50 protein-coding genes and 3 pseudogenes are annotated in these 54,781 nt (G+C 72.8%); 25 read left to right on the top strand and 28 right to left on the bottom strand.

Annotated features, from left to right (window positions below; all coding sequences use genetic code 11):
• Window positions 1–228: 228 nt before the first annotated feature.
• On the bottom strand, window positions 229–1,083 hold the full coding sequence (locus ACFWA9_RS14765; protein WP_380387088.1) for a PRC and DUF2382 domain-containing protein: 855 nt from the start codon (window positions 1,081–1,083) through the stop codon (window positions 229–231).
• Window positions 1,084–1,808: 725 nt separating this feature from the next.
• Here ACFWA9_RS14765 and ACFWA9_RS14760 point away from each other — a divergent pair.
• The gene (locus tag ACFWA9_RS14760; RefSeq protein WP_380387086.1) at window positions 1,809–2,588 is read left to right on the top strand and encodes an SDR family NAD(P)-dependent oxidoreductase; all 780 of its coding nucleotides are present in this window, start codon (window positions 1,809–1,811) and stop codon (window positions 2,586–2,588) included.
• Between the two features lie 187 nt (window positions 2,589–2,775).
• Here ACFWA9_RS14760 and gap read toward each other — a convergent pair whose 3' ends face one another.
• Window positions 2,776–3,774: a type I glyceraldehyde-3-phosphate dehydrogenase gene (gene gap / locus ACFWA9_RS14755; protein WP_380387083.1), complete on the bottom strand. Its 999-nt coding sequence runs from the start codon at window positions 3,772–3,774 to the stop codon at window positions 2,776–2,778.
• Window positions 3,775–3,936: 162 nt separating this feature from the next.
• On the opposite strand from gap, the gene ACFWA9_RS14750 reads away from it, so the two are divergent.
• Window positions 3,937–4,188: a hypothetical protein gene (locus ACFWA9_RS14750; protein WP_380387080.1), complete on the top strand. Its 252-nt coding sequence runs from the start codon at window positions 3,937–3,939 to the stop codon at window positions 4,186–4,188.
• A gap of 37 nt (window positions 4,189–4,225) precedes the next feature.
• On the opposite strand, the gene ACFWA9_RS14745 is transcribed toward ACFWA9_RS14750, so the two are convergent.
• Entirely contained in the window at window positions 4,226–5,185 is a 960-nt protein-coding gene (locus ACFWA9_RS14745; RefSeq protein ID WP_329491663.1) for a helix-turn-helix domain-containing protein, read from the bottom strand.
• Between the two features lie 56 nt (window positions 5,186–5,241).
• Window positions 5,242–5,391: pseudogene (locus ACFWA9_RS14740) on the bottom strand (DUF4232 domain-containing protein); the annotation flags it as partial.
• 62 nt (window positions 5,392–5,453) lie between these two features.
• On the opposite strand from ACFWA9_RS14740, the gene thpR reads away from it, so the two are divergent.
• Both thpR and ACFWA9_RS14730 read left to right on the top strand, forming a co-directional pair.
• On the top strand, window positions 5,454–6,068 hold the full coding sequence (thpR, locus tag ACFWA9_RS14735; protein ID WP_380387077.1) for an RNA 2',3'-cyclic phosphodiesterase: 615 nt from the start codon (window positions 5,454–5,456) through the stop codon (window positions 6,066–6,068).
• 249 nt (window positions 6,069–6,317) lie between these two features.
• On the top strand, window positions 6,318–7,268 hold the full coding sequence (locus tag ACFWA9_RS14730; protein WP_380387074.1) for an SDR family NAD(P)-dependent oxidoreductase: 951 nt from the start codon (window positions 6,318–6,320) through the stop codon (window positions 7,266–7,268).
• A 317-nt stretch (window positions 7,269–7,585) separates the two neighbouring features.
• Here the strand turns inward: ACFWA9_RS14730 and ACFWA9_RS14725 are convergent, their stop codons facing one another.
• The 3 genes from ACFWA9_RS14725 to ACFWA9_RS14715 form a co-directional block, all read right to left on the bottom strand.
• On the bottom strand, window positions 7,586–8,026 hold the full coding sequence (locus tag ACFWA9_RS14725) for a hypothetical protein (RefSeq protein WP_380387071.1): 441 nt from the start codon (window positions 8,024–8,026) through the stop codon (window positions 7,586–7,588).
• 211 nt (window positions 8,027–8,237) lie between these two features.
• Window positions 8,238–8,975, bottom strand: a complete 738-nt coding sequence (locus ACFWA9_RS14720; protein WP_380387068.1) for a VOC family protein — start codon at window positions 8,973–8,975, stop codon at window positions 8,238–8,240.
• Window positions 8,976–9,045: 70 nt separating this feature from the next.
• On the bottom strand, window positions 9,046–10,143 hold the full coding sequence (locus ACFWA9_RS14715; RefSeq protein WP_380387065.1) for an alpha/beta fold hydrolase: 1,098 nt from the start codon (window positions 10,141–10,143) through the stop codon (window positions 9,046–9,048).
• 140 nt (window positions 10,144–10,283) lie between these two features.
• On the opposite strand from ACFWA9_RS14715, the gene ACFWA9_RS14710 reads away from it, so the two are divergent.
• From ACFWA9_RS14710 to ACFWA9_RS14700, 3 genes and pseudogenes are all read left to right on the top strand, one after another.
• Complete coding sequence (locus ACFWA9_RS14710; protein ID WP_380387063.1) at window positions 10,284–11,009, top strand: TetR/AcrR family transcriptional regulator; 726 nt, start codon at window positions 10,284–10,286, stop codon at window positions 11,007–11,009.
• Window positions 11,010–11,253: 244 nt separating this feature from the next.
• Complete coding sequence (locus tag ACFWA9_RS14705; protein ID WP_380387060.1) at window positions 11,254–11,859, top strand: DUF6461 domain-containing protein; 606 nt, start codon at window positions 11,254–11,256, stop codon at window positions 11,857–11,859.
• 108 nt (window positions 11,860–11,967) lie between these two features.
• A pseudogene (locus tag ACFWA9_RS14700) lies at window positions 11,968–12,330 on the top strand (sigma factor); the annotation flags it as partial.
• 100 nt (window positions 12,331–12,430) lie between these two features.
• Here the strand turns inward: ACFWA9_RS14700 and ACFWA9_RS14695 are convergent.
• Window positions 12,431–13,270: an SDR family oxidoreductase gene (locus ACFWA9_RS14695; protein ID WP_380387057.1), complete on the bottom strand. Its 840-nt coding sequence runs from the start codon at window positions 13,268–13,270 to the stop codon at window positions 12,431–12,433.
• A 92-nt stretch (window positions 13,271–13,362) separates the two neighbouring features.
• Here ACFWA9_RS14695 and ACFWA9_RS14690 point away from each other — a divergent pair, with 92 nt between their 5' ends.
• The 3 genes from ACFWA9_RS14690 (at window position 13,363) to ACFWA9_RS14680 (ending at window position 14,714) form a co-directional block, all read left to right on the top strand.
• Window positions 13,363–13,734: a helix-turn-helix domain-containing protein gene (locus ACFWA9_RS14690; protein ID WP_352291513.1), complete on the top strand. Its 372-nt coding sequence runs from the start codon at window positions 13,363–13,365 to the stop codon at window positions 13,732–13,734.
• 140 nt (window positions 13,735–13,874) lie between these two features.
• A complete protein-coding gene (locus ACFWA9_RS14685; protein ID WP_380387054.1) occupies window positions 13,875–14,147 on the top strand; it encodes a hypothetical protein in 273 nt (90 codons plus the stop codon).
• Window positions 14,148–14,261: 114 nt separating this feature from the next.
• Window positions 14,262–14,714, top strand: a complete 453-nt coding sequence (locus ACFWA9_RS14680) for a GyrI-like domain-containing protein (protein WP_380387051.1) — start codon at window positions 14,262–14,264, stop codon at window positions 14,712–14,714.
• Window positions 14,715–14,818: 104 nt separating this feature from the next.
• On the opposite strand, the gene ACFWA9_RS14675 is transcribed toward ACFWA9_RS14680, so the two are convergent.
• Both ACFWA9_RS14675 and ACFWA9_RS14670 read right to left on the bottom strand, forming a co-directional pair.
• Window positions 14,819–15,784: an anti-sigma factor RsbA family regulatory protein gene (locus ACFWA9_RS14675; protein ID WP_380387048.1), complete on the bottom strand. Its 966-nt coding sequence runs from the start codon at window positions 15,782–15,784 to the stop codon at window positions 14,819–14,821.
• Complete coding sequence (locus ACFWA9_RS14670) at window positions 15,781–16,563, bottom strand: MEDS domain-containing protein (protein ID WP_380387045.1); 783 nt, start codon at window positions 16,561–16,563, stop codon at window positions 15,781–15,783. Before ACFWA9_RS14670 ends, ACFWA9_RS14675 begins: the two co-directional genes overlap by 4 nt.
• 1,004 nt (window positions 16,564–17,567) lie before the next feature.
• Here ACFWA9_RS14670 and ACFWA9_RS14665 point away from each other — a divergent pair.
• From ACFWA9_RS14665 to ACFWA9_RS14650, 4 genes are all read left to right on the top strand, one after another.
• Entirely contained in the window at window positions 17,568–17,876 is a 309-nt protein-coding gene (locus ACFWA9_RS14665; RefSeq protein WP_380387042.1) for a hypothetical protein, read from the top strand.
• Complete coding sequence (locus ACFWA9_RS14660) at window positions 17,873–19,516, top strand: alpha/beta hydrolase (protein ID WP_380387039.1); 1,644 nt, start codon at window positions 17,873–17,875, stop codon at window positions 19,514–19,516. The genes ACFWA9_RS14665 and ACFWA9_RS14660 overlap by 4 nt, the downstream gene beginning before the upstream one ends.
• 23 nt (window positions 19,517–19,539) lie before the next feature.
• Window positions 19,540–20,091, top strand: coding sequence for a hypothetical protein (locus ACFWA9_RS14655; protein WP_380387036.1), 552 nt, complete (start codon window positions 19,540–19,542; stop codon window positions 20,089–20,091).
• Window positions 20,092–20,516: 425 nt separating this feature from the next.
• Window positions 20,517–21,254, top strand: coding sequence for an alpha/beta hydrolase (locus ACFWA9_RS14650; RefSeq protein WP_380387033.1), 738 nt, complete (start codon window positions 20,517–20,519; stop codon window positions 21,252–21,254).
• Between the two features lie 154 nt (window positions 21,255–21,408).
• Here ACFWA9_RS14650 and ACFWA9_RS14645 read toward each other — a convergent pair whose 3' ends face one another.
• The 7 genes from ACFWA9_RS14645 to ACFWA9_RS14615 all read right to left on the bottom strand — a co-directional run bounded on the left by ACFWA9_RS14645 (window position 21,409) and on the right by ACFWA9_RS14615 (window position 27,651).
• Entirely contained in the window at window positions 21,409–22,122 is a 714-nt protein-coding gene (locus tag ACFWA9_RS14645) for an alpha/beta fold hydrolase (protein WP_380387030.1), read from the bottom strand.
• Window positions 22,123–22,572: 450 nt separating this feature from the next.
• Entirely contained in the window at window positions 22,573–22,764 is a 192-nt protein-coding gene (locus ACFWA9_RS14640) for a hypothetical protein (RefSeq protein ID WP_380387027.1), read from the bottom strand.
• A gap of 817 nt (window positions 22,765–23,581) precedes the next feature.
• Window positions 23,582–24,190, bottom strand: coding sequence for a hypothetical protein (locus tag ACFWA9_RS14635; protein WP_352291524.1), 609 nt, complete (start codon window positions 24,188–24,190; stop codon window positions 23,582–23,584).
• 251 nt (window positions 24,191–24,441) lie between these two features.
• Window positions 24,442–25,683 carry an MFS transporter gene (locus ACFWA9_RS14630; RefSeq protein ID WP_380387024.1) on the bottom strand — a complete coding sequence of 414 codons (1,242 nt, stop codon included), beginning with the start codon at window positions 25,681–25,683 and terminating at the stop codon, window positions 24,442–24,444.
• Between the two features lie 160 nt (window positions 25,684–25,843).
• Window positions 25,844–26,026 carry a hypothetical protein gene (locus tag ACFWA9_RS14625; RefSeq protein ID WP_380387021.1) on the bottom strand — a complete coding sequence of 61 codons (183 nt, stop codon included), beginning with the start codon at window positions 26,024–26,026 and terminating at the stop codon, window positions 25,844–25,846.
• A gap of 387 nt (window positions 26,027–26,413) precedes the next feature.
• Window positions 26,414–26,641, bottom strand: coding sequence for a hypothetical protein (locus ACFWA9_RS14620; RefSeq protein WP_380387018.1), 228 nt, complete (start codon window positions 26,639–26,641; stop codon window positions 26,414–26,416).
• Window positions 26,642–26,862: 221 nt separating this feature from the next.
• Window positions 26,863–27,651, bottom strand: a complete 789-nt coding sequence (locus tag ACFWA9_RS14615) for an SDR family NAD(P)-dependent oxidoreductase (RefSeq protein WP_380387015.1) — start codon at window positions 27,649–27,651, stop codon at window positions 26,863–26,865.
• Window positions 27,652–27,772: 121 nt separating this feature from the next.
• Between ACFWA9_RS14615 and ACFWA9_RS14610 the strand changes: the two genes are divergently transcribed.
• A complete protein-coding gene (locus tag ACFWA9_RS14610) occupies window positions 27,773–28,357 on the top strand; it encodes a TetR/AcrR family transcriptional regulator (protein WP_380387012.1) in 585 nt (194 codons plus the stop codon).
• 340 nt (window positions 28,358–28,697) lie between these two features.
• On the opposite strand, the gene ACFWA9_RS14605 is transcribed toward ACFWA9_RS14610, so the two are convergent.
• The 3 genes from ACFWA9_RS14605 to ACFWA9_RS14595 all read right to left on the bottom strand — a co-directional run bounded on the left by ACFWA9_RS14605 (window position 28,698) and on the right by ACFWA9_RS14595 (window position 32,649).
• Entirely contained in the window at window positions 28,698–30,437 is a 1,740-nt protein-coding gene (locus ACFWA9_RS14605; RefSeq protein WP_380387009.1) for an RICIN domain-containing protein, read from the bottom strand.
• Window positions 30,438–30,804: 367 nt separating this feature from the next.
• On the bottom strand, window positions 30,805–31,620 hold the full coding sequence (locus ACFWA9_RS14600) for a class I SAM-dependent methyltransferase (RefSeq protein ID WP_380387091.1): 816 nt from the start codon (window positions 31,618–31,620) through the stop codon (window positions 30,805–30,807).
• 123 nt (window positions 31,621–31,743) lie between these two features.
• On the bottom strand, window positions 31,744–32,649 hold the full coding sequence (locus ACFWA9_RS14595) for a LysR family transcriptional regulator (RefSeq protein WP_380387006.1): 906 nt from the start codon (window positions 32,647–32,649) through the stop codon (window positions 31,744–31,746).
• A gap of 139 nt (window positions 32,650–32,788) precedes the next feature.
• Here ACFWA9_RS14595 and ACFWA9_RS14590 point away from each other — a divergent pair, with 139 nt between their 5' ends.
• The 5 genes from ACFWA9_RS14590 to ACFWA9_RS14570 all read left to right on the top strand — a co-directional run bounded on the left by ACFWA9_RS14590 (window position 32,789) and on the right by ACFWA9_RS14570 (window position 37,430).
• Window positions 32,789–33,613 (top strand): 3'(2'),5'-bisphosphate nucleotidase CysQ, encoded by an 825-nt coding sequence (locus tag ACFWA9_RS14590; RefSeq protein WP_380387003.1) that lies wholly within the window; start codon window positions 32,789–32,791, stop codon window positions 33,611–33,613.
• A gap of 117 nt (window positions 33,614–33,730) precedes the next feature.
• Window positions 33,731–34,327 (top strand): NAD(P)-binding domain-containing protein, encoded by a 597-nt coding sequence (locus ACFWA9_RS14585; protein ID WP_352291533.1) that lies wholly within the window; start codon window positions 33,731–33,733, stop codon window positions 34,325–34,327.
• Window positions 34,328–34,494: 167 nt separating this feature from the next.
• Window positions 34,495–35,037, top strand: a complete 543-nt coding sequence (locus tag ACFWA9_RS14580; protein ID WP_352291535.1) for a hypothetical protein — start codon at window positions 34,495–34,497, stop codon at window positions 35,035–35,037.
• A gap of 570 nt (window positions 35,038–35,607) precedes the next feature.
• Entirely contained in the window at window positions 35,608–36,147 is a 540-nt protein-coding gene (locus ACFWA9_RS14575; RefSeq protein WP_380386999.1) for an ArsR/SmtB family transcription factor, read from the top strand.
• The gene (locus ACFWA9_RS14570) at window positions 36,144–37,430 is read left to right on the top strand and encodes an MFS transporter (RefSeq protein ID WP_380386996.1); all 1,287 of its coding nucleotides are present in this window, start codon (window positions 36,144–36,146) and stop codon (window positions 37,428–37,430) included. Before ACFWA9_RS14575 ends, ACFWA9_RS14570 begins: the two co-directional genes overlap by 4 nt.
• A gap of 239 nt (window positions 37,431–37,669) precedes the next feature.
• Here ACFWA9_RS14570 and ACFWA9_RS14565 read toward each other — a convergent pair whose 3' ends face one another.
• From ACFWA9_RS14565 to ACFWA9_RS14555, 3 genes are all read right to left on the bottom strand, one after another.
• Entirely contained in the window at window positions 37,670–38,092 is a 423-nt protein-coding gene (locus ACFWA9_RS14565; protein ID WP_380386993.1) for a DUF5959 family protein, read from the bottom strand.
• A gap of 437 nt (window positions 38,093–38,529) precedes the next feature.
• Window positions 38,530–39,087, bottom strand: coding sequence for a hypothetical protein (locus tag ACFWA9_RS14560; protein ID WP_380386990.1), 558 nt, complete (start codon window positions 39,085–39,087; stop codon window positions 38,530–38,532).
• 189 nt (window positions 39,088–39,276) lie between these two features.
• On the bottom strand, window positions 39,277–39,999 hold the full coding sequence (locus ACFWA9_RS14555; RefSeq protein WP_380386987.1) for a TetR/AcrR family transcriptional regulator: 723 nt from the start codon (window positions 39,997–39,999) through the stop codon (window positions 39,277–39,279).
• 78 nt (window positions 40,000–40,077) lie between these two features.
• Here ACFWA9_RS14555 and ACFWA9_RS14550 point away from each other — a divergent pair, with 78 nt between their 5' ends.
• The 3 genes from ACFWA9_RS14550 to ACFWA9_RS14540 all read left to right on the top strand — a co-directional run bounded on the left by ACFWA9_RS14550 (window position 40,078) and on the right by ACFWA9_RS14540 (window position 42,871).
• A complete protein-coding gene (locus tag ACFWA9_RS14550) occupies window positions 40,078–40,995 on the top strand; it encodes an alpha/beta fold hydrolase (RefSeq protein WP_380386986.1) in 918 nt (305 codons plus the stop codon).
• Window positions 40,996–41,159: 164 nt separating this feature from the next.
• Entirely contained in the window at window positions 41,160–41,690 is a 531-nt protein-coding gene (locus tag ACFWA9_RS14545) for an HAD domain-containing protein (RefSeq protein WP_380386984.1), read from the top strand.
• A gap of 239 nt (window positions 41,691–41,929) precedes the next feature.
• Complete coding sequence (locus ACFWA9_RS14540) at window positions 41,930–42,871, top strand: ADP-ribosylglycohydrolase family protein (RefSeq protein ID WP_380386982.1); 942 nt, start codon at window positions 41,930–41,932, stop codon at window positions 42,869–42,871.
• A gap of 283 nt (window positions 42,872–43,154) precedes the next feature.
• Here the strand turns inward: ACFWA9_RS14540 and ACFWA9_RS14535 are convergent.
• The 3 genes and pseudogenes from ACFWA9_RS14535 to ACFWA9_RS14525 form a co-directional block, all read right to left on the bottom strand.
• Window positions 43,155–43,316: pseudogene (locus ACFWA9_RS14535) on the bottom strand (RICIN domain-containing protein); the annotation flags it as partial.
• Between the two features lie 70 nt (window positions 43,317–43,386).
• Window positions 43,387–43,521 (bottom strand): hypothetical protein, encoded by a 135-nt coding sequence (locus ACFWA9_RS14530; RefSeq protein ID WP_380387094.1) that lies wholly within the window; start codon window positions 43,519–43,521, stop codon window positions 43,387–43,389.
• Window positions 43,522–43,624: 103 nt separating this feature from the next.
• Window positions 43,625–44,761 carry an ROK family protein gene (locus ACFWA9_RS14525; protein ID WP_380386980.1) on the bottom strand — a complete coding sequence of 379 codons (1,137 nt, stop codon included), beginning with the start codon at window positions 44,759–44,761 and terminating at the stop codon, window positions 43,625–43,627.
• 70 nt (window positions 44,762–44,831) lie between these two features.
• Between ACFWA9_RS14525 and ACFWA9_RS14520 the strand changes: the two genes are divergently transcribed.
• Together ACFWA9_RS14520 and ACFWA9_RS14515 are read left to right on the top strand one after the other, a co-directional pair.
• Complete coding sequence (locus ACFWA9_RS14520) at window positions 44,832–45,926, top strand: Gfo/Idh/MocA family oxidoreductase (RefSeq protein ID WP_380386977.1); 1,095 nt, start codon at window positions 44,832–44,834, stop codon at window positions 45,924–45,926.
• The gene (locus ACFWA9_RS14515; protein ID WP_352291555.1) at window positions 45,923–46,414 is read left to right on the top strand and encodes a heme-degrading domain-containing protein; all 492 of its coding nucleotides are present in this window, start codon (window positions 45,923–45,925) and stop codon (window positions 46,412–46,414) included. Before ACFWA9_RS14520 ends, ACFWA9_RS14515 begins: the two co-directional genes overlap by 4 nt.
• Before the next feature lie 239 nt (window positions 46,415–46,653).
• On the opposite strand, the gene ACFWA9_RS14510 is transcribed toward ACFWA9_RS14515, so the two are convergent.
• Both ACFWA9_RS14510 and ACFWA9_RS14505 read right to left on the bottom strand, forming a co-directional pair.
• Window positions 46,654–47,115 (bottom strand): hypothetical protein, encoded by a 462-nt coding sequence (locus ACFWA9_RS14510; RefSeq protein ID WP_352291557.1) that lies wholly within the window; start codon window positions 47,113–47,115, stop codon window positions 46,654–46,656.
• A 111-nt stretch (window positions 47,116–47,226) separates the two neighbouring features.
• The coding region (locus tag ACFWA9_RS14505) for a DNRLRE domain-containing protein (protein ID WP_380386972.1) at window positions 47,227–54,781 on the bottom strand (7,555 nt) is incomplete at its 5' end.

Genomic DNA, 54,781 nt, shown 5'->3' with positions numbered 1-54,781 from the left:
TTTTTTTATACGACACCGCAAAAAAGTGCCACCCCCGCCCCTAGCGCGCGGGAACCCCCACCCGGGGTTGTTTGGGGCCCCCGCCCCCCGCGCGGCCCCGCCGCGGCCCGGGGGGGGGGTGGGCGGGCGCCCACGGCCGGGGTCACCAGGACCCCGGCCGTGCCCGCCCGCGCGTTCTGCTCATGTGCCCGTCGGGACGGCGGTACCGCGCTCATCGGCGCGGGTGGCTCAGCGGCGCCGGTCCTTGCCCGTCGCGGGCGGGTCCTCGGGCAGCTCCGCCTCGATCCGCTCCTTGCGGACCGTGCCGGTGACGGTCTCCTGCTCGACGAGTTCCTCGGTGGTCAGCCGCACCCGTTCCACCGGCACGGCCTCGGTCCGGACCACCGGCCGTTCCTCGTGCAGCACGACTTCGTGCTCGGCTTCGCCGATGGGCTCACCGGCGAGTGCGGCGTCCCGGTTGGCCTCGGTGATCGGCTCGCGTTCGACGCGGACCTCCTCGTGGCGCACCGGTACGGTCCGCTGCTGCTCCTCCTCCACGACGTACTTGCGCAGGCGGGCGCGGCCGGCCTCGTGGCGTTCGGTCCCGACGGTCATCCGTTCCTCGGAGCGGGTCATCGCGTCGTCCTGGTCGGCCGCGGTGCCCGCCCGGGCGCCCGTACCCGCGGTGGCGGCGGCAGCGCCTGCCGCGCCGGTGGCCGCGGTCCCGTCCCCGGAGTGGGCCCACCCGCCGTCGCCGGGCTGGTTGGCCTCGTGCCAGGCGTTGTCCCAGGCGATGCCGTAGTGGTCGTACAGACGGTGCTCCTCCTGGGCGGAGAGGTGGTTGCCGCCGTCGACGTCGACGTTGGGCGCGTCCTTGACGGTGGCCTTCGGGTAGGGCACTTCGAGGTGGTCGTCGACGATCCGGGCATCGCGGATCGGGACGAACGACTCGCTCGTCCCGAACCATCCGGTCTTGACGCTCACCCACTCCGGCTTGCCCGTCATGTCGTCGAGGAACAGGTGGTCGGCCTTGCCGATGCGGTGGCCGTCGGCATCGTGGACCGGGTGGTCGAGGACGGTACGGATCTGCTGTTCGGTGATCATCAGTTACGCCTCCTCCATTGGTCTGAGGAGCGCCTTGCCATCGGGGCCGGGCCGAAACGGCCTCCCACATGACGTTCGCTCAGCGTCACCGGCCTCATGAACCCGCTTGCGCCACCGCCTGGATGGGGCTGCGGCCGTGGTGGCGACGGAGCGTTGCCGATGTCGGCGAGCGGGCCCCGGGAACGGGGGGTACCCGTGCTGGTGGCGATACGGTGGGTGGCGGGTGGTCGGCGGCGGGGAAGCCTGCGGTTCACCCGTTCGGCCCACCGCCGGGTCGGTGCCGGTCACCCTTCGGAGCCGGTGGGGAGGACCTGGTCGGGTGGGTCCGGGACCGGCCGCCCGAGGGTCTCAGGCCGTGACTATGGCCTGCGGGTTCGGCCCGTGACTCCGGCCCGGGACCTCGGCCCGTGACTTCCGCCCGTGACTTCCGCCCGTGACTCCGGCCCGGGACCTCGGCCCGGGACTCCGGCCGACCCGTGGGGCACCATCGCCGGTGCGTCCGGAGCCACCGCTGCGGACAGCCCGCCCCCGCCGTCGGGTGGCCCGGCCTCCGCGTTCCCCGGACTTCGTCCTCGAACCTCCCGTACAGTGCGGTCCAGAGGGTGGGCCCATCGGTCGGCACGAGCCGATCCCGGACATCTTCGCCCCTTCGACGGGGGCGGAACTCCGGACCTTGCTTCGAGACCGGCCCCGGTTCCGGCCGGGACGCCGACGGGGGAGACGACGTGGGGGAACTGGACGGCAAGGCCGCCCTGGTGACGGGCGGCTCGCGCGGGATCGGGCGCGCCGTCGCCCGACGGCTCGCCGCCGAGGGGGCGTTGGTCGCGGTTCACTACGGTGCGAACCGAGCGGCCGCCGACGAGACGGTGGCGCTCATCGCCGAGGCCGGCGGTGTGGCGTTCGCGGTGCGGGCCGGGTTCGGCGAAAGCGGCGCGGTGGACCGGCTGTTCGAGGGACTGACCGCCGGGCTGGCCGAGCACGGCGCCGACGGTCTGGACATCCTGGTCAACAACGCGGGTGTCCACTCGGCCAGTTCGATCGGGCAGCTCACCGAGGAGGAGCTGGACCGGCTGCTCGCGGTCAACGTGCGCACGCCGATCTTCGTGATCCAGCGGGCGCTGCCCCTGCTGCGGGACGGCGGCCGGATCGTCAACGTGGGTTCGGCGGCCACCCGGATCGCGAGCCCCCTCCAGATCGGCTACACCGTGACCAAGGCGGCGCTGGCCGCTCTCGGCCCGTCGCTCGCCAACGAGTTCGGCCGGCGCGGGATCACCGTGAACACGGTCGAACCCGGGGTGGTGCTGACCGACATGACCGCCGGGTGGACGGGCGCTCCCGAGGCGGTGGCCGGACTGGAGTCGATCACCGCGCTCGGACGGATCGGCGAACCGGAGGACGTCGCCGATGTGGTGGGCTTCCTGGCGGGGCCGCGGGGCCGCTGGATGACCGGCCAGACCCTCGACGTCTCCGGCGGCACCTACCTCGGCCCGATCCCTGCGGGGTGATCCGCAACCCCCGACGACCACCGACGGGTTGACACCGGACCGGGCGGGCGGAACATCCACCGGGCACTCGACCCACTTCACCTACTGAGCGGGGCCGGCCCGTTCGTCCGCTGCTTGTCGGGTGCGCGCGTGCGGAACGCTCGACCGGGAGATCCCGGTCGAGCGTTCCACGGTGGCTGACCCGCCGTCAGTTGGCGGCGAGGAGCTGGAGCGTGTCGATCACGCGGTTGGAGAAGCCCCACTCGTTGTCGTACCAGGCGACCACCTTGACGTGCCGGCCGTCGACGCGGGTCAGGGCCGAGTCGAAGATGGACGAGGCCGGATTGCCCGTGATGTCGGACGACACGAGCGGGTCGTCCGAGTACTCGAGGATGCCGGCGAGCGGCCCCTGCGCCGCGGCGCGGTACGCGGCGAGGACCTCGTCGCGCGTCACGTCGCGGGTGACGGTGGTGTTGAGCTCGACGATCGAGCCCACCGGCACCGGCACGCGGATCGAGTCGCCCGACAGCTTGCCGTCGAGGTTCGGCAGCACGAGGCCGATCGCCTTGGCGGCGCCGGTCGTGGTCGGCACGATGTTGACGGCGGCGGCACGGGCCCGGCGGGCGTCGCGGTGCGGGCCGTCCTGCAGGTTCTGCTCCTGCGTGTAGGCGTGCACCGTCGTCATGAAGCCGTGCTCGATGCCGGCGAGGTCGTCGAGCACCGCGGCCAGTGGCGCGAGGGCGTTGGTCGTGCAGGAGGCGTTCGAGACGATCGTGTGCGCGGCCGGGTCGTAGGCGTCGGTGTTGACCCCGTACGCCAGCGTCACATCGGCACCGTCCGACGGTGCGCTGACCAGGACCTTCTTCGCGCCGGCGGCGAGGTGGGCGCGGGCGGCCCCGGCCGAGGTGAAGCGACCGGTCGCCTCCAGCACGATGTCCACGCCGAGCTCGGCCCACGGCAGCTGCGCGGGTTCACGCTCGGCGAGCACCGTGATGCGACGGCCGTCGACGACGAGGGCGTTCCCGTCGACGGTCACCGGGCGGCCGAGCCGGCCGGCCGTCGTGTCGTAGGCGAGCAGCCGCGCCAGGATGGCGGGCTCCGTGAGGTCGTTGACCGCGATGATGTCCAGGTCGCTGTCACGTTCCAGCAGCGCACGCAGCACATTGCGTCCGATGCGGCCGAATCCGTTGATGGCGATGCGCGTCATGAGTGGTGTCCCTTCGGTTCACCACCAAATCTCGCGCACGGCGCCCGCTCACGACAGCGGCGTGATTGCCACGGTTCAAAAGGATCACGCCAGCCCACCCGTCCTCGAAGGTGACCCGAGCCGGCCCCCGGCCGTCGTCCAGGAAGGCGACGAGGCGAGGTCGTGCTCGGCCTCCCCGCCCCCACCGTCGCCGGCTTCATCCGGGACGGGATCGTCGAAGCGCTCGGCCCCGACCGCTGCCGACTCGTCCTCGGATCCTGGTCCTGGACCGGCCCGGCCGCCGCCCTGGGCAGCTTCGACGCCGACATCGAGGTCGTCGGCCCGCCCGGACACGGGAGCGCGCTCGCGCACCTCGCCACGCGTTGCGCCCAGGCCGTCGGAGCCTCCGGCCCGCCCCCGGCCGGGGCGCCGTAGACCCGGAACACCCCGCGTGGAACGGCCCGGGCTGCTCCTAGGACTGCTGGGCCGTGAAGGTGCGCCGGTACTCGCTCGGCGTCGTGCCGAGGATGCGACGGAAGTGCAGCCGCAGATTGGCACCGGTGCCCAGACCGACGTCGGCGGCGATCTGCTCGATGTGCCGCTCGGAGCGTTCCAGCAGCTCGCGGGCCCGGTCGAGGCGGGCCCGCATGACCCACTCCATCGGCGTGTACCCCGTGTCGTCGACGAAGCGCCGCGAGAAGGTGCGCGGCGACACCGCGGCGTGCCGGGCGAGCAGTTCGAGGGTGAGGGGCTCGCCGAGCCGGTGCAGTGCCCACTCGCGGGTGGCGGCGAACCGCTCGCCGAGCGGCTCGGGCACGCTGCGCGGCACGTACTGCGCCTGGCCGCCGCTGCGGTAGGGGGCGGCGACCAGGCGCCGGGCCGCGTGGTTCGACGCGGCCACCCCGAGGTCGCCGCGCAGGATGTGCAGGCACAGGTCGATGCCCGAGGCCGCGCCGGCGGACGTCAGGACGCTGCCCTCGTCGACGAACAGGACGTTCTCGTCGACCTGGACGAGCGGGTGCTTCGCCGCGAGAGCCCGCGCGTAGTGCCAGTGCGTCGTGGCGCGCTTGCCGTCGAGCAGGCCCGTGGCGGCGAGCGCGAAGGCGCCCGTCGAGATGGCGGCGAGCCGCGCGCCCCGGTGATGGGCGGCGATCAGCGCGTCCACGACGGCCCGCGGCGGGTCGTCGCGGCCCGGGAACCGGTACCCGGGGACGAAGACGATGTCGGCCCACGCCAGCGCGTCGAGGCCGTGGGCGACGAGGTACGACAGCCCGTCGCCGCCGGTCACCGGACCGGGCGCGGCCCCGCACACCCGCACCTCGTACGGCATGCTCGCGCGGGTCGTGAAGACCTGGGCGGGAATGCCGACATCGAGCGGTTTCGCGCCCTCCAGGACGAGGACGGCGACGCGAAGCAGGCGGGAGTCGGGCACAGGAAGAGGTTACGTGGAGCCGTGACCCCGGTCGGCCCCGGACGCGGGCCGGCCGGCGCACCGATCGGGCCGACCTCCACCGGGGAGCCGCCGCCGTCCGTGACGGGCAGGGCGCCGGTGCCCGGCCGGGTGAGGCTGACCGGCTTCGTCTCGTCCGGCGGGGTCACGACCGGCCCGGTGACGCGAACGCCCGAGCCGCGCCCGTCCCGCCACGCACCCTCGCCCCCGGCGCGCGCGGGCCGACCGGCCTCGGCTAGCCTGCCACCTCGTGGACGATCGACCCGAGCCCTCGACCCTGCGCGTCTTCGTGGCGCTGGCCCCGCCCGACGATGCCAAGGACGAACTGGCCCGGGCCCTGCGACCCGCCTACGCCGGGTACCCGCGGCTGCGGTGGAACCGGATCGAGGACTGGCACATCACCCTGGCCTTCCTCGGCGAACTGCCCGCCACGGCGGTGCCGCTGCTGCGGTCGGCACTGGCCGGCCAGGCCGCGTCCCGCCCGGCTCTGCGCCTGGGCCTGCGGGGCGGCGGCCACTTCGACCAGCGCCTGCTGTGGAGCGGGATCGACGGCGACCTGGACGGACTGCACCTGCTCGCCGCCGACGTCCGGAGCGTGATCAGGTCCTGCGGGATCGCGTTCACGGAACGCCCCCTGCGTCCCCATCTGACGCTGGCACGGTCCCGCCGCGACGACCCCACCAGCGTGCCGCAGGCCGCGGCCGGACTCGCCGGGTTCGTGGGCCGGTCCTGGCGGACCGAACGCCTCCACCTCGTCGGCAGCAACATCGGCCGCGGCCCCGGACCGATCCGCTACCGCGACATCGAGGCATGGCGATTCGCCGCCGCCCGCACCGGCGGCGAGGACGCTCCCAGCGAGTCGTGACCGACGGCCTCGCGGCCTCGCGGCCTCGCGGCCTTGCGGCCGCGGTGGGGGCGGCCGGGGGATCAGCCGCCTCCGAGCGGTGATCGACCGCCGGCCGAGGCACCGTGCCCGGCGGTGCGTTCGGGGAGGTGACGGGGGGTTGTCGGTGATGACGGCGATCTATCAGTGATCGGTGAGTCGGCCGCTGTGTGATGGGTCAGGTCGGCGCCGCCGTCCGCACACCTCCCCCAGTCGAAGGAGCCGCTCGTCATGACCCCCGCACCCCTGAGCCCGCCGTGGGACGTCCACCGGTTGCCGTCCGCCGCCGGCAAGTCCTTCCTGGTCACCGGAGGCAACGCCGGGATCGGCTACTTCGTCGCGGAGCAGCTCGCCGCGACCGGGGCCGTCGTGGTGCTCGGCTGCCGGGACCGGGGGAGGGCGGGTGCCGCCATGGCGGCGATCCGGTCGCGCGTTCCCGGTGCCCGGCTGCGCCACCTTCCGCTGGACCTCGCCGACCTGGCGTCCGTGCGCGGTGTCGCGGACGGCCTCGGGCTCGACCGCCTCGACGCGGTGGTCCACAACGCCGGTGTCGCGCTCGACGACCCGCCGCGGCGGACGACGGAGGACGGTCACGAGCTGATGTTCGGGGTCAACCACCTCGGCCACGTCGCGCTGACCCGGGCGCTGGCGCCCCTGCTGGCCGCGGCGCCGGCCGCCCGGATCGTCACGGTGGGGAGCTTCGCGGCGCGCTCCGAGCGGCTGGACCCGGACGACCTCCAGTCGCTCCGGGACTACCGCCCCGGGCGCACCTACGGCCGGTCGAAGCTGGCGCAGATGTCCTTCGCCTTCGAGCTGGACCGGCGCCTGCGCGCCCGCGGCAGCACCCTGCTCAGCGTGGTGGCCCACCCCGGCGGCGCCCTGGACTCCCTGACCCCGAGCCGCCCGGGGGTGCACGCGGCGTCCCGGGGCACCCGGCTGCGCGCGGTGCCCGCCGGGCTGCTGCTCCAGGGCAAGGACGCCGGGGCGTGGCCGATCGTTCGGGCGGTCCTGGACCCGCGGGTGCGGGGCGGGCAGCTGTGGGGCCCCAGGGCCTTCGGCCTGCGCGGCGCGCCGCGGCTGGAGCCCGCGCGGGCCCACATGACCGATCCGGCCGTCGCCGGGCGCCTGTGGGACGCCAGCTGCGACGGGGCCGGCGTCGAGCCCCACCTGGGCCTCCTCTAGACGCGGCTCCCGGTGTGGAAGCGGCTCCCGGTGCTCCGTGCCACCGTCGTGGTCGGCGCCGCCCCGGGAGCCGGGACGGCGGCTGATGGTGCTCACCCCGGCGGACGGGGCGACCGAGCGGGCGCTGCGCCTGTTGATCGCCGGCTACTCGCAGGGCGGCGTGGGCACGTCGGCCCAGGTGCTCAAGGCGGCCCGGACGGCCTGAGCCGCCGGACCGTCCGGACGGGCCCCACCCGGGCGCCGGTTCGGCCTGTGACGCTCGTGCCGGTGATCCCCGGTCAGCGGCGGCCTGTGACGCTCGTGCCGGTGATCCCCGGTCAGCGGCGGCCGGTGGCCAGGGTGACGAGGAACTGGCCGCCGCCCGGCTCGATGTGGGCGGTCACCGGCAGGTCCGGTACCAGCCGGGAGAACCGGTCCACCAGCCAGTCCGCGGCTTCCTGGGCGTCCTGCCTGGTCGGGCAGCGGCCCACCATCTCGCGGCCGCCCTTGCGCTCCAGCCTCGCGGCCACGGCGGTCAGCGGCGCGGGCTCGACCACGTACAGGCGGTCCGGCCAGGCGATGACCACCTTGACCGCGCCCTTGCGGGAGTTGCACCCGCGGTGCGCGAGCCGCTCGGCGACCTTGGCCTTCCGGTCGGCGGTCCGGCTGTCAACGCTGGGCCCGCGCGGGTCGTTCACCGACTTGTCGGGGTCGACCGGTTCGTCGCACACCCAGCATCGCCAGTTGTCGTGCTCGGCCACATCATCGAGGAGACTCACCCGAGTAAACTAGCCTGCTCCGCCGCCGCCCCGCGCAGCAGGGCCTCGGCGATCGGGTGGAGCGGCGCCCGCCCCTCGCGCGGGCGAGGCCGCGTCGGCCCGGCGCCGGCCGGTCCCCGGTCCTGCCGGCGTCCGCCACCCGGGTGCGGCGGACGCCCACGCTCTCCGGGCCGGTCGGAGCCGGTCGGAGCCGGTCGGGCCTCGGCCGGAGTCAGCCGGGGCTGAGGAGACAGAACTCGTTGCCTTCCGGGTCGACCAGGATCGTCCAGTGGATCTCGGACTGGTCGATACCGGGGTCGGTGGCGCCCAGGGCGCGCAGCCGGTCCGCCTCCGCCGCGTGGTCGTCACCGCGGTAGGGGCGGAGGTCGAGGTGGACGCGGTTCCACCCGCTCTTCGTGTCGGGGGTGCGGATGAACTCCAGGTAGGGGCCGACGCCTGCGGCGGAGCGCATGGTCGCGTAGTCGTCGGTGACCTCGTGCAGCGTCCAGTCCATCGCCTCGCCCCAGAACCGGGCCATCGCCCGCGGGTCGGCGCAGTCGACCACCACCGCGGCGATCGGCCCGGTGTCCTGGTAGACCGGGCGGGGCTCCAGGACGCAGAACTCGTTGCCCTCCGGGTCGGCCATGACGGTCCAGGGGACGTCGCCCTGGCCGACGTCGGCGAGCGTCGCGCCGAGGTCCCGCAGCCGTGCGACCAGCTCCGTCTGATGGGCCGTCGAGGTGGTGGCCAGGTCGAGGTGCACCCGATTCTTGACCGTCTTGGGTTCCGGCCGGGCAATGAGGTCGATGCAGACTGCCGTGGGGTCGGGGTAGCTGAAGCCGACGGGTTCGAGGTTGGTCACGCCGGGCCCCTCGCTGTCGAGGCCCCAGCCGAGCGCCTCCGCCCAGAACCGGCCGAGCGCGGAGTCGTCCCGGGCCTTCATGTTGATCTGCACAAGTCGGGTTGCCATGCCGAAGATCATAGAAGCTGTCGCGGGCCCGCACCCGAGTGCGCGCGGAAGACCCGTCTCCCCGGCTGCCTCACCGGCCCGCGGCGTGGAGCCCGGCGGTGGCGACGACCGGCCGGACCTTGGTGAGCATCAGGTGCAGGAACTGGTCGGGGTGGCGGAAGGACGCGAAGTGGCCGGCGTCCCTGATCAGGGCGAACTCCTTGACCGGCGCCTGCACGTCGTTGAGGAAGCACCGGGCGCGGTCGGTCGGGTTGAGCACGTCCTGGTCGCCCTGGAAGACGAAGAACGGCAGCTCGAAGCAGGTGCCGTCGGCCCGGTCGTCGAAGCCGGCGGTGTCGGGGAGGATCTGCTCGGAGAGCTTCATCCCCTTGCCGAGGGTGCCGAGTTCGCTCAGCGAGTGCAGCGGGGAGAACCAGAGCGACTTCATGACCACGGACTTCATGGTGCTGAAGGTCAGCGGGTCGGTGGTGGCGGCGATCTTCGCGTAGGTGCCGTACTGCTCGGCGGTCCACGTCCGGCGGTCACGGTCGATCGCCCCGACGGCGGCGAGCTCCTTGCGCTTGCCCGCGGCGCGCAGCCGGGCCAGCAGGGCGAGGTGGTCGGCGTCGTCACCGTCGGCGTCGTGGATCTTCTGGTCCGTGCCGACGTAGGCGCAATAGCGGTCGGGGTACTGGCGGGCCAGGCGCAGTCCGAAGGCGCTGCCGAAGGAGTTGGCGACCAGGACGACCCGGTCGACGCCGAGCCGGGCGCGCACGAAGTCGGTGACCTCGACGGCGTCCTGGTACATCCGGGCGAAGCCGAGTTCGCCTTGGTGGTCGGCGCCGGAGCGGCCGAGGGTCTTGCCGGTGCCGCGCATGTCCCAGCGGACGATCGTGAAGTGCTTCTCCCAGGCCCGGGTACGGGGCCCGTAGATCGCGTTGGAGGCGCCGGGCCCGCCGTGGATCTCCAGGATCACCGGGTTGGCCAGGTCCTCGCCTCGGATGGAGATCCACTGCTCGATCCCGCCGATGCGGACGAACTCCTGCTCGTCGACGCCGTCGGAGGCGGTGATCCGCATCAGCCGGGCGTTCGCGGCCTGCCTGATCCGGCGGTGGCCGAGGAGGAGGGCGACGGGTGTGGCGGCGACGGCGGTGGCGACCGCGGTGGCGATGAGAACGGTGTCGAGCATGGCTGGCTCCCCTGAACTGTGTATCGAATAAGCAATTGAGTTTATGTTATACACAGTTCTGAGACGTCGTCAACGAGAAGCGGCGGCCGCCGACGAGAGGGAGCGGCCGGTCGACCGGTCGCACGCAGTGAGGAGCCCGTATGGCCGCCGGCAGGGAGAAGAAGCGCGACCCGAAGGTGAGCCTGGCGCTGCTGTGGAATGAGCAGGACCAGCCCCGGCGCGGGCCGAAGCCGTCACTGACCGCCGGGCGGATCGTGGCCGGCGCCATCGAGGTCGCCGACGCCGAAGGCCTGGACGCGGTCTCCATGCAGCGTGTCGCCGCCGAACTCGGCGTCACCACCATGGCGTTGTACCGGTACTTCCCCGGCAAGGCCGAACTGGTCGACCTGATGGTGGACTCCGCCCTCGGCGTACCGTCCGAGGCCGTCGCCGCGTCCGCCGGCTGGCGCCCCGGGCTCACCGAGTGGGCCCGCCAGTGCTGGGCGCTCTACCGCCGCCATCCCTGGATCCTGACCGCCACCGCCATGCGCCGCCAGCTCATGGGCCCCAACCAACTGGCCTGGCTCGACGCCGCCCTGGCCGTGCTGGCCCCGACCGGACTGTCCGCCGCCCAGCAGCACGACACCGTCCTCCTGGTCATCGGCCACATCCGCAACCTCGCCCAGCAACTCGTCGACCGCGACGAGGAGGGGGAGCAGGAGTGGAACCGCCTCGCCGCCGACACCCTCGACCGCCACGCCCACCGCTACCCCGCCCTCGCCGCCGCCATCGCGGCCGGAGCCTTCGCCCCCCGGGTCGAGGACCCGCTGGACTTCGGCCTGAACCGCATCCTCGACGGAACCGCCCTCCTCGTCGACCGGGCCTGACCGCCGCGTCGGCCCACCCGACGGTGGTGGGGTGGGCGACGTCGGGCGTGGGCGCTGCTGTCCGTTGTCCCCTGTCCGCTGTCCGTTGTCCGTGGGAGGGCCGACGAGAGTGGGAACGAACGGGGTCGGGCGGTACCCGGACGACACGGCGTGCGGCCCGTGCCCCGACCCGGCAGGGGCCGGACTGTCGTACCCGCCATCTAGCCTCGCGGGGAGAGCCGACCGCTGCACGGAGGGACTACGGATGAGTGGCCTGAGTTGGATGTACGGGACGGACCTGCCGCTGCTGAGCGTCACCTTCGCCCGTGACCTCACCGCGCGCGGGCTCCTGGAGCGGATGGGCGCGGACCCCGACACGCTGGCCGAGCGCACCCAGGAGGAGTTCAGGGACGAGTTCGACGACCTCCTCTACGAGGACGACGCCTATGTGGTGACCGCCGGCCGGTACGGGGCGTGGGCGTGGGTCTGGGAGCACGGCAGTTGGCTGTGCGTCGAGGACGACGGCCTGCTCGGTGAGCTCTCGGCGGGGACGGTGGCGCTGTCCCTGCACGCCAACGAGAAGCCCCTGGTGGACTTCCGCTACGCCGAGGACGGGCAGCTGGTCACCGGTCTGCACACCCTCCTCGGCATCGAGCCCCAGCACCGCACCGGCCGGGACCCCCACCGCTTCGACGCCGAACTGCGGGCGCTGGGCGCCTGCCCGGACACCGGGGAGACCGGACCGCTGGGCATGCGCGGCCTCTTCTACCGTCTCGCCGAGGGGCTCGGTGCGGGTGTCGACCCCGCCGGTCTCTCCGGTGGGACGGTGCTCAGCGCCCAGCTCCGGCCGCGTCCCGACCGGGTCGCGTGATCCACCCGGTTCGGTCGCCCGGCGCGGGCTCCTCCGCCGCTCCGCTCGCGCGGGCGGTCCGCCGCCGAGGTACCGGTTCCCGGGAGTGATCATTGAGCGTGTGCTCCCATGGAGAAGGCTCAGGAGTTCGAGGCACACCGGCCTCGCTTGTTCTCGTTGGCGTACCGGCTGCTCGGGTCGGCGGCGGAGGCCGAGGACGCCGTGCAGGACGCCTACCTGAGGTGGCACGGGGCCGAGCGGGAGCGGATCGCCGCGCCGGGGCCGTGGCTGGCCAAGGTGACCACCAACCTGTGTCTGAACCGTCTGACGTCGGCGCGGGCCCGACGCGAGGAGTACGTCGGACCGTGGCTGCCGGAGCCGGTCCGGACCGACGGCGGGGCGCTCGGGCCGATGCAGACGGCGGAGCAGCGGGACGCGGTGTCGCTGGCTGTCCTGGTCATGATGGAGCGGTTGACCCCGCCCGAGCGGGCGGCGATGGCGGTGTGGTGGTGGCCGGCGGAGGCGGGCGCCTCGTGCGGTCGCTGCCGCGCGAGGCGCCCGGGTGGTGCGGGTGGTGCGGGCGGGTCGAGCCTCAGCGGAACGCGGCGATGTTGCGGGTGACCCACGCGGCGAAGGGGTGCGGGGCACGGCCGAGGACTCGTTCGACGTCCGGGCTGATCCGCAGTTCGGCCGGGTTCGGGGCGGAGATGATGTCCAGGGTGTCGTCGGCGAGTTCCACCGGCACGAACCGGGTCATCGTGGCCCTGGCCTCCTCGCGGGTGAGTTCGTGGAACCGCAGGGGGGAGCCGAGCACGGCGGCGATCGCCGCCGCCTGCCGACGTGGCGTGATCACCTCCGGTCCGGTCAGCTCGTACACCCGGCCGGTGTGCCGGTCGTCCAGCAGGCAGGCCGCCGCGACCCCGGCGATGTCCACCGGGTCGACGACCGGCACCCCCACGTCGCCGAAGGGTGCGGCGACCGTCCCCTCGGTGCGCACGGACTCCGCCCAGGCCAAGGCGTTGGAGGCGAAGCCGCCCGGACGCAGGACGGCCCAGTCCGGGCCGGACTCCCGCAGGGCGTCCTCCACCGCGCGCATCGCCACCCGTGACGGATCGAGCGGCCTGGTCGCCACGCCCTGCGAGGAGAGCAGGACGACCCGGCGGACCCCGGCGGCCGCGGCCTGACCGACGATGTCGGCCGGCCTGGCCCCGGCGGCGTGCAGGTCGCCGGACAGCAGGAGGAACAGCGCCTTCGCCCCGTCCAGCACGGGCGCGAGGCTTGTCGGCTCGGCCAGGTCGGCCACCACGTGCCGGACTCCGGCCGGTACCGCCGCCGCGCGCCGCGACACCGCCGTCACCTGCTCGCCCGCCTCGGCCAGCGCCTGCGTCAGCGGTCGGCCCACGTTCCCGGTAGCCCCGGTCACCACGATCATGTTCAGCTCCTGGTTCGTTGTGTCCTGCGGCAACTGACGTTAGGAAAGGGGCTTACTTCTCGTAAGAACGTACCCGGAGGTAAGCTCCGGACATGAGGGAAGGCGCGCAGCTGAGGCAGGCCGGGGAAGGCCGCCGGTATGAGGTGTTTCACACCGACTGCCCCGCCCGTGACGTGGTCGACCACGTGACCAGCAGGTGGGGCGTCTGGGTGTTGATCTCCCTGCGGAGCAACGACCTTCGGTTCTACGAGCTGCGCGACAGCATCCAGGGCATCAGCGAGAAGATGCTCGCCCAGACGCTGCGCGCCCTGGTCCAGGACAGCCTGGTCTGGCGGGAGGTGGAGCCGACGACACCGCCTCAGGTCACCTACGGGCTGACCGAGTTCGGCCGCGAGGTCAGCGGGCCGCTGACGGACCTGTTCGACCGGATCACCGAACGGCTGCCTCCCCGCGGCGCGCAATAACGCCCGGTCCCGTCACCCGCCAGCCTCCGCCGCCTCGTTGCGGTGACCGTTGCCTCGCCCGGGGGACCGTTCCGTCACGCCTGACGGTTCACGGGACCACCGTCCGGGCCGGTGTCGGTGCCGGCTGGGATGCTGGCGGCATGGACGACGAGGCACTGCTGCGCGGCCGCGTGTACGGGGCCGACCACGACGACCCGGACCCCGGGCCGCGCCCCGGGCACGAGTACCGGGAACTGGTCGGCGGCCCGCTCGACGGGCTGCTCCTGGACGTCACCGGCTGGGACGCCGAGCGGCTCGACCACGGCGCGGCACTGGCCACCGAACTCGGCGCGTTCGGTGCCGGCGGCCGCGCCCACTACGGCTGGCGCCCCACGGACCGGCGCCGCTGGGACTGGCAGGGCGACAGCCCCTGACGGCGCCGGTCCGGTGCGCCCGCCGGGCTGTCCGCCGTCGTTTGAATTCCGGCGAGAAGCATTTTTATACCCTGTTACGGTTGCCTCGGAATTGGCCGAGGGACGGGTGGTGGGATGTTTTCGGTGGAGGAAGTTCCGGAATTCAAGGTCGCCTACATGAGGCGTGTGGGACCGTACGGGGCCGGGAACCAGGAGCAGATGGAACGCCTCAAGGGGTGGGCCGCCGCGAGCGGTCTGCTCCGGGACGGCTCGGTCGTCCTCGGGATCGCGCAGGACGACCCGGGGGTGGTCGCGCCGGAGGACTGCAGGTACGACGTCTGCCTCGTCGTGCCGCGGGACACCGGGATCGGCGGGGCCGGAATCGAGGAGGCGTGGCTGCCGGGCGGGCGGTACGCGGTCCGCACCGTGGCCCATACGGCCGAGGCCCTGGCGCGCGCCTGGGCCGGTCTGCTCCCGGCGCTGGCGGACGCGGGATTCCGTTTCGATTCGGCACGGCCGATGATTGAGCGATTTGCTCCCCGCATGGTCGAGAACCACTTGTGCGAGATCTGTGTCCCGGTGACCTGAGTTCCGGGGCCGGACAGCGGCGGAAGGGCCCGGTCAGCGCTCGCCAGGCGGTGGCGTCGGCGAAGCAGTGCCCCCCACGCCGCCCCGCCCCCTCCGGCGGTCCCCTACTGCTGCCGGGGGGCGTCCATGTGCAGGCGGACGGTGGTTCCCCCGGCGCGGCTGGAGCGGATCTCGACGAGGTCGCAGAGCTGGTGGGCGAGCCACAGGCCGCGCCCGCCGATCTGTTCCGCGGTGGGGCGGCTGCGGCCGGCCATCACGTCGGAGATGTAGCCGGAGTCACGGAACTCGCAGAAGAACGTCGCGTCCTGGGCCCAGGTGCGCAGGGTGCCGTGGCCGCCCCCGTGGCGGATGCTGTTCGTCGCGATCTCCGTGACGGCGACGGCCAGTTTCGGCAACCGGTCCCGCAGGACACCCGCGTCGGTCGCGCACTGCGTGACCTTCGCGCGGATCGCGGCCATGTCACCCTCCGTGTAGCTCAGTTCCTGGAAGGGATCGCACGGGCCGGCCAGCTCCTCGAAGGGGTACTCCTCGGCGCTCAGATACTCCTCGTTGGCCGCATTCCGGCCGCCCCGGCGGATCATCGGATGGCAGAGCGACAGCGATCGCAGGGCGTCCTCGTCGTCGTCGCCGGCGTCATAGGGGCACAGCATCGACCAGGTGGCGCTGCGCGCGAAGGCCCGGTTCAGCAGCCACTCGTGGTACCGCAGCTCCGAGAGGTGCGCTGTGCTGCGCGCGTGGCGCCAGGCGGTCTCACCGATGGCCCGTACCGGCCTGCCGCCTTCACCCCGCTCGGTCATCCAGGCCGACCAGGCCGCGATGTGCCGACCGGGATTGGGCCCGGCCGTCGTCGTGTCGACGAAGGTGACGGCGGGCTCGTCGACGAGTTCGCCGCGCAGCAGCGAGGTCTTGTCCGAGGGGACCGCGACGACCACCGCCTCGTCGGCCTCCAAGGCCTCGTGGATGAATCCCAGGGTCCCGGACAGGAACTCCGCGTCCCCGCGATAGGGGTACAGCTCGTGGCGGAACGGGCTCTCGCCCCGGTCGGACGTCGGGGGTACGGTCGCGGTCATGTCGCCATCACCACCGGCAGGTCGGCGGCCGCGTAACCCGCCAGCTCCCAGCAGAGGAGCACGGTCTCGTTGGCGCCTTCCACGACGATCCGGCGGCCCGGCAGGTGACGGGCCGCTTCGACCAGAGCCTGCATGCCGGCAGCGTCGATGAGCTCAAGATCGTCGAACCCCAGCTTCACCATCGGCGAATTCCTGACCGCGGCGCGGACCGCGGCATTGAACGCGGCCGCGCCCTCAGAGTCGACCACGCCGTCCACGCTCCACCTGTTGGCGCCCGTGCTGAACATCCGAAAGGACGGACGCGCAGCACGTGTGCCCACCTCGTGAGGATGCATGCACGCCACACCGTCCAGGGTAGTCCGGTCCCACCGCGACGGCCGGAACGCGCACACCACCATGGCGCCGCTCTCCGAAGCGAACTCGTCGAGTTTGAGCTCCCCGGCCAGTAGTTCCTCCGCCCCGGAGGCGGCCGTCGGGGGCATCCGCTCGGTGAGGACCCGTACGGACCGGAAGCCCTCGCGGGTCGCGGTGTGGACTTCCCTGCGCACCGCAGCAAGCATCCTGTCCATGTCCATTGCGTCCGGCAGATCGAGGACCACCGAGGTGGAAGGACTGCCGTCACGCTCGATCCCGGCGGTGCCGTGGGAACCGATGACCACGACCTTGTCCCCGTACAGGGCGCCGTCCGCCAGATAGGCCCGCGCGTCGGCGAACGTGGCAGCGGGGCCCATCCGCCAGCAGACGTGGTCACCGAGACCGACCTCGTCCAGTGTCGCCAAAGCCCGCGCCGCTCTCACCCCGCCCCCTTCCCAGGTCACCCCCGCCAGCAGTGATAGGAGAATAACGGTTCCCTGCAGACGCCCGGCTGTTTCGGGCGGCCGGAGTGCGGTCTACGCCTGCCCACCAGGGGCGACACCAATCCTCCTACGTCGGAGTCCGTCCTGCGAGGACGACCCGCCCCGTCCGCGATGGAGGGCATGGGTGACTCACCACGGTCGTATTGCGGCTGGGAGAGTCCGATCGCCGTTCGCAACAGTGAGAGGGGGTGTGCCATGGCTGATGCCTCGAGAATGATCACGACGATGCCGGGTGGGCCTGTCGGCGCCTGTGGTCGGATCCTAGGAAATGCGTTGACCAGGCACGAGAGGTCGAGGCACCCCCGGAGGCACGACCGCGGCTCTTGCCCACGGAGGCGGGTCCGGTCGCGGGCGGGCGGGCCGCACATCGCGGCGGTCCCGCTCCGGCGGGGCGTCCCGGGGGAGTGGAAGACCCACCCGGCTGCCCGTCCGCCCGCATCCGCACATGTCCGACCGCGCTGGCGCCCAACGGTCAGGCCACCGGGCCCGCGCGAGGGTCGCCACCCTCCGACGCCGTTCAACCGCCGCAACCCCGCACTTGAACACCCGCATCGGCCCCGATGACCGCACCGTGTTCCGTCTGCTTCTCGCACCGGATCTCGCGCGGGAGCGGTGTGCGTGGGGCCCGCTGAAGGGGCGAGCTGCGCCCTCAGCGGGAGAGTCCGCCGGTCGCACGTCGCCGCCGGGAGTGTGGCTCGGTGGCGGAAGCCGGCCCCGACAGGGACCGGAGTGGGAGCGCCTGCTCAGTACCGAAGACCTTGATCGGGCGGACGAGCGGGAGTGGTCGAGGCCCGGGGCCTTCCTGCAGCAAACGGCCGAAAGAATCCCACCTTTTGCGTGTTCGAGCGATTGCGCAGCGTATGGTGGTGTCGCATTTCGGTGCGGCTGGGTACCGCATCGAGCTTTGACTCTGGGGGGAGATTGCGGTGGCCGACGTCAACGTCGTTCCGCAGGAACTGCACGCGTCGGCCCAAGTGGTGAGGGGGCTCGCGGAGGAATTGGGCACTCCGGTCCAAGCCGCGCTGACCTCGGCCACGACGACGAGCGGCCAGCTCGCCGGTTGGTCGGTCGCCGCCGGACTGGGGCGGTTGGGGAGCAGCTGGAGCGCGCCGCTCGCGGCGCTCCAGCAGCGGATCGCGGCCACGGGGACCAACCTCGACGCGAATGCCGATGCTCACAGCCACAACGAGCAGGCGGTGGCCGGTGCCTGGGCCCGGCAGGGGGCGAAGCAGTGAGCAACGTGTACGAGTTGTTGGTGAAGTTCGACCCACAAGGGTTGCGCGACGTCGCGAAGAACTGGAAGGCGCTGGCACACACCGCGGAGACCGTGGGCTCGCGTCATCGCAACCAGGCGAACGGGCCGCTTCACCAGCACTGGCAGGGCGCCGACGCCGAGGCGGCGTTCCCGTTCATGGCGCGGACCGAGCAGCAGCTGGACGTCGTCCGGGTGGAGGCGGAGGCGGTCGCGCTGACGCTGAACACGGTCGCCGACCGGATGTACCAGGCACAGACGAACCTGGCGAACGCGGTACACCGCGCGCAGGACTCCGGCCTGACGGTCTCGGCCGACGGAAGGGTCGACCTTGCGCCGGAACTCCCGGAGGAGCGCAACGACCCGGACGCCCAGACCGCACGCCGCAACCTCATGAGCCTCAAGGCCGGCTACCAGAGCCGGATCGACCAGGCGCTCAAGGACGCCCAGGCGGCGAGCGACCAGGGCAACACCGCCCTCGGGCGCCTGAGCGGGGAGATCCTGGACGGCCGGAGGGTGGACGGGGCCGTCGCCGAGACGCGCACCGACGCCGCGGACGTGAGGAAGGACCTGGGCCTGGCCGAGGCCTACCTCCCGGACGGCAAGGACCCGCAGAAGAACGCCGAGTGGTGGAAGGGCCTCACGCCCGGCCAGCAGGAGACCTACCTCGCCCTGAACGCGGCCAGGATCGGAAGTCTGGACGGCCTGCCGGCCACCGTCCGGGACGAGGCCAACCGGCTCGTGCTGGACCAGAAACTCGACGCCCTCCAGGCTGGCACTCCAGCCTCCCTCGGCCTCGACCAGACGACGTACGACAAGCGCAAGGCGGCGCTGGGCGAGATCAAGAAGAAGCTGGAGGACAAGGCCGACGCGAAGGACGAGGAACACCAGATGTTCCTCCTCGGCATCGACCCCGAGGCCTACGGCGGGGACGGACGCGCCATCGTCTCGACCGGCAACCCGGACAAGGCCACCCACACCTCTGTCTTCGTGCCCGGGACCAACACCGAGCTGCCGGGTGTTCCCGGCCAGATCGACCGCATTCTCCAGCTCCAGGGGTACGGGAAGAGGTACGCGAAGGCGGGCGAAACCGTCGCCGTCATCTCTTACCTGGGCTACGACGCACCGGAGAGCATCGCGAAGGCGGCGAACCCCATGCGCGGCCTCGACGCGGCCGACGACCTGCGCCGTTTCTCCCAGGGACTCCGCGTGGCGCACGGCGAACCGAAGACCCATCTCAGCTACATCGCCCACAGCTACGGCAGTTTCGCCGTGGGCGTCGCCGACAGCGAGAAGGGCGGTCTTCAAGCCGACGACATCTTGACCCTCGGCAGCCCGGGTATGGGAGTTCTCAACGCGGATCAGCTGACGGTCAATCCGGACCACCTCTGGATCGGAGAGGCCAATGATGACGCCACGAGGGTCGTCGGCGGCTTCTCTCTGGGACCCAGCCCTCACATCGTGGGATTCGGAGGTCACAACATCACCATCGACACCTCCGGGCACGGCGGCTACTGGACCGACAACAGTGAAAGCGTGCTCAACCAGGGCAGGGTCATCGCCGGTCACAAACCCACCACGTCCCCCAAGGAAGACCCCTTCTGGGGCTCGATCCCCCACTGAGCCCTCCAAACGGGAGAACAGCCATGGGCAGCCCGCCCCTCCGTTCCTTCGCCGCCGCGCTGAAGTACGCCGTGGCAGCATCGCTGACGATCTCAAGTCTTGGAGCCTGCATGGCGAACCCCAGCACCGGGAAAGACGCCCCGCTACCGGTCAAGTCCCGCGAGGACGCACTCGCGTGGGCGCGGCAGATCACCGATCACCTGGCCCAGGGCGCCGGAATCCAGATCAACGCCGAGCCGGCGGACCCCGTCTTCACCTCTTGTGTCGGCAGGAAGGGCGAATCCGCGCCCGACGATCGCTTCACACTCTCGTACGCAGTCCACAGCTACGTGCCCAACACCCAGCACAACGACGTGGTCCGCAAGGTCAGAGACCTCCTCACGAGCGAAGGCCTCAAGATCTCGACCTACCAGGAGACGCCCGCTACCCAGCCGAACTCGGTTGTCACCGCGCGCCATCCGGAGAGCAGCTACGTCGTCGACGTCTCCAGCACCGCCGGCGACAACCGCATGGTCCTGGGCGTCACCACGCCCTGCCTCAAGCCCCCCACCGGTTCGGCCACGCCCACCCCGTAACCTCCTCAGTCGCGACGGCGCCGCAGTCGCTGCTGAACCGGACGGCGTGTCCGGCCGATCGGCTGTCGCGACTGCGGGGGGACGGCCGCGGTGAACGCCTTCTCGACGCGGGCGCCGCGCTGTGCGGAACGCAATCGCGAGGTTCTCCCGCGACCCTGGCCGGCAGAAGCCGGGGTCGGCGGTCGAGGGTTCCGGCGCGTCAACGAGGCGCTGTTCGGCCCGGAGGAGCTGTGCGCGGAGGCTGCGAGAAAACCCGTTTGGTGGACGCGGGGTGCGCTGCTACATTTCCGGTGGCCGTGCGAGAGATCGAGGAGGTGGTACCCGTGAACGCAATATCGACATGGGTGCTCCCCTCCGGGGTCACGGTCGGGCGATAGGCAGGTCGTCCGGGAGCGCCGTTCAGTGCACTCCCGAAAGGCACGACCATGCGCTTCACCTCCGAGCAGCGCCTCGACGAAGGCCTCCTCGAACGCGAATTCACCCTCGGTGAGATTCCGGGCATCCTGTGGACGCCCGCCGCCGCGTCCTCACCGCTGCCGCTGATCCTGCTGGGCCATCCGCCCCTCGGACTGCGGAAGATGTACCCCCGGCTGGTGGACCGGGCCCGGCACTCCGCGGCGGAGGGCTTCGCCACGGCCACGATCGAGCTCCCCGGAAGCGGTGACCGGCCCCGTTTGGCCGCCGTCGATCAGGCCCGCGCAGACCTGCGCCGGGCGATGGAGGCGCGCGAGCCGGTCAGCGACGAGATCGTCGACGCCCTCGTCCTCCCGCTGGTCGAAAAGGCGGTCCCGGAGTGGCAGGCCGCCCTGGACGCCCTCCTTGCGCTGCCCGAGATCGGCGGTCCGGTCGGGTACTCGGGGGGTGTGATCTCGATCGGCATCCGGCTCGCTGTGGTCGAGCCGCGCATCGTGGCCGCCGGGCTCTTCGCCGGGAGTCTCGTGCCTCGCGCCATGTTCGAGGAGGCCCGGCAGGTGACTATCCCGCTGCACGTCCTGCTGCAGTGGGACGACGAAGGGAACGACCGGCAGGCGGCTCTGGACCTCTTCGACGCCTTCGGCTCCCAGGAGAAGTCCCTGCACGCCAACATGGGCGGACACACCGGCGTCCCGCAGTTCGCGGGAGACGTCGCGGTCCAGTTCTTCGCCCGCCATCTGAGGAAGTGAGGTCGGCGTCGGACCGGTGACAGGCGGTCGCTGAGGTCGGCCGGTGTGCCGCTCGGACAGAGGCCGACCCTCCCCAGCGCTCCGGACCGTGGGCCCTCGCTGAACTCCGGCAGGGGCCCACGGCGGCGCCACGCCTCCTCGATGTCCTTCGTCATCACTCCGGGCTGCCCCAGGCGCCGGTGACGGCGATGATGTCTCGGGCCAACGCCACGGGTCGCTCCCGCGCGATGAGGTGTCCGGCACCGTGGACGGACCGGACGGTGGTGTGCGGGGCCAGGCGCAGCAACTGGTCGATGTCCTCGGCGGTGACCGATGAGCCGGTGTCGCCGTGGACGAGCAGGAGGGGAAGGTCGAGCGCGCCGGTGATCTGCCGTAGCCGGGGGACCTGGGCGAGGATGTCCTCGACGAGCTCGGTGTGGGTGCCGGCCAGGCCGCCGGCAGCGAGGAAGCGGCGGACTCGGGCCGGGTCGAGGCAGGGGACGACGTCGACCAGTACCAGCCCTGCCACCCTGGCCCGCACCGCCGGATCGCCGAGGGCGGCGACGGCGGCGAGCCCGCCCAGTGAGGCACCGACGACCACGCACCCGGGCGGTTCGGCGAACAGCATCGCGGCGACGTCCGCCGCGCACGCGGTCAGCGTTCGAGCACGGCCCTCGCTGTCGCCGTGGCCGCGCTGGTCGAAGGCCACGCAGCGGAACCCGGCGTCGACGAGCACCTCGCTGACCGGTGCCCACACCTGACGGCGTTCGCCACCGGCATGCAGCAGGAGACAGGTCGGTCCCGCACCGATTTCCTCCCCCCGCAGGATCGCGTCGGGGCGAGCGATCCGCCGCGCCCGCGGAACGGTCGGGTCGATCATGTGACTCATGCCTTCCCCTCTCCCACGCGCGCCCGCGGAGGTCGCGCCGCCGGGGGCGGGTCGCTCCCCGAGCCGAACGCGATGTCTCCCCCTGCCCGAAGGGGCGCTCCGGGAACCGAAGTTACACCGACCGGATGCCCGCGGGGAGGTAAGGCCGTCCTGTCACGCACAGGCCGACGGCAGCGGGTTCCCGGGTCCTGAGTCGGGCCGCCAGGCGGCGTCTGCCGGGCGGTCGCCGCGACGTCCGCCGCGACGTCCGCCACGTTGCCCGGCGACGCTGCGGGGATCTCGCGGCACGCGCTCGACCTGCGGGACCCAGGCCGCGTCGAGTCGGTCATGAACGACGAGTGCTTGGTCAGTGGGAGCAGGCACCACCAACTGGCGCTGAGCTCGCGGCCGCTGCCGGTGAGGGAGAGCCACGACGCCGACGCGCCCCCGGGTCGACCGTCGGGGGCGGCGCTACACGCCGGTGGTCCCGGCGGCGCTCGGCCCGGTGGGCGACCAGCGGTGGGGCGCGGACCACAGCTGCCGGGCGGCGGCGACCTCCGAGCGCCGGACGGCCGGTCTCCGGGTGCGCGTCCAGGAGCCCCACCAGTCGGGGGCGAGCGGCAGGGCGGCGCGGGCGGTCGGCTGGTCCGGGTGCAGGCCCAACGGGCGTAGCGCACCGGCCCGGACCGACACGGTCACGAAGCCCCGCCAGCGGCCCGACTCGCGATCGGGCCCGCAGGTCAGGTCGCAGCGGATGTCCTGCTCGTCGACCGGCGACCAGTCGATGCCGTGGTCGCGCAGTCAAACGGCGAGGGCCAGTCCGGGGTGCGGCATGCCGGTCGCGTTCTCGACGGTGAAGATCCTCACCCAGTCCTCGTCAGCCATTCGTTCAGGCTGTCACACGGGCTGCCGCGCCGTCGCCTCGGTTTCGCGGCGCCGGCTGGGTCGCGGTCGGGGCCGGAGAGCGGCCCTGTCGGAATCGGCTCCGAACTGGCGGCTGCTCGTGGGCTATCGCGGCAGGAGGCCTACGACGTGGGCCCCCGAGCCGAGGAAGGAGCATTGGAGCAGTGGGCGCCGACCAGGGTCACCCACTCCAGGGGCGCCAACCGCCACCGACCGCGGGCCGTCAGCACCCACTCGTTCACCGCAGGACCGACGGCGGGCCCGAGCAGGGGGAGCGGCAGGGCGATCCAGTAGGACCAGACATCAGCGAGTCGAAGACGGCGAGCGGCACCCCGCACAGTGCCGCGGTCAGGAACCATCCCGGCTTCCGCTCATCCGCGTCTGCGCGTTCCAGGCCTGAGGCGGCCGTCACTTCACACCCTGCTTTCCCAAGGGGCGGATCCGGTTCCGCGGTCAAAGCGGCCGAACCGTTCGGCGCCTTCGGGCGTATGGGCTGAGGCTCAACTCAAGATATCCGCAGGGGATTTACCGGACCGGTCGGTCGGTGCTGTGACCGACCGGCCGGTCCGGATGGGGGTCAGCCCATCGTGCAGGCGAGCTGGGCCTTCACCGCGTCGCGGAGGTTCTCCTGGGCGCGGCAGTCGGCGTTGAAGACGTCCTGCCACTGGGGGCTGATGAAGTGGACGTTCACGATCTCGGTGACGATGTTGACGTCCTGGGCCTTGATGGTGTTCTTGGCGATCAGCACCTGCGGTGTCGGAGCCGTCTGGGCGCCGATGACGCCGCCTTCACCGTAGAACAGGTTGGTGATCTTGGTGTAGACGGTGACCCTCTTCCCCTGGATGTCGTTGCCGACGATGGCGACCGTCCAGTCCTTGTAGTTGCGCTGCCAGCCGAAGTTGGTCGCCCGGTTGAGGGCGGACACGGTGCCGTACTGGGCCTTGATGATCCAGTGGTGCCTGAGCAGCGGGCGGCCGCCCGGGTGGTCCCGGGGGTGCGCCGGTTCCCCCGCCTGCACGGCGTCGCGCAGGTCCTGGTTCCCGGGGACCGGACGGTCCGCCGCCGAACCCGGGGGGAGCGTCGCCGCGCCGGCCGGTGCGGCGACGCCGCCGGCGACGGCGAGGGCCGCTGCCCCGGTGACCACGACCGTCCGCCACCGTGCGACGGACCGCTGACTGGTTGCCATCCTGGTACTCCTCGTTCACGTGCGTCGACGGTCCCCGCGGCATGCCCGCGCGCCCGCCACCGGGACGTACCCGGTGCCCTCGACCCTGGCGGACCCGAGCGCGGTGCACATCAGTCGAATGACTGACGGAACAGACGATCCGTCAGTGACCGACGACGTCGGTCGCTGGGGAGACCCCGGGTAGGGGTGCGCCGGGCACGGGCGGCCGTCCCGGGCCTGCCGCGGCCGTGGATCGCCTTGCCCGCCGTCGGTCAGCGCCGCGGACCGCGCCCGGCCGCCGGCTCGGCGGGCCTCCGTCCCTTCGGTGCGCGTCGCTGCGCCGACCGGGCCGACCGGGCCGACTCCGGGGTCACCCGGAGGTGCAGAGCGGCGAGCAGGAGGCAGCACGCGGCCATGGCCGACCACAGCGCGGTCGTCCCCACGTGAGCGAGCAACTGGGTACCGAGGAGGGGCGCGAGCGTCGCGGCGATTCCCCAACTGGTGCCGAAGACGGCCAGGTAGCGGCCGCTTGCGCCGGGCGGCGCGAGGTCGGTGACCAGTGCGTAGACGCGACCCATGACCAGGAGGTCCCCGAGGCTCTTCACGGCAGCGAAGGCGAGCAGGGCCGGCAGGGTGCGGGTGAGGGCGAAGCCGGTCAGGCCCGCGGCCAGGAGGAGATGGGCGAGGGCAAGGGTGACAGGTGTGGTGAGCCGGGTCGTGAAGGGCAGCCGGATCAACGGCTGGGCGAGCACGGTGGTGGCAGCGGCGGCGGTGAACAGCAGCCCGGCGTCGGCGGCCGGCAGGCCCTGCCGTGCGAGGGCGAGCGGCAGGGTGACCACGGTCTGCTGGTTGACCAGGGCGTAGGCGGTACCGGTGGCCAGGACGCTCAGCAGCGCTCGGTCGCGCAGCGGTCGGACGGCGCTACCGTTCAGGTCCGCTCCGGACGGTTCGGGGCGGTCGCGGGGGAGGGCCAGCCCGATCAGCAACGCGCAGGCCAGGCAGGTGGCGGCGTCGGTGACGAAGAGCCAGCGCAGGTCCCAGCGGCCGAGCAGGGCGGCGAGCAGCCCGGCGCCCATGGCACCCGCCGCGAGTGCGGCGCTGAACAGGCTGAACGCGCGCACCCGGTGCCGCTCCGGCACGGACTCGCCGACGATCGCCTGGCTCGGGGGCTCGTAGAGCTCGAAGGCCAGCCCGAGCAGCACCGCCCCGGCGACCGCCCAGATGAGCGACACCGAGGCCGCGATCACCAGTTGGGCGACGGCGCATCCGCAGAGCCCGAGGACGACCGTCGTGCGTCGTCCGATCCGGTCGGCCAGGTGGCCCCCGGCCAGCCGTGAGGGGATCGTCGCGAGCCCGAAGGCGGCGCTGACCAGCCCGGCGGTGGTCAGGCTCGCGCCGTGGTCGGTGCTGATCAGCGCGGTGAGGAAGGGCAGCGAGAAGGCCCCGAGCTGGTTGATGACCCGGGCGAGCAACAGCAGGCGGACGGTGCGGGGCAGTGATTCGGAGCGCGGCACGCCTTTCCCCTGGCTCGTGGATCGTTCATGTCGGTCGTACCCGCTCACGCCGACGGCCGACCGCCGACGGCCGACCGCCGACCGAGACGGCAGACGCGAACTTACGATCACCGAGCTCGGTTGGACAACGGCCACGCATGGCGGCCGGTGAGATCCGGTATCAAGTGTTCGTGCACCTTGAGAGGAATTCGGCCAGGTCGGTGAGCCGTTCGACGCGGAGCGCCGCCTCGTCTGCCCTGGGTGACGGTCCGCCGGTGACGAAGCCGATGCCGCGGTCCAGCCGGATGCCGGTGAGCCCGGCGAGAGCGGCTGATTTCGCATCGCTCTCCAGCATGTCGCCCACGTTGACCGCCTTCGCGGGATCCGTCCGCATCCACCGGCGGGCGGCGGCACAGGCGACGGACTTGGCCGCACCGAGCTCGGTCGGGGTGCCGCCCCAGCTGGCTGTCGACCATGTTCGCGGGGTCACTCCCGAAGGTCCTTCGACCAGTCACCCCGAAAGCGGTCGGCACGGCCTCCGGTGACACGGGAGGCGGTAAGGCCCTGGCGACCGAGCCGTGTACGAGGCCGTACCTTCATGCTCGGCCGACCAGCGGATCACCTGACCGGGACGGAAGACTCGACCTCACCTCGCTGCCGTGCTGAGGATCGACGCCTGCGAGCCGGCCGTACTGGGGAGACCGCGAGTCGGGCGCGGCCGGTCCGCCCGTGATCCTCGCGGCCCTTCTGCTCAGTGCCAGCCGGAGTTCCAGTCCTGGTTCGCCGGTCCGGCGTCACCGCCCAACGAGGACAGGAGGCCGACCAGGAAGAGGACCGCCACGATCAGCCCGAGCAGCACCAACCAGAAGGTGTCCTCAAAGCCAGGGCGATACGGGCCTTTTGGCCGGTCCGGCCGATTCGGCCGGTCGCCGTCGCCGTCTTCCTGGTCGCTCCGTCCCTCGGCGTCGCTGTCCTCCACGGCCACCGTGTGCCCCCCTCCGTCCGGACTCATGGCACCGCGTCGCACGGCCGGCGTCAAGCCTTCCGGCGGGGCTTCTTCTGCGGCCCTGGCGCGGTGCGAAATCCACGGGGTCGGCCGCGCAGTACCCGTGCACGACCGTCAGCGCCCGGACGGCGCCGAGGGCGCGCTCGGCGCCGTCCGTCGCTTCAAGTCCGGTGGATCGGCGTGATCGAATCCGATCAGGTGGTCTTGACGGATCCGCCGTCGATCAGCAGGTCGGTGCCGGACATTCCGGCCGCCAGCGGCGAGGCGAGGTAGGCGACGGCCGTGGCGACCTCGGAGGGTTCCAGCAGGCGGCCGGTGGTCATGCCCATCGCGGCCGGGAGCCCAGCCAGCAGCTGGTCCTGGGTGACTCCCATGGAGCGGGCCAGCTCCGCGCCGTAGCCGTCCGGGCTCTCCCACATCGCGGTGCGTACCGGGCCCGGCGAGATGGTGTTGACGCGCACGCCCTGCGGTCCGAACTCCTCGGCCAGTGCCTTGCCGAAGGCGGTCAGGGCGGCCTTCGCGGTGGTGTAGGGGACCGGCCCGGCGTGTGGCATCCGGGCGCCGTTGGAGGAGATGTTGACCAGGGCGCCGCGGCGGCGCAGCAGGCTGGGCAGCGCCGCCCGGCTGGTCCGTACGGCGGCGAGGAAGTTCAGGTCGAAGGACTGTTGCCACTGCTGGTCGGTGAACGAGAGGAAGCCGCCGGTCTGGCCCGCTCCGCCGTCGCCGCCGCCGACGTTGTTGACGAGCAGGTCGAGGTCGCCGAGTTCGGCGGTGGCGTGGTCGATCAGCCGGGCCGGGGCGTCGGGGGCCAGCAGGTCCACCGATATGGCCAGGGCGCCGGTCTCCTTCAGCTCCGGGGTGATGGTGCGGGCGGCGGCCACCACGCGAACGCCCTCGGCGGTGAGCGCTCGGACGGTGGCCAGTCCGATGCCGCGGCTCGCGCCGGTGACCACGGCGGTGGTGTTCGTCAGCTGCAGGTCCATGGAGGTGCTCCTGTCGGGGCGATGTATGAGTCGCGACTTGAATGACGTCATCAAGCTAATAGATGCAACATTGATGATGCAAGTAGGTCGTGACCGGCGTCCCCGATGTACTGTCTGGTCCATGGAGACGAGAGGGCGCGCCCTGCGCGCCGATGCCGAGCGGACGGTGCGGGCGATCCTGGAGGCGGCCGAACGCGTCCTGGCCGCCGATCCGGCGGCGACCATGGAGCAGATCGCGGCGGCGGCCGGGGTGGCCCGCACCACTGTGCACCGGCGCTTCGCCAGCCGCGAGGCGCTGGTCGAGGCGCTGGCGGCCTGGGCGACCGAGCGGTTCCACCAGGCCGTGGAGGCCGCCCGCCCGCTCACCTCCCCGCCACTGGTCGCCCTGCACCAGGTGACCGCCAACGTCCTTCAGGTGAAGATCGGTTGGAGCTTCGCGATGAGCCGGAGCGCTCCGTCCGACCCCGAAACCGCGCGCGTGCAGGCCGACGTCCTGGCCCAGTGCGATCAGCTCTTCCGTCGCGCGCAGGAGACCGGCCTGCTGTCCCCGGACACCGACCTGGAGTGGGCCCGCAGGGTCTACTACGCCCTGATCCACGAGGCGGCCGAAGAGGGGCGGAAGGCCGTCGACATCGGCGCCGTGGACCGGCTGGCCGCACGCGTGGTGGACACCCTGCTGCACGGGGTCGGGACGGCTCCCGCGTAGAGCACGCCGCCAGGGCCGGCCGGGAGAGGCGGCCGTCCGGCCTCGATCCCAGCGCGCGTCGACAGCCGGCGGTCCCTTCGCGCCGTGGGCGTAGCGCCACCCGGGCGGTTCGGTGCGCGAAGTCCCCTTCAACCAGCTGTGGTTGAAGGGGACTTCGACGAGTCGACCGGTGGCGGCGGGTCGACGTGGCACGCGGTAGGCCGTACTGCTCGGGCGGCTGCGCCTCCACGGCGACGGGCGGCGCCAAGTCGTCTCCGAGAGCCGACCCGGTGTCGGCCTGCCCGCTGCTCGCCGACGAGGTCGGCCGGCAGGTGGCATCCGCGTGTGGTGTACGTGCGGATCAGCCCGGGTCGGTACCGCAGACGTAGTACGCCTTGCCCAGCCCGGTGACGGTGCCGGTCAGCATCCCCAGGGCGGCCCCCGCCGCCGCTCCCTCGGGGCCGGCGGCGGCGCCGAGCTGGCCGCCTCGCAGGGCACCCAGCAGGGCGGCCTTGGCTGCGCCTTCCACCATGCTCTTGCCCAGCTCCTTGGCCATGCACTTGTTCCACTCGTCCGAGTTCTTCGGGTGCTCGCGGTCGGGAATCGGCCAGAACGCGGGGCGCACGGTCGACTTCGCGGAGGTGGTCGTGAAGGCGGTGGTCGTGAACGCGGCGGTCGTGACACCGGTGGTCGTGGCACCGCCGGTCGCGAGGCCGCCGGTCTTGGCGGCCGGAGCGGTGGTGGTGTTGTAGCTGACGGACGGCATGGTCATGGAGCCGTCGATGGTGTCGCCGGAAGCGTTCTCGATGGTCTGCGTGATGACGTTGCCGGAGACCGTCAGACTGACCGGGTGAGTGGTCCCTTTGGTGTCCACGACGGCACTCGGCTTGATCGTGCCGATCCTGGCCCCGGTGGCGGTGTCGACGAGCTTCACCGTGTTCGGGCCGTCCTGCGACGCCGCGGTGCCGTCGGGGAGGTCCGGGGTGAACGAGGCCTTGGCGGCCATGGTCAGCGCCGGGGCGTCAGCGCTCGTCACGCTCGTGGTGCCCGGCTGGTCCGGGCTGGTGTGGGCGACGTACATCGTGGAGCCGGCCGTGGAGTTGATGACCGGGACGGTCACGGTCGCGTCGGTCGTCCACGGCTGGTTGTCGGTGTCGAAGGTCCACGTTCCCGTGACCTTCTTGCCGACGGCCGCGAAGTCGACCCATCCGTAGTTCTTGGCGGGAACGGTCACCGCGATGCCGTTGATGGTCGACTGGTCGGACTCGTAGGTCGTGGTCGTCTGCAGCTGGGTGGAGACCATGGCCTGGACCGGGACGGACACCCCGACCGAGGAGGACAGGCCCACACCGAACGACTGCGACCAGCCCGAGTGGTAGATCGTGGTGAAGACCTGCGTCACCTTGTCGGCGGTGTCGTTGTACCAGACCGACGAGGCGGGCTGGCGGGGCAGGACCTCGGGCTGCCCCTCGGACTTCTCCGTCCACGAGCAGGTGGCGGTCTTCCTGGCACACAGGTCGGCGTAGTAGTCCAGCGCCAGACTCCTGGCTTCGGCCGCCTTCGCCGCGGGCACCCTCCACTCCTGGGCCGCGCTGCCGTTGCAGACGTTGGGCTGCGCCAGGATCCCCCACAGGTGCAGGCCGCCCCGGTTGTCCATGCACCACTCGGTGCCGCTGGCGTCGTCGCGGCGGACGATCCCGAAGGAGTTGGGCTTGCCGTCCACCGGGCGGAAGTGCCACTGTTCGCCGTCCTGGCCGCAGGACTTCTGGGTGGCTGGCTGGGTGGCGTAGACGCACTTCCCGGACGACGTACTGGCGATGTTGAACTGGCCGGGGGTCCCCAGCTTGATGAGGCGGAAGTTCTGGTAGTTGGTGCCGTCCGGCGTGACGGAGATCTGGTTCCCGTCGTTGTTGCCCGTGGCGTTGAGGGTGCCGTCGCCGTTGGTGAACGTGTAGGCGTCCGTCGCGGCCGCGGCGGTGGCCGCCGTGGTGGAGGTCGCCGCGGCCGGGGTCGCGGCCAGGGCGAGGGCCGGGCCCAGCAGGGCGGTGACGGTGAACGGGACGGACAGGAGTCGTCCGACGTGCCTGAAAGAGAGCTTCATCTCGGCCTTCCTATGAGGTGTCCATGCCATGCTCACCTACCGGGCACGCCGGGCCGGGCGGAATGTGACCTTCCCTCATGTGATCCATGTCTCGTACACGTTCAAGACATGTCGATGAACGGTTCTCCGTGCCCGTACTTCGCGCACCGCGCGCCGCGGATCCACGCCGAGCGTTGACGCATCAGGACGTGAGCGGCGCGCATCCGGTGACACCCCCACCGGATGCGCGCCACATCGGTATCCGCCGGACCTGTCGCCCGGCAGGCCGAAGCACTCGTTCGACGGCAGCCGCGATCGGCCGCGATTCGGCACCGAACCGGCAGCGATTCCGCGGCGGTTCAGCCGCGGTGAAAGACCCGGCGGCGCCCTACCGGCGGACCGCCGAGATCAGTCCGCCGGGTCGTTCCTCGCGCCGCGGCGGGGTGCTGATCGGGCGGCCGTAGGCGGTACCGCACTCGCGAAGCGTGTGGCAGTCGGCCTCCCAGCCGTGCCCGGCCAGCCAGCGCACCGGGTCGTCGGGCATCTCCGAGACCCACAGGGCGGCCGCCGACCCCGGCGCGGCGTCCGCGCCGAAGCGCTCGATCACGCCACGCGAACCCAAGGTCAGCCCCATCCGGCTGCCCGCCGCCGACCGTGCGCCGATCCGGGCCAGCAACAGCTCCACCGCGCCCTCGGGCAGGTAGATCAGCAGTCCTTCGGCGATCCACACCGTCGGCGCGGCCGGATCGTGCCCTGCGGCGGCCAGCGCGCCCGGCCAGTCCTCGCGCAGATCCACCGCGACGGTGATCCGATCGCAGCGTGCGACGGCCCGCTCCTGGCGCAGCACCGAAGCCTTGAAGTCCAGTGGCGCGGCGGTGTCGACCTCGAACAGCCGGGTGCCCTCGAGCCAGTCCATACGGAAGGCCCGGCTGTCCAGGCCGGCACCGAGCAGCACGACCTGCCGGATCCCGGACGCGCAGGCCTGCCGCAGCAGGTCGTCGAGGAACTTCGTCCTGATGACGATGGAGTACGACACAGCCAGCCGGCGGCGCCGCGCGGCCTCGTCGTCGGGCAGCGGCGGCGAGGGGGGCCACAGGCCGCCGGCGGCGGCGAAGGCCCGGGCCAGTGGGTCGCGGAACAGCGCGTTCTCCCGCGCGGTCTCCAGCGCTCGCACCCTGGCCACCCCCACCGCCGTGGCCCACACTCCCGACGGCTGCGCCCGCTCCCGCTCATCAGTCACCGCGCCAGCCTAGATGACCTGGCTCCAAGGGGTCGGGTGAAGGGAACCAGGTAGCTCATGCGGGTGGAGCGGCCTGGACCGTGCCGGCTACGGCGCGGCGCAGGCGGCCAGCGCGGTCCGTGCCAGCCCGCGCAGCCAGGCGTGCGCGTGGTCGCTGTCGTGGCGCTGATGCCACGACAGGTAGACCGGTGCCGACGGCAGTTCGAGGGGCAGGGGTAGGGCGACCAGGCCGAGGTCGGCGACCGCGGTGCGTGTGGTGGCTTCCGGGACGCTGACCAGGACGTCGGAGCCGCGGGCGAACTCCAGCGCGGCCGCTTCCGTCGGCGCGCTCGCCACGACGCGGCGGCTGAGGCCGAGCCGGGCGAGGGCGTCGTCGAGGGCGTTGGCGAGGTTTCCGCGTCGCGAGACGGTGATGTGTTCGGCGGCGGCGTAGTGCTGCGCGGTGACGGCTTCGACGCGGGTGAGGGGGTGTCCGTGCCGCACGATGATGACGAGGGGGGTCGCGCCCAGGTTCTCGGCACGGATGTCCGGTGCGGCCGGGCGGTTGGCGTTCGCCTCCAGATCGACCTCGCCGCGTCGCAGCCCGGGGGTGTCGCCGCTCGATTCGGCGAGGAAGCGCAGGCGCACGCCCGGTGCCTGCGCGCGGACGGCGGCGAGCAGGGCGGGGCCGCTCGCGGCGACCAGGGAGTCGTGCCAGCGGAGGGTGAAGGTGCGCTCCAGTGTCGTCAGGTCGAGTTCACGGCTCGGCGCCAGCACCCCCTGGACCTGGTGCAACAGCTCGTGCACCTGTTCCCGGACGGCGATCGCGTACGGCGTCGGGGTCATCGTGCGGCCGGTGCGAACGAGGATCTGGTCCCCGGTCGTACGGCGGATCCGGCCCAGACTCCGGCTCATCGCGGGGGCGGTGACGTGCAGGCGCGCGGCCGCCCCGGCCACGCTGCCCTCCTCCAGCAGCGCGTCGAGCGCGGCGAGCAGATTCAGATCCAGTTGCATGGGAGTAATCCTAGCCGTGCTTGACATGCAGTTGTGGTTAATGGCTGGGCTGTCTACCTTCGAGATGTGAGCGCGGGACGCAACGGACCGCTCGGCCCGACCGGCCCTCATCACCCCCGCTGGGAAAGGAAGTTCCGCCATGTCCGCGATGCTTCAGAACACCACCACCGCCGTCGCCGCCTCCGACGCCGACCTGCTCGCCCAGGTCGCGATCGCCGTGCGCGAGGCCGGCTCCGCGCTGCTCGCACGCTTCGGTGCCGTGGTCCACTACCGGACCCGCGAGGAGCTGATGCACGCGCTCGCCGCCAACGACGACACGGCCCTCGACATCCTGCGCCCCCGCCTCACGCAGCTGCGCCCGGAGGCCGGGTGGGTGGAGGACGAGCTGGACGGCGGGGCGCTGCCGCCCGGCGAGTGGTGGGTCGTCGACCCGGCCGAGGGCAACGTCAACCACCTGCACGCCCTGCCGGATTGGGCGGTGACCGCCACCCTGGTACGCGAGAACCGGCCGGTGCTCACCGTGGTCCACCTGCCGTTGACCGGCGAGACCTACACCGCGCTCGCCGGCGCGGGCGCGCACCTCGACGGCCGGCCGCTGCACGTCTCCCCGACCGCGGACCTCGGCCTGGGCATCGTGGCCACCAGCCAGGCCCGGCCGGACGAGAACGAGGAGGTCGTGCGGCGCGTCGGCTCCTCCATCACCGCGATGCTCTTCGACGCGCTGGTCGTCCGCACCGCCGTGCCCGCGACCCTGCACCTGGTGAACGTGGCCGCCGGCCGGATCGACGCCTTCTGGCAGTTCGCCGGCGCCCGGGCGGACCTGCTGCCCGGGGCGCTGCTCGTCACCGAGGCCGGCGGCCGGATCTCCGACGCCCAGGGCCGCCCCTGGACCCCGCTGAGCGAGAGCTTCCTGGCCGCCGCGCCCGGCGTCCACGCCCAGGCCGTCACCACGCTCTCGCGCTGAGCGCGCCCCCGCACCTCGACCACCCGCACCACGATCGACCGCACCTCGACCACTCGCGCCACGACCACCCGCACCTCGACCACAACGATCCCGTACGAACGGAAGGACCCCCTCACCATGACCACGATCGCAGTTCTCGGCAACGGCCGCGTCGGCGGCAACCTGGCCACCGCCCTCACCCGGGCCGGACACGAGGTGACGGCGGCGGACCGCACGCCGGGCGCCGCCGCCGACGCGGCCCGCACGGCCCGGATCGTCATCAACGCCACCCCGGGCGACGGCTCGCTGGAGCGGCTCACCGCCCTGCGCGAGGAACTCCGGGGCAAGATCCTCGTCGATGTCTCCAACGCCACCGCGGACGGACCGGACGGACTGCCGGGCGAACTGCTCCACCCCGGGTCGAGCCTCGCCGAGCAACTCCAGGAAGCGCTCCCCGAAACGCACGTCGTCAAGACCCTCAACACCATGCTCTTCCCGGTGATGACCGCACCGGCCATGCTCACCCGGGCACCCGACGCCTTCCTCTCCGGCGAGGACCCGCAAGCCAAGCAGACCGTCCGCGAACTGCTCAACGACCTGGGCTGGCACGACGAGTGGATCACCGATCTCGGCGGCATCCGGACCGCCCGCGCCACGGAGGCCGCGATCCTGTTCGTACCGCACGTGATCCGCTCCAACGGCTTCTCGCCCTTCGCGATCTCGATAGCCCGCTGACCCGAGCACAGCGCACCGCCCGAGCACACCGCACCGCACCGCATCGCACCGTGTCCCGGTGCGGTGCCGCCAACCCGTTCGGTGGGTTGGGCTCGCGGTGTTGCGGGAAGCGTCTGTTGCACGGCGGGGATGTCCGCGCGGTGCGGTACGGGGGACGGGGGAGAGCGGTGAGCGAGGAGTTACGCGCCGAGGAGAGACTGCAGCTCGCCCAGTGGCACCTCGTGCGGGCGGACGGACTGCGTCTCGGTCTGGTGAATCGGGCCGGCACGCTCCTGAGCGCGGACGCGCTCGTGATCACGGGTGTGGTGTTCGCTTCCGGAGCGACGTCGTCGGACGTGTCGCCGGTGATCGGGGCTGCCGCCCTCCTCGCGCTGGTGGTGAGCGCGGGTTCGGCGGCGCTGGCCGCTTCGGTGCTCACCGGGTTCCGTCGGCTCCCGGGAATGTCGCGGCCGACCGGCTTCCCGGTTCCGATCGCCTTCGGCTACGGCGACACCGTGGGTGCGTTCGGTTCTCCGGAGGAGTTCCGGTCCGGCTTCTCCGCTCAGGGCGTCGAGGCGGCGGCCGACTCCGCGGTTCTGGAGCTGTGGCGCTGCATCAGCGTTCACCAGCTCAGGGCGAGAAGGATGCAGCGTGCGACGCAGTGCCTGCTGGCTGGCGCGGCCCTCCTGGTCGTCATGGCTGCGGCGCGACTGGTCACCGCCCTGGCCTGAGGCCCCGCGGCGACCGCTCGGCAGCCTGGTCAGGGCGCGAAGTACCAGCAGCCCAGGTCGATATGCCGGTCCGCACGACTGCCGGCCAGGGCTGACACACGTGCAAGGAAGGCCACCGCGCTGTCCGGCAAGGTCTCGTCGTCCGGCGGCCTGGCATCGGTGAGGGCATCGAGCCGGCGGTCGAGCTTCTGTCTGCCGGTGAGGACACGCGCGCGTGTCCGACGCGGATCTCGTTCCGCATCGGCGGATCGGTGACCTGGAGTCCGAACGTCTTGAGGTCAAGTTCCCTCCCCGCAACCCGGAGTTGTGACAGAAGGGGATGATCGGGGGTTCGTTGAACCACCCAGGTTGTTGAAGGTGCACGTGAAGGCCACGGAGGACTTTCGATCTGGGGCCGACGGTCGTCGACGGCGAGGGCTGGTTGAGCGCCCGCGACGGGGCCGAAGGAGTCCGAGCGCCGCGGCGGCGAGGGGAGGGCGGGAGCGAAGGCCCCACGTGCTGAACAGCCGATCCCGGACGCACGGACGAAGCCCCTTGACCAATGGTCAAGAAACGTTGACCATTAGACCCATGCCTACCGATGATCTTCCCGAGACGTTCCACGTCACCACTGACGAGCAGCTACGCGCCGTCTCCAACCTCACGCGCCACCGCATCATGGCCGTGCTCCGCTTCGAGCCCGCGACGATCACGCAGATCGCCGACCGGGTGGGCCTCGCGAAGGGGAGCTCCAGCTACCACGTGCGGCTGCTGGAGCGGGCCGGCCTGGTGAAGGTGGTACGGACGCGGAAGGTCCGGGGGGTCACCGAGCGGTACTACGCCATGGCCGCGCGGTCGATCGTGCTGCCGGATCCGGGCGAGGGAGGGCCGGACCTGCTGATGCGGCATGCGGTGGCGGACCTGGAGGCGGCGCCGGCGGACGGCGAGCGGCACGTGCGGATGGCGCACCTTCGGCTCACCGACGAGCAGTTCGCGGAGCTGGGGGCGCGGCTGCAAGCGCTGGCGGACGAGTACCGGGAGCTGTCCGATCCGTCGCTGCCGGACGCGTCGCTCGTCTTCGCGCTGTTCCACCCGGCAACCCGCGTGCAGGCCGAAGGAGACGCCAAGTGACCTCAGACCTTCGGAAGTTGCCGGCGGGGTTCGGGCGACTGTGGACCGCGCAGACGGTGTCCTCGCTCGGTGACGGCGTGACGCATGCCGCGCTGCCGCTGCTCGCGTTGACGCTGACGCGGGATCCGATGGCGCTCGCCGTCGTCACTGCCGCCGGAACGCTGCCGTGGCTGCTGTTCGGGGTGCTCGGCGGTGCGCTGGTGGACCGCTGGGACCGTCGGCGCACGATGTGGGTGACGGACGCCGCGCGTGCGGTGCTCCTGACGATACCGGCGGCAGCGGCCGCGCTCGACCTGCTCAGCGTTCCCCTGCTCGCGGCGGTCGCCTTCCTGCTCGGCCTCGGCGGACTCTTCTTCGACACGGCCGCCACCGCCTATCTGCCGGACCTGCTCGGCCGCGACCCCGCACTCCTGGAGCGCGCCAACTCCCGCCTGCGCGGCGCCCAGACCGCCGCGTCCGGCTTCGCGGGACCGCCCGCGGGAAGCGCCCTGCTCGCACTCGGACGGGCGGTTCCGCTGCTCGCCGACGCGGTGTCGTTCGCGTTGTCCGCCCTGCTCGTACGCTCGCTGCCCGCCGCGCCGCGCCCCGTGCCGCAGGCCCGGGAGTCGCTGCTGCGGCAGGCACGGGACGGCGCCTCGTACGTCTTCCGGAACCAGCTGCTGCTTGGGCTCGCGCTGCGTCCGGCGGTCGGGAACATCGCCTTCCTCGCCGTGGAGACCGTGCTCGCCCTCTTCGCGCACGACCGCCTCGGCATCGGTGCCTTCGGCTTCGGCCTGCTCCTCACCGCGGAGGCCACCGGCGGTCTGCTCGGCGCGGGCATCGCCTCCTTCCTCGGCCGACGGCTCGGCACCGGCACCGCGCTGACCTGCACGGCCGCCCTCGAAGGGCTTGCCGTCCTGGTCCTCGCCGCCGCCCCGAACCCGTATGTCGCCGGCCTCGCGCTCGCCGTCTGCGGTGCGGGCATGGGCGCCACGATGGTGCTGGCCCCCTCCCTCCGGCAGACGATCGTCCCCGCCCACCTGATGGGCCGGGTCGCCTCGACCTCCCGCATGCTCTCCATGTGCGCCGCCCCGTTCGGCGCCTTCCTCGGCGGCTGGCTGGCCACCACCTACGACGTACGGACCCCGCTCTACACCGCCGCCGGTCTCCTCCTCACCATGACCGCCGTGACCGCGACCATGACCAGCGACCGCCAGGTCGAGGCGGCACTGCGCGCCGCCGCCCCGGCCGACGATCCGGCCCACCCGGGATCCCGGCAGCTCGTTCACGAGGGCGCCGTGTAGGACCCCGCGGAGGCCGTCGAGCCAGTCGGGCGCACGACGGCGCTGCTGCCCGCCTTGAGCCGTGGGCCGGGTGGAGACCGGGGTGTACTCGACGCCGTCGTCGCGGATGGACAGGGTGAGGGTGAGCGTCCGGTCGGGTCCCGGTACGAGGGTGACGTAGATTCCTTCCGCCTGGCCGCCATCAGGACCCGAGCCGAACAGCAGGCCGCGCCGCCCGCTGACGGCCGGCCAGGAGCCAGTCAGCCCGCGAGGACCTGTCGGGCCTTCACCAGACGCGCTTGGTGGTCCGCGATCCAGCCGGCCGGAGGGGACATTGGCAGGCTGACCGTCACCTGCGAGGACGGGGCGTCGCTGATCGACACCCCGATCGCGCTGGGACTGAGCGGCTTGATCCTCAGCTCGACCGTTCGGCCGGAGTTCAGCCACGAGACGAACCGGTGCCCGGCGAGACTGATGAGCGCCTCCTCCCAGCGGTCCAGGTCGAAGGAGGAGACTCCCACCGGGAACCTGCCGGTGACGGTCTCCGTCGACACGACGAACTCACAGTCCAGGAGCTCACCCCCCGGATCCGATCGCTTCAGCACCCGCAACGCGACGACATGACCACTCGTCCCCGGCGGGTCGGCAAGGTGGATCAGATCGTCCAGTTCGTCGTCGCCCATTGCGGCCCTCTCACTCGATCTCGAACAAGGGCATCATTCCGGACGGCACCGACACACCCGAAGTCGCTCTCGCCTGCCAACACGCCACCGGCAGGCATCTGATCGCCCGATGCTCTCCCAAGCCACCGGCAACCGCTCTCGACGGTGATCCGCCCAGCCGTCCGCCCCGCCGACAAGCCCCTCGGGCCGGGTGGCCCCAGAACTCGCGAGGCGCTCGCGCCCGCGGACCGAGCGCGCTGCCCGGCCGGGCCGACGACGCGGCGTCGCACTGCGCGACCCCCACAGCCGCGGGGGCCGGCCCGACCAGCGGTCCGGACCTGGCCGCCGACGCGGCGGGCGCGAGCTGCGTCGGCGGCCGAGCCCGGTCACCACGGGGTCGAGCAGGACCGGATACAGACCCGGCGTTGTGCCGGCCCCGGCGGCGGGTTGGTCCCCGGTCAGCCGAGCGTTGTGCCGCGCTCGTGGGCCAGCGCCTCCAGGCCGTACCGTGCCACGTGCTCGGCGTTGCTCAGGTCGATCGTCCGGGTGCCCTCGGCGACCAGCCGCGCGTTGACCTCGTCCAGGTGCTGCTGGACGAGCTGCTTCTCGGCGTCGGTGGTGCGGCCCTTGTGCGGCCTACCGGCGTGCGCCAGGCTGGCGTAGTTGACCCGCTCCTTGGCGCCCGTCGGCACCGCGGCCTGGCTCGGGACGGTCCGGGCCACCCGCTTGGCGCCGCGCAGCACGTCGGCCATCGGAGCGGCCGAGGCAAGCCGGTTGAACGCTTCGGCCTCCAGGACCACCGTCTCCGGCTCCTCGGCGTCCGGGAAGTGCAGCTCGATCGTCACCAGGTCGAGCGCCAGCTCTTCCACTGGGGCCAGCTCTTCAGCCAGCGCCTCGATCTCGACCGGCCCGCCCTCCAGGTCGGGGTGCTGGCGCACCACGACGCGCACCAGGTCGCCGTCGTTCTCGACGTGCTTGCCGGTCAGGTCCGAGAACCGAATGATCTTCTGGCCCATGTCCACCTCTCGTGACTGCTGTGATCATCGGAGAGCCTACGCCGGGACCGATCGGTGGCGTCGCCGAACGTTCGGAAGCGCGGGGCAGGCGCGGCGACGGCTCCGCAAGCGGCCCGTGCGCTCGAACGCCGTGGCCTCATGGGCTCCTGACTGCCCGACGGGGTCTCTGGGCGGAAAGGTAGGACAAGCTCAGGAGTCGGCCGCCTGCGTGATGAGGCCGGTGAGTGCCCGCCGCATGATGCGCTCGAACCGCGGTTGCCCGTCCTCCGCCGGGTCCGCTTCCGACTGCTGAGCCAGGGCCGCTGCGACGTGCGGGTGCCCGCCGCGGGCCGCCGTCTCGCCGATGTACGCGGCCTGCGCCCCCTGGCGGCTTGTGAGTCCGCGGTCGGTCTGCAACTCGGCGCGGGAGAACTGCTCGGTCAGGGCGTTCAGCAGGGCGACGATCTCCATACTGGTCCGGCCGGGCAGCCCGGCGGGGGCGAGCGCCCGGAGCGCGTACTCCAGGAAGTCCATCCCGTTCGGGCCGATCCGGAGTGGCTCCGGGGGGACGTCGAGGAGCCAGGGGTGCCGCAGCCGCGCGTCCTTGGCCCGGACCGCGAGGGCGACCAGGTCCTCGGCCGGATCCCCGGTCAGCGGGACGTTCAGGTCGATCTCGCCCGCGACCGCGTCCGTCATCAGGTCGAGGAGGTCGTCGCGGGAGCCGAGGTAGCGGTACAGCGACGCCTGGCCGGTGCCCAGTTCCGCGCCGACCTGGCGCATGGACACGGCCGCGAGGCCGCCGCGGTCCGCCAGCCGGACGGCAACCTCGGCCAACTCCGCACGGGTGTGCACGGCGGCGGGCCCGCGTGTGCCGCGCCCCGGCCGGGTCCAGACGATGACGGGCTCCTGGGCCACTCGTGCACCTGCTCTCATCCGTTGTCGTGCTGCTGCCTGTGAGCGCCCCCTATACTAAAATTGCGAACATCGATCGCACTTTATTGGGAGGCCGCCATGTCCGAGTCCACCGCGCACCCGTGGACCCCGGTCCGCTTCGCCGAGAACGGGCCGGTCAAGCTCGCGTACGACCGGCTCACCGAGGGGACCGGCGGGGAGCCGCTGCTGCTGATGACCGGTCTCGGCGTCAACCGGCTCTGGATCCCGGACGGCCTGTGCCACCTGCTCGCCGACGCGGGCTTCGCCGTCGCCCGCTACGACCAGCGCGACGGCGGCGAATCGACCCACCTGCCGCCCGCCGCCACCAGGAACCCCGTCTCCGCGCTGTTCCGCAAGCGCGGCGAGGCCTATACGGCCGAGGACATGGCGGACGACGCGATCGCCGTCATGGACGCGCTGGGCTGGGAATCCGCGCATCTGCTGGGCGTCTCCCTCGGCGGCGCCATCGCCCAGCGCGTGGCCCTGCGGCACCCGGACCGGGTGCGGACCGTGACGACAATGTCCGCGGTTCCCGGCGATGTCGCGGGCCTGAGGACCATGCGGTTCATCCGGATGGGCACCCTCGCGAAGTTCGCCAAGCTGAAGTTCCCCGCTACCCGGGAGGGCGCGATCGCCGCCAGTGTCGAGGTCTCCCGGCTGCTCGCTTCGCCGGCCCGCCCCTTCGACGAGCACGCCGCGAGGGAAGCCGCCGAGCGCACCGCCGACGCGGGCGTCCACGACCAGCAGGCGCAGAGCCGCCAGATCGGCGCCCAGTGGCACGGCGGCCCGATCAGCCGCATCCAGCGGCCGACACTGGTCCTGCACGGCGCGGACGACCCCTTGATCAAGCCCGCCGCCGCGACGGCGATCGCCTCCCGGATCCCGAACGCTCGCAAGCTGCTGCTGCTGGAGGTCGGTCACGAACTGCCCGAACCGGTCTGGCACACCATCGTCGGCGAGATCCGCGCCCTGGCCGACCTGGCGGCGCGCAGCTGAGGGGAGCTTCGACGAAGGTCCGGCCATCGGCCACCGCGAAGGCCTCGAACGGTCGGCCCGCCGCGTCTTCGACGAGCACCTGCGCCGGGGCGCCGCCCGCGACACCGCCGGCGGCGCCCCGGACTGACCACCGGGTCGCTGCGCCACAGGGCTACCGTGCAGCGATGACCAGTTCTGCACAGCGTCCGCTGCTCTTCCTGGATGTCGACGGACCGCTGATCCCGTTCGGGGCCACCGCGCAGGAGCTTCCGGACGGTTATCCGACGTTTCGGACGGCTGCCGGACTGCGGGGGGCCGACGCGAATCCGCTCCTGGCCAGGATCGATCCCGCGCACGGGCGCCGCTTGGCGGCGCTGCCGTGCGAACTGGTGTGGGCCACGACCTGGATGGCCGAGGCGAACGAGTACGTCGCACCGCTGATCGGCCTGCCGGAACTGCCGGTGGTGACCTGGCCCGAGCCGACCGACCAGGACGAGCAGGACGAGCGGGACGGCCTGCACTGGAAGACCCGCGCCCTGCTCGACTGGTCGGCCGGTCGCCCCTTCGCCTGGGTCGACGACGAGATCACGGACATCGATCGGGTCTGGATGTCGGCGCACCACGGCGGTCGGGCCCTTCTCCATCGCGTCGACCCCCGTCGGGGCCTGACCGACGCCGACTACGCCGTGCTCGACCACTGGCTGCGCCAGGCCTGAGGCAGACCCCCGGCCGGGCGGCCGGTGCTGTCCGGGCCCTCGTGGACGGGACAGGGCGTCGCTCGGCCACTGGGCCGTCAAGTCGGCACGAGGCGGCGAGGCGGCGAGGCGGCGAGGCCGCGGTGCTGCCGGGACCGCGTCGGCGACGGCGACGGGTTGGGCCCGGCAGGCACCGGCCGGCGGTGCCGCCGGTCGGAAACCGGCTGCGGCAGGACCGAGGAGGCTGTCAGGATGCCGGGATGACGACCATCTCCGCTGCTCGCGACTCATTGGAAGGTTTGGCTCTGGGGGACGGATTCGGGGAGCGCTGGTTCCCCCTCTTCCGCTCGCCCGAGGAGGCGTTCGAACAGATCCGGGCCCGGCGCACCCCGGAGGAGGGGCCCTGGCACTGGACCGACGACACCGCGATGGCGCTGTCGGTCTACGGGATCCTGACCGCCTTCGACGCGGTCCACCAGGAGCGGCTCGCCCAGGCCTTCGCGGCCACCTACCGGGCCGACCAGGGGCGCGGGTACGGGTACGGCATGCACGTGCTGCTGCCCGAACTCGGCGCGGACCCGGCGAGTTGGCGTACCGCCGCACGGGCGCTGTTCGACGGCCAGGGCAGCCTCGGCAACGGCGCGGCGATGCGGGTGGCTCCGCTGGGCGCCTGGTTCTGCGCCGACCTGGACGAGGCGGCCGAGCAGGCGGCGCTGTCCGCCGAGGTCACCCACGCGCATCCGGAGGGCGTGGCCGGCGCGGTGGCCGTGGCCCTGGGAGCGGCCCTCGCCGCGCGCGGCCGCTCCGGGACGGCGCCCGCCGGCGCTGACCTGCTGGCCGAGGTCGCGGACCGCACCCCGGCCGGCGCCGTCCGCGACGGGCTGCGCCGGGCCGCCGGGTTGCCCGCCGTCACCGAGCCCTGGCGCGCTGCCGACCTGCTCGGCAACGGGCAGCGGGTCCGGGCGAGCGACACCGTCCCGTTCGCCCTGTGGTCCGCCGCGCATCACCTGGACAGTCTGGCCGACGCCCTCTGGACCACGGCGGAGGGCCTGGGCGACGTGGACACCACCTGCGCCATCACCGGTGGCGTCGTCGCCGCCCGCACCGGCCTGGCGGACGTGCCGCAGGCCTGGCTGGCCTGCCGCGAGCCGCTGCCCGCCTGGGTCGCCGAGGCGGAGTCGGAGTCGGAGGAACGGGCCTGACCCTGCGTGGGTTCGGGCCCGGTCCCGGCGATCGCCGGGACCGGGCTCAGGAGCGCCGGAGGACGACTGGCACCCGGATACCGCCGAACCCGTCGAACGTCGGCACCGCCACACCCCCGGGGCAACGCCGTCCGGACGGCCCTGGAGCCTTCGCGCACCAGGACCATCCGGCTTCCGGGCGGCGGCGCCGCCGAACCAGGAGGACGTTGCGGCCCGCGGGATCGCGTTGTCGCGTCCGCCGGCCACGGTGTGTCCTGCGGACGGCGCCGACCAGGGCAGGCGGTCAGGCGGTGGTGCGCTGCCACTGCTGGTTGTCACCGGTGTTGCAGGTCCACTGCTCCAGCGAAGTACCGTCCGCCGTCGACTGGTTGGTCACGTCGAGGCACTTGCCGCTGTGCCGTGCGACCAGCTTCACCGACGTGGTGCCGGTGGCCTTCCGGGTCTTCCACTGCTGCGAGGTCGCGGTGCTGCAGCGCGGTTTCGGCGGCGTTCTCGGGCTGGTACATGCCGAGGGTTCAGGGGGAGGGCCGGTAGTTGGGGTCGGGCATCCAGCGGACGAGGTCGCCTCGCTGGTCGACCTCCCAGCCGCCCTTGATTCCCCAAGGCGGCACGGCACCGGCGGGGTCGAACGCGGGGTCGGTCTCGTACATCCACTGGCCGGGCGACGTGAGGTTCTCGAACTCCGGCTGGAGGTGAGGTCGGTGTGTTCACCGCCGGCGCCTGCCCGATCCCTCCTGCCGCGGAACCCTGCCGTCAGGTGCGGCGGCCGAAGAGGGGGCCGAGGACGAGTTCGGCGGCGCCAACGGCGACGGCCAGGCGGCCGGCGGTGCTGACGGAGACCGGGACGGGCTGCCAGTCGGGGTCCGGGATCCGGGACTCGAGCTGTGCGGTGACACCGGCGAGGTAGACGTCGGGGGCGGACAGCACGGCCCGCCCGCCGAGCACCACCCGGTCGATGTCGAGCAGCCGGACGAGGTTGGCGACGCCCACGCCGAGCAGTCGCGCCGCGGCGGCGTGGTCGCCGCGGCGCAGCTCGGCGAGGCAGAGCACCTCCAGGCAGCCGCGGTTGCCGCAGTCGCAGGGCGGTCCGTCGAGCTGAACGGTCTGGTGGCCGAACTCGCCGGCGTTGGTGCGGGTGCCGCGGTGCAGGGTCCCGTCGAGGAGCAGGCCCGCGCCGAGGCCGGCGGAGAGGTGGACGTAGGCGAGGCCGCCACCGGGTCGCGGGGTGGTCGGGGCCTCGGCCAGGGCGGCGGTGTTGGTGTCCTTGTCGACGACGACGGGCAGGCCGTCCAGCCGGGCGGCGAGTTCGTCGCGCAGCGGGTAGCGGTCCCAGCCCGGGGAGTCCCGGGCGTCGAGCGGGGTGAACCAGTGCAGGACGCCGGCGGCGTGGTCGAGCGGTCCGCGGCAGCCGATGCCGGCCCCGAGCAGGCGGGCGCCCGGCGGCAGGTCGGCGGCGGCCCGGTGGATCCGCGCGGTGACCAGGCGGACGGCGTCGGCGGGGGTGAGGCCGCGCTCGACGGGTTCGGTGCGGACGTGGTGGTGGCGGCCCGCGAGGTCGACCAGCAGGACGGTGAGCTCGTCGCGCTCCAGGTGGACGCCGACGGCGCAGGCGGCTTCGGCGCGCAGCCGGAGCATGGTGCGGGGCTTGCCGCCGGTGGAGGCCGCCTGGCCGGCTTCGACGATCATGCCTTCGGCGAGCAGCCGGGCGGTGATCTTGCCGATGGCCTGCGGGGTGAGGCCGGTCCGGGCGGCGAGTTCGACGCGGCTGCCGCCCTGCGGGGCGGCCCGGAGCAGGCCGAGGACCAGGGCGGCGTTGTGGTCGCGCAGTCCGGCCAGGTTGGTGCCGGCCGGTCGGTGGTGGCCGGCCGGGCCGGGGGGCGGCGTCGTCATGGGCTCATTCTGCCTGGGGCCGGGCGGGCGGGGCTTGCACTTAGGAAACACCGTTGTTTAACTGGTTCGCATGACCTTCGAGAGCACCCCCGGTCCCGGGCACCCCGCCCTCCGCGTCGGACTGGTCGGCTACGGCCTGGCCGGAGCGGCCTTCCACGCCCCGCTGATCGCCGCCACGCCCGGGCTCCGCCTGGACGCCGTGGTCACGTCCGCGCCCGAGCGGCGCGAGCAGCTGCGCCAGGACCACCCGCAGGCCCGCGTCGTGGACAGCGCCGAGCAGCTGCTGGCCGCTCCCGGCGCCCTCGACCTGCTGGTCGTCGCCTCCCCCAACCGCAGCCACGTGCCGCTCGCCCGGGCCGCCCTGGAGGCCGGGCTGCCCGTCGTGGTGGACAAGCCGCTCGCCGCCACCGCGGCCGAGGCGGCCGGCCTGGTCGAGCTCGCCGAGGCCCGCGGCCTGCTGCTCACCGTCTTCCAGAACCGCCGCTGGGACACCGACTTCCGCACCGTCCGGCAGCTGGTCGACACCGGCGCGCTCGGCACCGTGCACCGCTACGAGTCCCGCTTCGAGCGCTGGCGGCCGGAGCTGAAGGAGGGCTGGCGCGAGTCCGCCGACCCGGTCGACGCCGGCGGCATCCTCTACGACCTGGGCAGCCACCTGATCGACCAGGCGCTCACCCTCTTCGGCCCGGCCGTCCAGGTGTACGCCGAGGTGGACGTCCGCCGCGCCGGCGCCGCCGTGGACGACGACGCCTTCGTGGCGCTGACCCACGCCGGCGGGGTCCGCTCCCACCTGTGGATGAGCGCGCTGGCCGGCCGGCCCGGACCGCGCCTGCGCGTCCTGGGCGACCGCTCCGCGTACACCGTGGACGGCATGGACCCGCAGGAGGACGCGCTGCGCGCCGGACAGCGCCCGGGCCCGGGCTGGGGTGAGGTGCCCGCCTCGGGGTACGGCCTGCTCGGCACCACCGACGGCGCCGCCGGGTACCCCTCGCTCCCCGGCGACTACCCCGCCTTCTACGCCGGGGTGGTCCGCTCGCTGCGCGAGGGCGCGCCCGCGCCGGTCGACCCGCGCGACGCCGTCGCGGCGCTGACCGTCCTGGAGGCCGCCCGCCGCTCGGCCGCCGAGGGCCGCACCGTCACCCTGACCGAGAGGGTCGCCCGATGACCCCCGACGAGGCCACCGCCCTGATCCAGCGGGTCGAGGACGAGGAGCGCCGGCTGCGCCTGCCGCGCTTCGACAACGACGACGCCTGGTTGCTCGGCACCCTGCTGGTCGGCCTGGCGCGCGCCGAGGAGGCGCCCGTGGTGGTGGACATCCGGCGCAACGGCCAGCAGCTCTTCCACTACGCGCTGCCGGGCAGTTCGGCCGACAACGACGCCTGGATCCTGCGCAAGGCCCGCACGGTGGACCGCTACGGCTGCTCCTCCTACCTGGTCGGCCTGCGCTTCGCGGCCAAGGGTCGGACCTTCGAGGAGGACTCCCGGCTCGACCCCGACACCTACGCCGCCCACGGCGGCGCGTTCCCGATCCACGTGCAGGGCGTCGGGGTGGTCGGCACGGTGGCCGTCTCCGGCCTCCCCCAGGCCGAGGACCACCGCCTGGTCGTCACCGCCCTCGAACGGCACCTGGACCGGCGCCTCGAAACCGTCTGACCCGCCTCCGGACGCCTACCGCCCCGGCGAGGCGGCGGGCGGCGGGGGCCTGCCTGGACCTGGAGGGGATCCGGCCCCCGCCGGCCTGCTCACCCGGCGACCGAGTCCCAGGCCTGAGGCCGTTGATCGTGGTGCCGCGCGGGGAGGACCCGGCGTGCCGGTGGCGGTTTCCGGCGATCGTCGCGGCACCACGGCCCGTAAGGCGCCCGGCCGACGTCCCGTCACCCGCCGGCGTCCCGTCACCCGCCGGCGGCGGCCTCCCGGAGGCGGCGGATCTCGGGGTTGCGGCGCAGGTCGGGGAAGCGGTCGCAGAGGCCGCGCACCACCTCGCCGAGGAAGGCCCGGGTGGCGGCCTCGAACTCGGCGTACTCCGCGCTGCCCTTGCCGTCCCGCTCCCGGTGGATCCGGACGGTCTCCTTGCCGCCCCGGCGTTCGAAGCGGTACTCGCCGGCGCCCCCGGCGGCCGAGTAGCGGGCGCGCCCGGCGCCCGCCAGCTCCCCGGCCGCGGTGAACAGGCCGAGCGCGAGGTCCAGGACGGGCCCGGTGCCGCTGAAGTCGGCGCCCTCGACCCGGAACGTGTAGGGGCCCCAAAACGCCTCGCAGGTGAGGTCGTAGAGGTCCGCCGCGGCGAAGTCCATGGTGCCGCGGGGTCCGCGGTCGGCGCCGCCGGTGTCGGCGGCGGAGAAGGACAGTTCGATCATGATGCTCGCATTCTCGCAGGTGGGCGGGACGGCGGATCGCCGGGGGCTGATGCTCCAGCCCCCGGCGATCCGGGTCTCACGGTCGGGACCGTTCGGTCGGTGCGACCCCGGTCAGTACGGGTGCGCCGTCCTGGCCGTCCTCCGTCCCTTGTGCTGCTTCACGACGACGCGCAGCCGCGTGGTGTGCCGGCCGTTGCCGTCCCGGCCGATGATCCGGCCGAAGTCGTGCTCGTAGATCCGGCCGTCGCGGCCACCGGTGTTGGCCCGGCTCTTGCCCTTCTTGATCGTGGTGTGGATCAGGTACTTGACCTCGCGGACGTTGCGCGAGCGGAACCGGCTCTTGCCCGCCACGCGGGACTTCGCGCCGTGCCCGCCGAGGATGTGCGGCAGGTCGATGTGGCACGCGTTCTTGTTGTGCGCGACGACCCAGTCGTCGCCGACCCGCACGCTGTAGGTGTGCTGGTCGCCGATGGTGAGGTTGACGACCAGCTGGTCGGCGATCTCGCCCCGGTCGGTGACCCGGGTGACCGGGACCGGGGTGCCGGCCGGCGTCACCAGGGAGTCGCCGACCCGCACCTGCGCGGCGTCGGTCCAGCCCTTGCCGCTCACCCAGACCGGGTGCTCGGCGGTGACCCGCAGCGCGGCCGCGGTGTCCGGGTCCCCGGTCGCGCTCGCCGTCACCGTCGCCGGATCCGCCGTCGCGGTCTCGATGTCGACCAGGTGCTTGGTGCCGTACCCGTAGATCACCGACAGCACCGGCTCCGGCCGGGTCTGACCGGTCGCCGGGTCGGTGGAGAGCACCAGGTCGCCGACCTGGACCTCACCGATCGGCAGCTGCCCGCCGTCGCCCATCAGCACCGGGGTGCCCGGGTCGAAGGAGTTGCAGCCGGTCCGCCGGAACACCGAGCGGACCCGGGAGGAGACGCGCCGCACGCGCGCCGCGCCCCGCGAGTAGCGGGCGGCCGCGAAGCCGGCCCGGACCGCCGTGTTGCCGCCGACCAGGCCGGCCGCCGCGGTGATGCTCATCTCGGCGGCCTTGCGCCAGTTGCCGGTCGCCGCGTACGAGACGGCGGAGACGGCGGCCGCGGCGGAGCCGATCGGGCCCGGGATGTACGACGCGACCTCGGCGACCTTGGCCACCACGTGCACGGTCTTCTTCAGCCACTTGGGCATGCCCCAGTGGCCGTCGAGGTCCGTGCAGTTGACCGGGTCGCCGGTGCAGTAGTCGTACGCGCCGGCGTTGCCGCCGGGCTCCGGGTCGACCTGGAGGAAGCGGCCGAGCGCCGGGCTGTAGAGGCGGGCACCCATGAGGATGTCGCCGTCCTGGGCCTCGGCGGAGCGCTGCTTGCCGCCCAGCCAGCCGTACCGCGCGGCGGCCTGGCCGTCCTGCGGGATGCCGAACTCGTCGAAGTCCAGCACGACCGGCTTGGTGAGCGCCGGGTCGGTCGTCAGCACGACGGAGCCGAACAGGTCGGTCAGCTGGAGCTGGACGTCGCCGGTCCGGCTCGTGGTGGCCACCAGGTCGGTGTCCGGGCCCGAGACGTTGCGGGTCACGGTGCCCTGGGTGGTGTCCTCGACGACCCAGCGGACCTCGTCGGAGTCGTCGCCGTAGTGGTTGAGCTTCGACGTGGCGTTGGCCCACGAGCCGTCGGTCTGCTTCTTGGCCGTGGTGAACGCGGTGAGGCGGTGGGCGGCGTCCTGGGCCCACTGCTGCCTGGTGTCCCCCTTCTCCTGGGCGGCGACCTTGTCGTTGGCCCAGTAGGTGTTGGTCGCGCCGGTCGCGGTCCGCACCGTCCGCCCGAAGGCGTCGTACCCGAAGCCGGGGTCGGTGAGCCGGTCGGCGGAGTCGTAGCCGTGGTTCTCGACGGTGGCCCCGGTCGTGCCGCAGGTGCCGTCGAGGGCCGAGGGCAGGGTGGTCTTCGACAGCCGGTTGGAGTGGGCGTCGAAGGCGTACTGCCGGGTCACGCAGCCGGTCGTGGTGGTCGACTGCTGGGCCTTCACCAGTCGGCCGAGCCGGTCGTAGCGGTAGGTGCGGGTGGCGGTGGAGCTGGTGTCCCTGGCCACCTGGCCCTGGGTGGAGACGTCGCTGGTCTGGGCCCAGACCACGGCGTTGTCGGAGGAGCGGGTGTAGGTGCGGCCGGTGGCCTCGCCGACCGCGTTGAAGGTGTCCCTGCGGACGATCCCGCCGGGGTAGGTCTGCTCGACCAGCTGGCCGTCCGGACCGTAGGCGGCGGTGAACTCGCCGGCCGTGCTGTCGTTGACCGAGGTGACCAGGCCGCGCGGCTCCTTCGCGCGGTCGTAGGTGTAGGTGGTGGACCCGGTCGGGTCGGCGACCTTCACCGGCTTGCCGAAGGCGTCGAACTCCGTGGTGGTGGTGCCGCCGTCGGCGTCCGTGTAGGAGACCAGCCGGCCCAGCTGGTCCATGACCCGGGTCAGCGACTTGCCGTCGGCCGTGGTCCGCACCGCGTCACCCGTGGCCGGGTCGTACTCGGTGGTGACCTTCGGCATCGCCACGCCCTCGTCCGAGGTGATCTCGGTCGAGGTGATCCGGTCGGCGCCGTCGTAACCGACGACCGTCCTGCGCGACTTGCCCGCGTTGGTCTCGGTGGTCTCCTCGGGCTCGCCGAACGGCGAGTACCGGGTGACCCGCTTGACGGGCAGCGTGGTCGGCATCCGGGTGCCGTCGGCATCGGTGACCGCGCCGCCGGGCAGCGTGGCGCACGGGCTGCCCGCCCACTCGGGGCGGTTGGCGCAGGCGGGGTCCTCCGGGTTGGCACCGGCGGTGTAGAACACCGACCTGACCGTCCCGGCGTCGCCGCCCGTCGAACCCGGCTTGCGCGACTCCACGGCGCGGCCGGCGGCGTCGTACCGGATGGTCGCCGTCAGCTTGGCGCCGAGCGCGTCGGTGGTCACCGAGGTGGCCGCCTTCAGCGTCCAGCCGGCGGTGCCGCCGATCGGGGCGTCGTAGCCCGTCCTGGTGACCCGCAGCTCGACGTCGTCGGCGTACCCGTCGATCCGGGCGCCGTCGGTGCTGGTGGTGACCAGGTGGTAGGCCTTGCCGTCGGGCTTGCCCTCGTCGTAGGTGTTGGTGTTGTGGTCCCGCGCCACGACCGGCGTGCCGGCGGCGAGCGTGGGGTTGAGCGTGGTCTTGGTCAGGGTGACCCGGTCCAGACCCGCCTGGTAGGAGGGCGCGACGGCCGCCGGGTTCTTCCCGGTGACGGTGAGCCGCAGCTCGTGGTCGCCGCGGGCGAGCCGGCCGGTCGGACCGGCGGCGAACGGGGTGGTGGTGACCGCCGCGCTGTAGCCGTCGAAGGGGGCACCGACGTTCTGGCCGTCGATCGACAGCTGGACGATGCCGTAGTCGGCCGCCTTGGTGAGCAGCGCGCCGAGCTGGTACGTGCCCTCCTCGGGGACCGAGATCCGGAAGGAGGCGTTGTCCCCGACCGCGTCGGCGGCGAGGAACACCTGGCCGCCGCCGGACCAGCCGGCCCCGGCGCAGCAGGTGGCCAGGGTCTGGACGCGCACCGGGTCGGTGGCGCCCAGCTGGACCAGGCTCTCGCCCTCGGCCGTGACGGTGACGGGTACGGTCTGGCCGTCGACCTGCTCGGCGAGCGAGGCGCGGTAGACCGGTCCGAGCGTCTCGGTGACGTCGAGGCCGTCCGGCGTGTAGAGGGTCCGGGAGTCCAGCAGACGGGCCCGGGACGCGGAGTCGGCGGGCAGGTTCAGTTCGGCCGCGAGGCGTTCGGTGTCCGGGTGGGTGCCGAGCGCGATGGCGCGGTTGGTGGCCTCCAGGGTGCGGACGGCGTGGCCGTAGCGGTCGTACTCGGTGGTGTCGATGTCGCCGCCGGGGGTGGTCGACGGCGTCGCCGTGTTGACCTCGTTGCCGGAGGCGTTCAGGTAGTGGACGACGGCCGGCCGGTAGCCGTCCGGTCCGGGCCTGGCCGCGGTGGCGGTGCCGGTGCCCGGGTCGTCCTCGGGGCCGTAGACGGCGGTGGCGTCGGTCGGCGCGTCGGTCTGGGCCCAGGCGGCCACGTCCGGGCCGCCGAGGTCGTACGGACCGCCCGTGGCGCGCGTCAGCGGCACGTCGTAGACGACCTTGCTCGCGGTCTCACCGCTGACCTGGTCCTTGCTGCCCCTGGCTAGGGCCGCGCGACGGACCTTCAGCAGGCGTCCCGGGTCCTGGTCCGCGGCGGCCCTGCCGTAGTCGAGGTTCCACGGCAGCTCGCCCGCGGGGGTGATCCGGGTGACCCGCCCCGCGTCGTCGTAGTCGTAGGCGGTCTTCAGCGGCTGGGCCAGGCGCGGGTCCCAGACCTGGGCCAGGCGGCCGCGCTCGTCGTAGACGTAGTGCGCGACCTCGACCGCTTCCTGCTTGGCGGTCACCGGGTTCCAGGACCAGACCTTCACGGACCGGATCCGGTCGGTGAAGTCGCCCGGGGCCGAGGCCGTCGCGGTGGTGGCGGACGCGTAGTCGTAGTCGGTGACCTCGCAGCCGCGCGGCAACGGGTCGACGGTGCAGCCGTTCGCGTCGTCGACACCGGGCTCGACCGGGGCGATCACCCGCTTGACGAGCGAGCGCCGGTCGGTGGAGTCGTAGACGTAGCGGGCGGTGGACCCGGCGTCCGGCCCGGTGGAGGACTGGACGCTGTACACGTCCGAGCCGGCCTGGCGGGCGAACACCGTGGCGGAACCGTCCAGTTCGGACAGCGTGTAGGTGTCGCCGGTCGCCTTCAGGACGAGGTGCTCGGCGCCCGGTTCGGGGAAGAGCGTGCCGTCCTGCGCCCGCGCGAAGGTGAGCGAGGTGTCGTCGACGCCCTTGAGGACGGCGGCGTCCGCGCTCGGGAAGGCCAGCGACACGTAGTCGGCGGACTCGCCGTGCGCCCCGCCGGCCCACTGCGGGCCGAACGGCGCGACCAGCTCGCGCACCGACATGCCGTCGAAGTAGACCGGCTTGTCGGCGTTGTCCGAGTGCCCGTTGTAGAGCCGGATCTGCGCCTCGGTGGCGTCCGCGGCAAGCGTGACGTCGGTGGTCAGCTCGGCCCAGGCGTCGGTGTACGGCGCCTTGCGGGAGACGGTCGTGGTCAGCGCGCCGGCCTTGCCGTGGACGGCCACGATCCGCATGCCGCGGTCGTCGAGGCCCGCGGTCAGCCCGGTCGAGGAAGGCACGTACACCCAGGCCTTGACCCGGTAGGTGTGGCCGGGCTTCATGCCCAGTTGGAGGCCGCCCGAGCCGCCGAGCAGCGCGTAGGTGTCACCGCTGCGGTTGGCGTCCGGCAGGACCTTCAGCGAGTCGGTCGAGCCGCCCTGGCCCCGGTCGGTGACCCGCAGGGCGGTGCCCGGGGTGGCCAGGAAGCCGGTGGTGTCGGTGGAGACCTGCTGCTGGTTGGCGGTCAGCCGCTCGCCCTGTTCCTGCCAGCCGCGGGTCGCGCCGCGGGAGGAGGAGGAACGCGTGGTGGTCATGCCGAACTCGTCGGTGTCGGTGACGTCCACCGAGTAGTCACCGGTGAGCAGGTTGACCGAGCCGGGGCCGACCTCGACGCCGGTGGCGCCGTCGGCGTTGGCGTCGGCGGTGAAGGTGGACCAGGCCGTCGGGTAGGCCGGGTCGCTGTCCTTGTCCGTGTAGAGCAGCGCGCGGACCTGTACGACGCCGCCGATCTGCCCCAGCGACTCCAGCACCGACCAGTTGGCGTGGCCGCCGAGCTCGGCGAGCCGCGGCCGGGTGCCGGCGGTCGGGGTGTTGTCGGCCTTGGTGAGGTGGGCCGCCGGGATGTCGTACTCGGTGGCGCCGGGGCCGCGGCGGTACTGCCAGGTGACCCGGGTGTACTGGGTCTGGGCGTCGACCGCGAGCTTGACGCGCTTGGCGGTCTCGGAGCCGTCGACCGGGGAGCTGACGCCGGCCCGGCCGACCCGGAAGGTGTGGACGGCCGGGTCGGAGAGGTTGTCCGCCCGGTCCTTGGTCTGCACCTTGAGGGTGTGCGTGCCGTCGGTGGGCGGGGTGATCGACGCGGTGGTCGCACCGGTCGCGTCGACCGTCACCGGTGCCTTGCCGTCCAGGGTGTAGACGTAGCCGACCACGTCGTCGGTGCCGGCCGGCGGGGTGAGGGTGAACCGTCCGGTCTGGCCGGCGGTGCCGTGCCACACCTCGTCGGCGGGGTAGTCGGCGGAGGTGACGAACGGCGCGCCCGGCCGGGTGGTGTCGGCGACGACGACCACGTCCTGCGGGGCCCACGGCGAGTTGTCGGTGCCGTCCCAGAGCCGGGCGCCCATCGAGTACTGCACGCCCTCGTCGAGCTTGGCGAGGCCGAAGTCGGCCGGCTTCACCTGGGCGTAGCTGCCGTTCGGGACCTCCTTGTAGACGCGCTTGACGAGGACGCCGGCGCGGTAGAGGTCGAAGTCGGCGCCGACCTTGCCGCCGCTGTCCGGGTCACTGGCCAGGACCTGGAAGGTCGGGGTGGCCGAGGAGGTGAAGCGGGGGTTGCCCTGGCGGGCCGGGAACACGTCGACCGCCGGCGGCGCCGCGGGGACGGTGTTGTAGGTCACCGACAGGAACGGCGGGTGGCCGCCCTGGGAGGAGTCGAAGCGCTTCCACGAGTACGGGCTGGTCTCGGTGGAGGCGCGCAGGCCGAGGGCGTTGTTGGTGTAGCCGTTGTCGGACCAGGCGGTGACCAGCGAGGTGACGTCCTGGGCGACCCAGGCGTCGCCGCAGCCGGCGTTCTCGTTGCCCTTGGTGGCGTTGCTGACCGCCCACTGCTTGTTCCAGTTGGGCTGGTTGGTCCACCGGGAGCCGGTGGAGGCGAGGCCGGTGTCCCAGACCTCCCAGGACCAGGGCTCGCAGGACCACGAGTGGGTGTTGTACAGGTTCAGCTTCGCCGAGAGGATGTGCTTGCCGTGGTACGGACCCTCGGGGAAGTGCAGGAAGGAGCGGGCGACCTGGCCGCTGCCGTTGTTGCCGAGCTTCAGCTCGGTGGCGGACGACTGGTCGGTGGTCCAGCCCTGCTGGACGAAGGTGTCGAAGGAGGCGCCGACGGTGAGCGCCGGGTCGATCGTCACCGGGTAGCTGGTCGCCGGGTCGCCGAGGAAGCCGGCGTCCGGGGTGAAGACCAGCTCGGCCTCCGCGCCGGCACCGCGCAGCTCCATCGCGACGGGCGCGCGGCGGTTGTGCTCCAGCGACTGCGGGTCGACCGCCGCGTCCCACATCACGGGAGCGGGGATCTTCGCCTGCACCTTGCCGGACGGACGCTCGGTCAGCTCGATCGAGCCGTCGTCCTTGCGGTCGACGTCCAGGCCGCTGGTGTCGATCGGCAGCACGACGGTGCCGGCCTGGGAGACGGCCGAGCGGTCCTTGACGATCAGGTACTGCTCGAAGCCGGTCCGGGTGGCCTCCAGGACGAGGTCCACTCCGGGGCGGGCGTCGACGTAGGTGGCCCGGCTGCCGTCGAGCCTGGGCTTGGGCAGGCGGCCGAGCCAGCCGAGCTGCACCTGCTGCTCGCCGGCGCCGATCTTGACCAGCTCGCGCTCGGCGGGCTTCTCGGCGGCGGGGTTGGGCGCGGCGGCAGCGGCGGGGGCCGAGTCGGCGGGCTTGGCGAAGGCGGAGCCGGGGCCGGGTGCGGAGCCGGGGCCGGGCGCGGTGGGCAGCTGCGGCCGGGCCTCGTCGCGGCCGGCCCGGGCG

The organism is Kitasatospora sp. NPDC059973, assembly GCF_042737525.1.
Lineage (GTDB): Bacteria > Actinomycetota > Actinomycetes > Streptomycetales > Streptomycetaceae > Kitasatospora.
Note: the sequence above shows the minus strand (reverse complement) of the source record. Positions and strands in the feature narration are given on the sequence as shown.

What these genes read in the sequence shown, in the direction of transcription:
- ACFWA9_RS14720 (WP_380387068.1), bottom strand. Translation starts at nt 8,975, where the DNA reads ATGGCAACCCGACTTGTGCAGATCAACATGAAGGCCCGGGACGACTCC.
- ACFWA9_RS14565 (WP_380386993.1), bottom strand. Translation starts at nt 38,092, where the DNA reads ATGGGCGACGACGAACTGGACGATCTGATCCACCTTGCCGACCCGCCG.
- ACFWA9_RS14575 (WP_380386999.1), top strand. Translation starts at nt 35,608, where the DNA reads ATGCCTACCGATGATCTTCCCGAGACGTTCCACGTCACCACTGACGAG.
- ACFWA9_RS14685 (WP_380387054.1), top strand. Translation starts at nt 13,875, where the DNA reads ATGGACGACGAGGCACTGCTGCGCGGCCGCGTGTACGGGGCCGACCAC.
- ACFWA9_RS14595 (WP_380387006.1), bottom strand. Translation starts at nt 32,649, where the DNA reads ATGCAACTGGATCTGAATCTGCTCGCCGCGCTCGACGCGCTGCTGGAG.
- ACFWA9_RS14715 (WP_380387065.1), bottom strand. Translation starts at nt 10,143, where the DNA reads ATGCTCGACACCGTTCTCATCGCCACCGCGGTCGCCACCGCCGTCGCC.
- ACFWA9_RS14610 (WP_380387012.1), top strand. Translation starts at nt 27,773, where the DNA reads ATGGAGACGAGAGGGCGCGCCCTGCGCGCCGATGCCGAGCGGACGGTG.
- ACFWA9_RS14690 (WP_352291513.1), top strand. Translation starts at nt 13,363, where the DNA reads ATGAGGGAAGGCGCGCAGCTGAGGCAGGCCGGGGAAGGCCGCCGGTAT.
- ACFWA9_RS14645 (WP_380387030.1), bottom strand. Translation starts at nt 22,122, where the DNA reads ATGAGTCACATGATCGACCCGACCGTTCCGCGGGCGCGGCGGATCGCT.
- ACFWA9_RS14555 (WP_380386987.1), bottom strand. Translation starts at nt 39,999, where the DNA reads ATGAGAGCAGGTGCACGAGTGGCCCAGGAGCCCGTCATCGTCTGGACC.
- ACFWA9_RS14590 (WP_380387003.1), top strand. Translation starts at nt 32,789, where the DNA reads ATGTCCGCGATGCTTCAGAACACCACCACCGCCGTCGCCGCCTCCGAC.
- ACFWA9_RS14515 (WP_352291555.1), top strand. Translation starts at nt 45,923, where the DNA reads ATGACCCCCGACGAGGCCACCGCCCTGATCCAGCGGGTCGAGGACGAG.
- ACFWA9_RS14585 (WP_352291533.1), top strand. Translation starts at nt 33,731, where the DNA reads ATGACCACGATCGCAGTTCTCGGCAACGGCCGCGTCGGCGGCAACCTG.
- ACFWA9_RS14550 (WP_380386986.1), top strand. Translation starts at nt 40,078, where the DNA reads ATGTCCGAGTCCACCGCGCACCCGTGGACCCCGGTCCGCTTCGCCGAG.
- ACFWA9_RS14705 (WP_380387060.1), top strand. Translation starts at nt 11,254, where the DNA reads ATGAGTGGCCTGAGTTGGATGTACGGGACGGACCTGCCGCTGCTGAGC.
- ACFWA9_RS14510 (WP_352291557.1), bottom strand. Translation starts at nt 47,115, where the DNA reads ATGATCGAACTGTCCTTCTCCGCCGCCGACACCGGCGGCGCCGACCGC.
- ACFWA9_RS14655 (WP_380387036.1), top strand. Translation starts at nt 19,540, where the DNA reads ATGGGCAGCCCGCCCCTCCGTTCCTTCGCCGCCGCGCTGAAGTACGCC.
- ACFWA9_RS14710 (WP_380387063.1), top strand. Translation starts at nt 10,284, where the DNA reads ATGGCCGCCGGCAGGGAGAAGAAGCGCGACCCGAAGGTGAGCCTGGCG.
- ACFWA9_RS14525 (WP_380386980.1), bottom strand. Translation starts at nt 44,761, where the DNA reads ATGACGACGCCGCCCCCCGGCCCGGCCGGCCACCACCGACCGGCCGGC.
- ACFWA9_RS14560 (WP_380386990.1), bottom strand. Translation starts at nt 39,087, where the DNA reads ATGGGCCAGAAGATCATTCGGTTCTCGGACCTGACCGGCAAGCACGTC.
- ACFWA9_RS14545 (WP_380386984.1), top strand. Translation starts at nt 41,160, where the DNA reads ATGACCAGTTCTGCACAGCGTCCGCTGCTCTTCCTGGATGTCGACGGA.
- ACFWA9_RS14730 (WP_380387074.1), top strand. Translation starts at nt 6,318, where the DNA reads ATGACCCCCGCACCCCTGAGCCCGCCGTGGGACGTCCACCGGTTGCCG.
- ACFWA9_RS14605 (WP_380387009.1), bottom strand. Translation starts at nt 30,437, where the DNA reads ATGAAGCTCTCTTTCAGGCACGTCGGACGACTCCTGTCCGTCCCGTTC.
- ACFWA9_RS14615 (WP_380387015.1), bottom strand. Translation starts at nt 27,651, where the DNA reads ATGGACCTGCAGCTGACGAACACCACCGCCGTGGTCACCGGCGCGAGC.
- ACFWA9_RS14530 (WP_380387094.1), bottom strand. Translation starts at nt 43,521, where the DNA reads ATGTACGAGACCGACCCCGCGTTCGACCCCGCCGGTGCCGTGCCGCCT.
- ACFWA9_RS14650 (WP_380387033.1), top strand. Translation starts at nt 20,517, where the DNA reads ATGCGCTTCACCTCCGAGCAGCGCCTCGACGAAGGCCTCCTCGAACGC.
- ACFWA9_RS14765 (WP_380387088.1), bottom strand. Translation starts at nt 1,083, where the DNA reads ATGATCACCGAACAGCAGATCCGTACCGTCCTCGACCACCCGGTCCAC.
- ACFWA9_RS14635 (WP_352291524.1), bottom strand. Translation starts at nt 24,190, where the DNA reads ATGGCAACCAGTCAGCGGTCCGTCGCACGGTGGCGGACGGTCGTGGTC.
- ACFWA9_RS14680 (WP_380387051.1), top strand. Translation starts at nt 14,262, where the DNA reads ATGTTTTCGGTGGAGGAAGTTCCGGAATTCAAGGTCGCCTACATGAGG.
- gap (WP_380387083.1), bottom strand. Translation starts at nt 3,774, where the DNA reads ATGACGCGCATCGCCATCAACGGATTCGGCCGCATCGGACGCAATGTG.
- ACFWA9_RS14520 (WP_380386977.1), top strand. Translation starts at nt 44,832, where the DNA reads ATGACCTTCGAGAGCACCCCCGGTCCCGGGCACCCCGCCCTCCGCGTC.
- ACFWA9_RS14695 (WP_380387057.1), bottom strand. Translation starts at nt 13,270, where the DNA reads ATGATCGTGGTGACCGGGGCTACCGGGAACGTGGGCCGACCGCTGACG.
- ACFWA9_RS14675 (WP_380387048.1), bottom strand. Translation starts at nt 15,784, where the DNA reads ATGACCGCGACCGTACCCCCGACGTCCGACCGGGGCGAGAGCCCGTTC.
- ACFWA9_RS14540 (WP_380386982.1), top strand. Translation starts at nt 41,930, where the DNA reads ATGACGACCATCTCCGCTGCTCGCGACTCATTGGAAGGTTTGGCTCTG.